At 68.4% G+C, this 57,476-nt stretch carries 50 protein-coding genes (1 of these 50 running past the window's edge); 22 read left to right on the forward strand and 28 right to left on the reverse strand.

The window, feature by feature from the left end; genetic code table 11:
• The 9 genes from VN461_09560 to VN461_09600 form a co-directional block, all read right to left on the reverse strand.
• Nucleotides 1-1,267 (reverse strand): ABC transporter permease subunit (locus VN461_09560; protein ID HXB55016.1); only part of this gene is annotated, 1,267 nt, incomplete at its 3' end.
• A 10-nt stretch (nt 1,268-1,277) separates the two neighbouring features.
• Nucleotides 1,278-2,576 (reverse strand): nitrate/sulfonate/bicarbonate ABC transporter ATP-binding protein, encoded by a 1,299-nt coding sequence (locus VN461_09565; GenBank protein HXB55017.1) that lies wholly within the window; start codon nt 2,574-2,576, stop codon nt 1,278-1,280.
• A gap of 12 nt (nt 2,577-2,588) precedes the next feature.
• Complete coding sequence (locus VN461_09570) at nt 2,589-3,014, reverse strand: thioesterase family protein (protein HXB55018.1); 426 nt, start codon at nt 3,012-3,014, stop codon at nt 2,589-2,591.
• Nucleotides 3,015-3,023: 9 nt separating this feature from the next.
• Nucleotides 3,024-3,776 (reverse strand): creatininase family protein, encoded by a 753-nt coding sequence (locus VN461_09575; protein ID HXB55019.1) that lies wholly within the window; start codon nt 3,774-3,776, stop codon nt 3,024-3,026.
• A 119-nt stretch (nt 3,777-3,895) separates the two neighbouring features.
• Complete coding sequence (locus tag VN461_09580; protein HXB55020.1) at nt 3,896-4,378, reverse strand: flavin reductase family protein; 483 nt, start codon at nt 4,376-4,378, stop codon at nt 3,896-3,898.
• 65 nt (nt 4,379-4,443) lie between these two features.
• Nucleotides 4,444-5,448, reverse strand: a complete 1,005-nt coding sequence (locus tag VN461_09585) for a hypothetical protein (protein HXB55021.1) — start codon at nt 5,446-5,448, stop codon at nt 4,444-4,446.
• Between the two features lie 5 nt (nt 5,449-5,453).
• Nucleotides 5,454-7,547, reverse strand: a complete 2,094-nt coding sequence (locus VN461_09590) for a M1 family metallopeptidase (GenBank protein ID HXB55022.1) — start codon at nt 7,545-7,547, stop codon at nt 5,454-5,456.
• A 125-nt stretch (nt 7,548-7,672) separates the two neighbouring features.
• The gene (locus VN461_09595) at nt 7,673-8,278 is read right to left on the reverse strand and encodes a demethoxyubiquinone hydroxylase family protein (protein ID HXB55023.1); all 606 of its coding nucleotides are present in this window, start codon (nt 8,276-8,278) and stop codon (nt 7,673-7,675) included.
• A complete protein-coding gene (locus VN461_09600) occupies nt 8,278-9,105 on the reverse strand; it encodes an outer membrane beta-barrel protein (protein ID HXB55024.1) in 828 nt (275 codons plus the stop codon). The genes VN461_09595 and VN461_09600 overlap by 1 nt, the downstream gene beginning before the upstream one ends.
• Nucleotides 9,106-9,307: 202 nt before the next feature.
• Between VN461_09600 and VN461_09605 the strand changes: the two genes are divergently transcribed.
• Complete coding sequence (locus VN461_09605; GenBank protein HXB55025.1) at nt 9,308-9,715, forward strand: sigma factor-like helix-turn-helix DNA-binding protein; 408 nt, start codon at nt 9,308-9,310, stop codon at nt 9,713-9,715.
• A gap of 43 nt (nt 9,716-9,758) precedes the next feature.
• Here the strand turns inward: VN461_09605 and VN461_09610 are convergent, their stop codons facing one another.
• The 7 genes from VN461_09610 to fabG all read right to left on the reverse strand — a co-directional run bounded on the left by VN461_09610 (nt 9,759) and on the right by fabG (nt 15,262).
• Nucleotides 9,759-11,282, reverse strand: a complete 1,524-nt coding sequence (locus VN461_09610; protein ID HXB55026.1) for an NADH:flavin oxidoreductase — start codon at nt 11,280-11,282, stop codon at nt 9,759-9,761.
• Complete coding sequence (locus VN461_09615; GenBank protein HXB55027.1) at nt 11,176-11,628, reverse strand: hypothetical protein; 453 nt, start codon at nt 11,626-11,628, stop codon at nt 11,176-11,178. The genes VN461_09610 and VN461_09615 overlap by 107 nt, the downstream gene beginning before the upstream one ends.
• Nucleotides 11,629-11,649: 21 nt before the next feature.
• Nucleotides 11,650-12,777 carry an acyl-CoA dehydrogenase family protein gene (locus VN461_09620; protein HXB55028.1) on the reverse strand — a complete coding sequence of 376 codons (1,128 nt, stop codon included), beginning with the start codon at nt 12,775-12,777 and terminating at the stop codon, nt 11,650-11,652.
• A gap of 76 nt (nt 12,778-12,853) precedes the next feature.
• Entirely contained in the window at nt 12,854-13,654 is an 801-nt protein-coding gene (locus VN461_09625; GenBank protein ID HXB55029.1) for an enoyl-CoA hydratase family protein, read from the reverse strand.
• Nucleotides 13,651-14,097, reverse strand: a complete 447-nt coding sequence (locus tag VN461_09630; protein ID HXB55030.1) for a MarR family transcriptional regulator — start codon at nt 14,095-14,097, stop codon at nt 13,651-13,653. The genes VN461_09625 and VN461_09630 overlap by 4 nt, the downstream gene beginning before the upstream one ends.
• On the reverse strand, nt 14,094-14,489 hold the full coding sequence (locus VN461_09635; protein ID HXB55031.1) for a RidA family protein: 396 nt from the start codon (nt 14,487-14,489) through the stop codon (nt 14,094-14,096). Before VN461_09635 ends, VN461_09630 begins: the two co-directional genes overlap by 4 nt.
• Complete coding sequence (gene fabG, locus VN461_09640; GenBank protein HXB55032.1) at nt 14,489-15,262, reverse strand: 3-oxoacyl-ACP reductase FabG; 774 nt, start codon at nt 15,260-15,262, stop codon at nt 14,489-14,491. The genes VN461_09635 and fabG overlap by 1 nt, the downstream gene beginning before the upstream one ends.
• Before the next feature lie 74 nt (nt 15,263-15,336).
• Here fabG and VN461_09645 point away from each other — a divergent pair, with 74 nt between their 5' ends.
• The 5 genes from VN461_09645 (at nt 15,337) to VN461_09665 (ending at nt 21,774) form a co-directional block, all read left to right on the forward strand.
• Nucleotides 15,337-15,774 (forward strand): peroxiredoxin, encoded by a 438-nt coding sequence (locus VN461_09645; protein HXB55033.1) that lies wholly within the window; start codon nt 15,337-15,339, stop codon nt 15,772-15,774.
• Between the two features lie 182 nt (nt 15,775-15,956).
• Nucleotides 15,957-16,754, forward strand: coding sequence for a BON domain-containing protein (locus VN461_09650; GenBank protein HXB55034.1), 798 nt, complete (start codon nt 15,957-15,959; stop codon nt 16,752-16,754).
• A 318-nt stretch (nt 16,755-17,072) separates the two neighbouring features.
• Nucleotides 17,073-18,557 (forward strand): amino acid permease, encoded by a 1,485-nt coding sequence (locus tag VN461_09655; GenBank protein HXB55035.1) that lies wholly within the window; start codon nt 17,073-17,075, stop codon nt 18,555-18,557.
• A gap of 113 nt (nt 18,558-18,670) precedes the next feature.
• Nucleotides 18,671-20,836, forward strand: coding sequence for a sodium-translocating pyrophosphatase (locus VN461_09660; GenBank protein HXB55036.1), 2,166 nt, complete (start codon nt 18,671-18,673; stop codon nt 20,834-20,836).
• A 137-nt stretch (nt 20,837-20,973) separates the two neighbouring features.
• Nucleotides 20,974-21,774, forward strand: coding sequence for a YdcF family protein (locus VN461_09665; protein HXB55037.1), 801 nt, complete (start codon nt 20,974-20,976; stop codon nt 21,772-21,774).
• Nucleotides 21,775-21,872: 98 nt separating this feature from the next.
• Here VN461_09665 and VN461_09670 read toward each other — a convergent pair whose 3' ends face one another.
• The 5 genes from VN461_09670 to VN461_09690 all read right to left on the reverse strand — a co-directional run bounded on the left by VN461_09670 (nt 21,873) and on the right by VN461_09690 (nt 26,413).
• Nucleotides 21,873-22,364, reverse strand: a complete 492-nt coding sequence (locus tag VN461_09670) for a DUF2911 domain-containing protein (protein HXB55038.1) — start codon at nt 22,362-22,364, stop codon at nt 21,873-21,875.
• A 133-nt stretch (nt 22,365-22,497) separates the two neighbouring features.
• Nucleotides 22,498-23,082, reverse strand: a complete 585-nt coding sequence (locus VN461_09675; GenBank protein ID HXB55039.1) for an arsinothricin resistance N-acetyltransferase ArsN1 family B — start codon at nt 23,080-23,082, stop codon at nt 22,498-22,500.
• Nucleotides 23,079-23,585, reverse strand: coding sequence for a hypothetical protein (locus tag VN461_09680; GenBank protein ID HXB55040.1), 507 nt, complete (start codon nt 23,583-23,585; stop codon nt 23,079-23,081). The genes VN461_09675 and VN461_09680 overlap by 4 nt, the downstream gene beginning before the upstream one ends.
• The gene (locus VN461_09685) at nt 23,582-23,872 is read right to left on the reverse strand and encodes a hypothetical protein (protein ID HXB55041.1); all 291 of its coding nucleotides are present in this window, start codon (nt 23,870-23,872) and stop codon (nt 23,582-23,584) included. Before VN461_09685 ends, VN461_09680 begins: the two co-directional genes overlap by 4 nt.
• Nucleotides 23,873-23,977: 105 nt before the next feature.
• Entirely contained in the window at nt 23,978-26,413 is a 2,436-nt protein-coding gene (locus VN461_09690; protein ID HXB55042.1) for a sulfatase, read from the reverse strand.
• A 245-nt stretch (nt 26,414-26,658) separates the two neighbouring features.
• Between VN461_09690 and VN461_09695 the strand changes: the two genes are divergently transcribed.
• The 7 genes from VN461_09695 (at nt 26,659) to VN461_09725 (ending at nt 36,568) form a co-directional block, all read left to right on the forward strand.
• Complete coding sequence (locus VN461_09695) at nt 26,659-27,294, forward strand: TetR/AcrR family transcriptional regulator (protein ID HXB55043.1); 636 nt, start codon at nt 26,659-26,661, stop codon at nt 27,292-27,294.
• Nucleotides 27,291-29,471 (forward strand): HEAT repeat domain-containing protein, encoded by a 2,181-nt coding sequence (locus tag VN461_09700; GenBank protein ID HXB55044.1) that lies wholly within the window; start codon nt 27,291-27,293, stop codon nt 29,469-29,471. Before VN461_09695 ends, VN461_09700 begins: the two co-directional genes overlap by 4 nt.
• Before the next feature lie 85 nt (nt 29,472-29,556).
• Entirely contained in the window at nt 29,557-30,054 is a 498-nt protein-coding gene (locus VN461_09705; protein HXB55045.1) for a (2Fe-2S)-binding protein, read from the forward strand.
• Nucleotides 30,047-32,437 carry a molybdopterin cofactor-binding domain-containing protein gene (locus VN461_09710; GenBank protein ID HXB55046.1) on the forward strand — a complete coding sequence of 797 codons (2,391 nt, stop codon included), beginning with the start codon at nt 30,047-30,049 and terminating at the stop codon, nt 32,435-32,437. Before VN461_09705 ends, VN461_09710 begins: the two co-directional genes overlap by 8 nt.
• On the forward strand, nt 32,434-33,441 hold the full coding sequence (locus VN461_09715; GenBank protein ID HXB55047.1) for an FAD binding domain-containing protein: 1,008 nt from the start codon (nt 32,434-32,436) through the stop codon (nt 33,439-33,441). Before VN461_09710 ends, VN461_09715 begins: the two co-directional genes overlap by 4 nt.
• Before the next feature lie 96 nt (nt 33,442-33,537).
• On the forward strand, nt 33,538-35,241 hold the full coding sequence (locus VN461_09720) for a hypothetical protein (protein ID HXB55048.1): 1,704 nt from the start codon (nt 33,538-33,540) through the stop codon (nt 35,239-35,241).
• A 34-nt stretch (nt 35,242-35,275) separates the two neighbouring features.
• Nucleotides 35,276-36,568 carry a citrate synthase gene (locus VN461_09725; protein HXB55049.1) on the forward strand — a complete coding sequence of 431 codons (1,293 nt, stop codon included), beginning with the start codon at nt 35,276-35,278 and terminating at the stop codon, nt 36,566-36,568.
• Here VN461_09725 and VN461_09730 read toward each other — a convergent pair.
• The 3 genes from VN461_09730 to VN461_09740 form a co-directional block, all read right to left on the reverse strand.
• On the reverse strand, nt 36,565-37,632 hold the full coding sequence (locus VN461_09730; GenBank protein ID HXB55050.1) for a fatty acid desaturase: 1,068 nt from the start codon (nt 37,630-37,632) through the stop codon (nt 36,565-36,567). The genes VN461_09725 and VN461_09730 overlap by 4 nt on opposite strands.
• 84 nt (nt 37,633-37,716) lie before the next feature.
• Nucleotides 37,717-38,193 carry a hypothetical protein gene (locus tag VN461_09735; protein ID HXB55051.1) on the reverse strand — a complete coding sequence of 159 codons (477 nt, stop codon included), beginning with the start codon at nt 38,191-38,193 and terminating at the stop codon, nt 37,717-37,719.
• Between the two features lie 174 nt (nt 38,194-38,367).
• Nucleotides 38,368-38,625 carry a hypothetical protein gene (locus VN461_09740; protein ID HXB55052.1) on the reverse strand — a complete coding sequence of 86 codons (258 nt, stop codon included), beginning with the start codon at nt 38,623-38,625 and terminating at the stop codon, nt 38,368-38,370.
• 66 nt (nt 38,626-38,691) lie between these two features.
• Here VN461_09740 and VN461_09745 point away from each other — a divergent pair, with 66 nt between their 5' ends.
• The 5 genes from VN461_09745 to VN461_09765 all read left to right on the forward strand — a co-directional run bounded on the left by VN461_09745 (nt 38,692) and on the right by VN461_09765 (nt 48,206).
• Nucleotides 38,692-39,951 carry a GYF domain-containing protein gene (locus VN461_09745; protein HXB55053.1) on the forward strand — a complete coding sequence of 420 codons (1,260 nt, stop codon included), beginning with the start codon at nt 38,692-38,694 and terminating at the stop codon, nt 39,949-39,951.
• Nucleotides 39,948-41,150, forward strand: coding sequence for a PP2C family protein-serine/threonine phosphatase (locus VN461_09750; protein ID HXB55054.1), 1,203 nt, complete (start codon nt 39,948-39,950; stop codon nt 41,148-41,150). Before VN461_09745 ends, VN461_09750 begins: the two co-directional genes overlap by 4 nt.
• Before the next feature lie 249 nt (nt 41,151-41,399).
• Nucleotides 41,400-44,417 (forward strand): DUF2339 domain-containing protein, encoded by a 3,018-nt coding sequence (locus VN461_09755; GenBank protein ID HXB55055.1) that lies wholly within the window; start codon nt 41,400-41,402, stop codon nt 44,415-44,417.
• A complete protein-coding gene (locus VN461_09760; GenBank protein ID HXB55056.1) occupies nt 44,417-46,528 on the forward strand; it encodes a DUF3999 family protein in 2,112 nt (703 codons plus the stop codon). The genes VN461_09755 and VN461_09760 overlap by 1 nt, the downstream gene beginning before the upstream one ends.
• Nucleotides 46,529-46,793: 265 nt before the next feature.
• On the forward strand, nt 46,794-48,206 hold the full coding sequence (locus VN461_09765) for a M20/M25/M40 family metallo-hydrolase (protein HXB55057.1): 1,413 nt from the start codon (nt 46,794-46,796) through the stop codon (nt 48,204-48,206).
• Here the strand turns inward: VN461_09765 and VN461_09770 are convergent.
• From VN461_09770 to VN461_09780, 3 genes are read right to left on the reverse strand one after another with little or no spacing between them, the layout of a single operon-like run.
• Nucleotides 48,170-49,543 carry a heterodisulfide reductase-related iron-sulfur binding cluster gene (locus VN461_09770; GenBank protein ID HXB55058.1) on the reverse strand — a complete coding sequence of 458 codons (1,374 nt, stop codon included), beginning with the start codon at nt 49,541-49,543 and terminating at the stop codon, nt 48,170-48,172. The two genes, VN461_09765 and VN461_09770, sit on opposite strands and share 37 nt — an antisense overlap.
• Nucleotides 49,543-50,823, reverse strand: coding sequence for an FAD-binding oxidoreductase (locus tag VN461_09775; GenBank protein HXB55059.1), 1,281 nt, complete (start codon nt 50,821-50,823; stop codon nt 49,543-49,545). The genes VN461_09770 and VN461_09775 overlap by 1 nt, the downstream gene beginning before the upstream one ends.
• On the reverse strand, nt 50,804-52,252 hold the full coding sequence (locus VN461_09780; GenBank protein HXB55060.1) for an FAD-linked oxidase C-terminal domain-containing protein: 1,449 nt from the start codon (nt 52,250-52,252) through the stop codon (nt 50,804-50,806). Before VN461_09780 ends, VN461_09775 begins: the two co-directional genes overlap by 20 nt.
• Before the next feature lie 125 nt (nt 52,253-52,377).
• Here VN461_09780 and VN461_09785 point away from each other — a divergent pair, with 125 nt between their 5' ends.
• The 3 genes from VN461_09785 to VN461_09795 are packed head-to-tail and all read left to right on the forward strand — an operon-like array spanning nt 52,378 to nt 55,071.
• Nucleotides 52,378-53,124, forward strand: coding sequence for a (Fe-S)-binding protein (locus VN461_09785; protein HXB55061.1), 747 nt, complete (start codon nt 52,378-52,380; stop codon nt 53,122-53,124).
• A gap of 2 nt (nt 53,125-53,126) precedes the next feature.
• The gene (locus tag VN461_09790; GenBank protein HXB55062.1) at nt 53,127-54,494 is read left to right on the forward strand and encodes a lactate utilization protein B; all 1,368 of its coding nucleotides are present in this window, start codon (nt 53,127-53,129) and stop codon (nt 54,492-54,494) included.
• A complete protein-coding gene (locus tag VN461_09795; GenBank protein HXB55063.1) occupies nt 54,481-55,071 on the forward strand; it encodes an LUD domain-containing protein in 591 nt (196 codons plus the stop codon). The genes VN461_09790 and VN461_09795 overlap by 14 nt, the downstream gene beginning before the upstream one ends.
• A gap of 13 nt (nt 55,072-55,084) precedes the next feature.
• Here the strand turns inward: VN461_09795 and VN461_09800 are convergent, their stop codons facing one another.
• Nucleotides 55,085-56,884, reverse strand: a complete 1,800-nt coding sequence (locus VN461_09800) for a lactate permease LctP family transporter (GenBank protein ID HXB55064.1) — start codon at nt 56,882-56,884, stop codon at nt 55,085-55,087.
• 272 nt (nt 56,885-57,156) lie between these two features.
• Here VN461_09800 and VN461_09805 point away from each other — a divergent pair, with 272 nt between their 5' ends.
• On the forward strand, nt 57,157-57,476 hold the 5' portion of the coding sequence (locus VN461_09805; protein HXB55065.1) for a hypothetical protein. 91 nt of this gene lie beyond the right edge of the window; the window shows 320 of its 411 coding nt (coding positions 1-320); the start codon lies at nt 57,157-57,159; its stop codon lies off the right edge, out of view.

Genomic DNA, 57,476 nt, shown 5'->3' on the forward strand with positions numbered 1-57,476 from the left:
TCGGAAAAAGCGCGGTGGCGGGGATGGATGCCGCCACTTGGGCTAGGGGTTGGGCAAGCCGGGCGAGGCGGGGGGAGAGGCCGATGCGCACGCCCACGGGGACGGTCCAGGCCAGGCCCAGCACGAGCGCGATCAGAACCCTCACGAAGGTCGCCCCCGTGCCGGCCGCGATCTCCAGCAGGTCGGCGCGGGACAACTGGGCCAAGAGGAGGACGGCCCGGAATATGGCGTAGGCGACCAGGGCCAGGAACACGGCCCCCACGACCCGGTTGAGGACGCGGCGTCCCCGCGGTTGGATGGGGACGGAGGCGGGAAGGACGGTGGATGCGGGGAGCCAGGCGAGCAGGCGGGCGTCTATGGGGCCCGTGACCCGCCGCTTGAACCAGGCCACCGCGGAGGAGCGGCGCAGAAGCTCCAGGACCGGCGCATGGGGCTGGGTCACGGCCTGAACCTGCTCGATCTTGAAACGGTCGGCCCAGGTGATGAGGGGGCGCCAGATCAAGAGGTCTAGGAGGACGATGACGGCGACGAGCACGAGAAGGCCCCACAGGATGTGGCGCATGTCCCCGGCGCTGGCCGCGGTCTGCAGGTACGAGCCCAGGCCGGGCAACCGGAAGTCGCGGCTGCCCAGGACAAACATCTCGCAAGCCATCAGGAAGAACCAGCCTCCGGCCACGGACATCATCGAGTTCCAGACAAGGCCGATGGCGGCGTGGGGGAGCACCAGCCGGCTGAACCGCTGCCAGCGTCCGAAGTGGCAGACGTAGGCTGCCTCCTCCAGGTCCCGGGGGATGGACTTGACGGAGGAATAGAACCCGAAGGCGAGGTTCCAGACCTGGCCCGTGAAGATGAGCACGATGGAGCCGAGCTCCACCCCGATCTCCCGGTGCGGGAAGAGCGCGACCATCGCCAGGACCACCCCGGGTAGGAAGCTCAGCACCGGGATGGACTGCAGCACGTCGAGGGCCGGGATCATGAACCGCTCGAGGCGGGGTCGGGTGGCGGCCAAGTAGCCGTAGACGAGGGCGAAGCCCAGGCTCAGCACATAGGCGAGGGCCATTCGCAGGAGGGAATAGCCGGCGTAGAGGGGGAGCCTCCGGGGGTCAAGGGAGATCTCGGGCCCGGGCACAAAGGGGGCGAGCCAGCGCTGGGCGAGGGCGATGACTCCGTAGAAAAGAGCGAGGCCGCAGGCAAAGACCAGGGGGTCGGCGAACCAAGCCCGCGAATCCGCCGGTCCGCGGGTCCCCCAGGGGATTAGGCGACGCACCGGCCCCTGCTCAAGCCTCGGTCAGAAAAAGCCGTCCCCGGTCCGCGTCGTAGTCCAGGAACCCGGCGTAGCGGCCCCAGTGGATGGCGGTGTCGAGCTGGCGCCGGGCCTCCTCCTCCGAGAAGTGCTCATCGAGGAGGTCGTGGAAGAACTCCTCGGGGAGAGTGCGGTCCGCCTTGGCCCGGAGCGCGCGATCGATCTGCCGCAGCAGGGGGACGCGCTGGAGAGCGGCCTCCCGGAACAGGGCCTTTCGGGTGTCCTTCTCCGCCTCCGCAAAAGCCCGTCCCTCGGGGGTGATCTCGACGTCGCCCTCGCTCACCCGCACGAAGCCGAGCAGGGCCGCCGCATCCAGGATGGGCAGGAGGTCGTCTGCCTCCATCACCAGGTCTTCGGCAATGCGGTAGACGTCGTCCCGCCCGCCGCGGTCGGAGAGGATCTCGAGCAGTCCCGAGACCCCGCCCGGCCGAGCGTGGGGGATCATCGGGTAGCGCTCGCGGGCGGGGCCGGCGGCGGGAGTGGGTTGCGCGCGGACCGTCTCCGGTTGGGTCAGGATCCGATAGGTATGGTCCACGAGCTCCAGGAACCGAGGGGCCTTGCGGTCACGGGGCCGGGGTAGGTCCACCACGATGCTAGCCCGGATGCGCCCGGGGTTGCTTCCGAAGAGGACCACCCTATCCGCGAGCAGCACCGTCTCCTCGATGTTGTGGGTCACCATGAAAATGGCACGGGTGGGGATCTTCTTGTCGAGCCAGAGATCCATCAGCTCGTCGCGCAGGGTCTCCGCGGTCAGCACGTCGAGGTTGGAAAAGGGCTCGTCCATGAAGAGCACCTCGGGCTGCACGACCAGGGCCCGCGCAAAACCAACCCGCTGCTTCATGCCTCCCGACAGTTCCTTCGGGTAGGCGCCCTCGAAACCGTCCAGCCCGACCGTGTTCAGGATGCGCAGGGCGCGCTTGTGCCTCTCGATTGGGCGCAGGCCGAGGGCCATCAGCGGCGCCTCCACGTTCTCGATCACGGTCAACCAGGGGAAGAGCGCGAAGCTTTGGAAGACCACGGCCACGTTGGGAACTTGGGTGCGCAGGGCGGCGCCGTGCCAGAGGACCTCGCCCGCGGAGGGAGCGGCGAGGCCGGCCAGGATGCGCAAGAGCGTGGACTTGCCGGAGCCGGAGGGCCCGAGGACGGCCACGATCTTGTCCGCCTCCACCGCGAGGTCGGTGGGCGCGATGACCTGGATGCGGTGCCCGTCGGGGCCGGCGAAGAACTTCTCGACCGCGCGAGCCTCGATAATGGGTCCGTTCGGAGCCTGCATGGGATGGCGCTCTCAGGAGGCGGGCTGGGCGGCCGGAGCTTCCATGGCCGCCTGGAGGCGCTCGCGCAGCCAGGCTGGGATGGCCGTCGGCTTGAAGGTCTTCATGTCCACGATCACGGCGGTGTTGCGGGCGCGGAAGACCGGCTTCCCCTGAACCGAGCCTTCATACCGGATCTGCACGGAAGAGGTCCCCACTCGCTCCACCACCACGCCCACGTCCACGCGGTCTCCGTAGTGGACGGGGGCGAAGAACTCCATCTCCACCTTGACCGTGGGCAGGCCCAGGCCCCCTTTGAAGACCTCGGGATAGGGGCGGCCCACGTGGCCGGTGAAGAAGTCCTCGAAGGATTCATGGAGAAAGTTCACGAGGTTGGGGTAGTAGGCGATCCCCGCGCCATCAAGGTCTCCGAAACGGACGAGGATCGAGGTTGTGAACAAGGTCAGGCGCTAGGCCTTGCTTCCCAGGTGCTCCATTACGGAGAGGGCGAGGATCTCCGAGAGGGCCTCGAATAGGTTCTCCCCTTCCTCCGCCGAGGCCGCGGTGGGGTCGCCGAAGTACGCATCCTCGCCCCCCGCCTCCGCGAAGGTCTTGGCGCCTTTCTTGAGCGCGGGCATGAGCCCGTCCATAGGCGGAAGGCTGATGCGGGTCTTCTCCCGGACCATGTCGGGGGCAGCCGCCATCATGAGCGAGGTCTCAAAGGCCCCCGCGTGGTCCCCGGCCAGGAAGGCTTCGCCTAGCTGCTCCGCCCAGCGCTTCTTGGTGAGGTCCGTGAAGCAGACACTGGCTCCCACCTTCCGCGCCTCCTCTACACCTTTCCTGACGGACTCCAGGTGCCCCGGCTCAAGGTGGATGTTGCAGAGAGCGACCGCTCGGAATCGCTTGGCCGTGCCCACGCAGAGGTCCCTCAGCAGGGCCGCCGCGGTGTCTGGAGACACGGTGATGGTCCCAGGGAATTCGGCCCCGTAGTCGGCTACCGTAAAAGCGACCGGGGGCAGGATGAGGGAGGGGATGCCGCGCTCCTTCAGCTTGGCTGCCCCCCGGCGTGCCATCTCGGTGGCGATCACGGTGTCGGTGGAGACGGGGAGGTGGGGGCCATGGGCCTCGGTGGCGCCCACGGGTAGGAGGGCGACCGGGCGGTCCTTCATCGCCTGCTCCACCTCGGTCCAGGTCATCTCGGAGATCACGATGTTCTCAGGCATGGTCCTCGAAGGATGGGTCTTCCTTCGCTCCTTTCCAGGCTTTTCAGGGGTTCTAAGGCGGTGATTCCAATTAGCGCCCCTTTATACTCGATCGCAGCGGCCTCCGCCAGCCGCCGCCCTCAACGTTCCGGGTCCAGGCGGCGGTATGAACTGCCATGGTAGAGCAGGGGACGGCCGGGCGACACTGCCAGCCGGAGGACCTCCCCCAAGTAGATGGTGTGATCGCCGCCCACATGGGCCGAGGCCACGCGGCACTCGATGTGGACGAGGGCGCCCGGGAGGAGGGGCACGCCGCTCTCTCCCGCGAGCAGGGAGAGCCCGCTGAATTTCTCGTCCCCGCCCCCCGCGAAGCGGCGCGACATCGGCTCCTGGTCCTCGGCCAGAACGCTGACCCCGAACAGGCCGGAGGTGAGCAGTCCCGGGTTCACCTCGGAGCGCCGGTCCACGCATACGAGGACGAGCGGGGGCTCGAGGCTCACCGAACAGAAGGCGCTCACCGTGAGCCCCTGGGGCCGGCCGGCGGCGTCGCGGGTGGTCACCACCGTGACGCCGCTCGCGAACTGGCCGAGGGCCCTTCGGAACGACTGGGAGTCGAGAGGCATGGGGCAGTCTGGGGTCGAACCACGACCTTGTGGATTTTAGACCAGTTCGATCGGGAGGATCCCCGTCAAGAGCCGCTCGAGAAGCGGCGATAGAGCGCCACCTGGGAGGCCAGGAGGGAGAGGCGGAGGCCAATCCGGAACAGCACGAAGACCTGGCCCAGGGCCAAGGTGACGAGCTGTGTCCGGTAGCCCACCGTCTCCCACCGGCTGTCCACCGCATTCCAAACCAAGATCAGAAGCCCGCCCAGGACGCCCACCGTCACGTACTGGCCGGCCGCGCGCCCCAAGTTGCGCAGGCAAAAGGAGATGGAGGACAGGAAGGCCAGAAGGGCGCTCGAACGCTCCTCCACCACCATCGCCACCTTCGCGTACGAGGAGACCATATGCACGAAGAGCAGGGCCAGCAGCAGCAAACCGTACCGTCCCAGCGACCAGGCGAGGGCGGCCCGTTCCGACACCGTCTCCCGCGCTTGACCGTCGACCCAGCGTGCGAGGGGCCCGTTCAGGCCGAAGACGAGGCCGGCAGCAAGGAGGGCGAGAAGAGCAAGCCGGAGGAAGCGGCCAAAATAGAAACCGGAGCCGTGAAGAAGGCCGCGGATCGTCCAGCCTCCTTGGGGAGCGCGGAAAACGCCGAGCAGACCGCCCGTCAGGAAGGTTTGAAGGAGGAGGTAGACGACGCCCAAGCCGAGGATGACGGGATCGACGGCGCGGGGGTTGGCCGGGTCCGGCTCATCGCCGTTCTCCTCCCGTCGGGCCGAGAAGAGGCGGGCGGGCAGGTCTCCCTGGAGAAGAAGCTCCAGGTTCCGAAAAGCGAACCCCGCTCCAAAAATCTCGGGCCCGAAGCTCCCCGTCCAGCCCTTCTGCTCGTCCCACCAGTGGCTCCACCAGGCGTAGTCGAATCCGTACATCATGTTCGCGCCGGCGTCGGTTTGGTGGAGATCCCGCTCCAAGACCCCGGCCAAGGGGACGGCCAGCACAGCCGCGAGGCCGAGGTTGATGACGAGGAGCAAGACGGCGAGGCCACTGTTCCGCCGCACGGCCCGGAAACCCTCCCGCAGGGCGTCGATCATGGCGCTCACCCGAGGATGGAGTGCAGCTCCAGCAGGTTCTGGAGCCAGAACATCCAGCGTGCCGACCACTTGAGGGCCGCGCGGCGGGCGGTGCCCTCCTCCTCCACCCACGTGTTATTGGCGGGGTTAACGTCGATGACGAGCTTGCCCTGGGGATCGACGACCGCCCGCACCACCTTGGCCGGCCCGTGGTAGGAGAAGCGCTTCCATCGATATTGGCCGTCCCAGGTCTCGTTCACCCTCCGCCCGTCCGCGAACTCCACGAGCACCTCCACCGGCAGCTTGACCCCGCCCAGGCGACGGACCGTGACCTCGGAGTCGTAGGGGCCCTGGCCCTTCTTCTTCCCGCCCCCGGGGACGAGGACGGGAACACCCTCCGGACCATCCTTGAATCCCTCGAGGACTCGCTGCGGCTTGTTCTCCACGGAAATGGCGTAGTCGCAAAGGTCACTCGAGAACCAGGTTTGGTCGAAGAACCAGCGGTAGTCCTGGCCGGTGACTTCGTTGACGGTGGATATGAAGTCCTCGGTCGTGGGGTGCCCGAAAGTGAATCTCCGGGCGTACGTGCGAAGGACGCGGGTCATGGTCTCGTCGCCGAGGAGGGCCTCCAGGGTCTGCAGGGTGAGCGCAGGCTTGCCGTAGGAGTTGACGCGGTAGGAGTCCGCGCTTCGGTACTCCCAAGCCCGCCGGACCATCAGGTCGCTCCGCCCCGTCCGACGCAGGCCGGAGAGATCCTCCTGCCCCCGCCCGATCCAAACCCCCGGGGCCACCACCGGCCAGCCGCTGCGGGCGCCGCGTCCGGCCTGGGGACCGAAGTAGCGATGCCCCCACCCCCGAGGGCCGAGGGCGAAGAACGCGCCCTCGGTGGTGTGATATGTGTTGAAGCCCTCGTCGAGCCAGGCCTCTTCGAATTCGTTGTTGCCCACCAGGGCGTACCAGAACTGGTGACCTGCCTCGTGGATCGTCACCCCCTCCGGGCTCTGGAGGGCGGGGGGGGCCCAGACGTAAGCGCCCCCCGTGAAGAGGGTGGGGTACTCCATTCCCCCCGAGGCGGATCCCCAGGCCGGGTCCACCACCGTGAGCTGCGGGTAAGGGTAGGGGACGGACCAGGCCCCGTGGCTGCGCAAGGCGATCTTCGTGGCCTCGAGGTAGCGCTCGGCCAGGTGGGCGTGCTCGGGCTGGACGAGAAGCCGGATGTCCACCGGGGGGTAACCGGGGTCCGCGAACCGGCTCGTGCGCTCCAGAAAACGCTGGCTGGCGGTCCACGCGAAGTCGTGCACGTCCTCCTGCACGTAGCGCAGGGTCTCGGTCCCATCCGGGTTCTCCGTGCGGTCCTTACGCAGGCCGGTGGCGCCGACCACGTAGCCCCGGGGCAAGGTCAAACGGACGTCGTAGACACCGTAGTCGGCGAAGAACTCGGTGGTGGCGTGAAACTGGTGACAGTTCCAGCCTCCTTTCCAGTAGACGCCGATCTTGGGAAACCACTGGACGATGAAGTGATAGTCGTGGACCCAGCCCGCGCGGCCCACGTTGCCGTAGGGGATACGCGCTGTCCACTCGACCTCGAAGCGGGCGGTGGCCCCGGGCGCGAGGGGGGTCTTCGCGGAGACCTCCATCACCGTCCGGTCCTCGGGGTTCCCGTCGTCGGGCTGGATGTAGTGGAGACTCGCTGTGAGGTCCTCGGCGTGCTCGCCAAGGAGGCGGATGGAGCGGACCTGGATGTAGCCGAAGCGGCGGTCGCCCTCCGATTCCGGACCCGGGCGGGCCGCCCGGCGTCCTTGGCCGCGGGCGGAGGTGGAGAGGTTGTTGCGGAAGGCGTTCCAGTAGAGGTGGAACGGGAAGGTGGCGAGAGTGGAGTCGCTGGTGTTCCGCCACTCGAGCACCAGATGACCCTCGATCGTGTGCGCCCTAGGCAGGAGGCGGGCCTCGATCGTGTAGTTGGCATTCCGTGCGGAGTGCACGGGCAGGGGCGGCAGGGGATACGACGCCTCCAGCGGAGGCAGCTTGAATAAGGGGCCTTGGTCACCCCGGGTGGGCTCCCAAGAGAATGGCAGAAGGCTCAGGCCGCCAAGGGTCAGGACGATGGCTCGAAGCCGCATCAGATCCCCTCCGCGTGGGGTCGGGACCGCGTGGAAACGACAGGTTCCGGATTCTACATCGGGCGGGGGGGGCGTCTACCGCTGCCCGATCCGTGGCCCCCGCCAGGAGGGGTCGTCGGGCTCGGCTAGCTCGGGGTGGCCGTCCTGGTTTCATCCCCGGCGGGGGGTGCGGGAGGCGCAGGGACCGGCTGATCCCCCGGCCGGAAGCCGGGGAAGGGGCCGCGGATGCTTTCCTTGGGACCGGGAATCCGCCAGCGGGGCAAGTACTTACTCCAGGGATGCCCGACCGTTTTCTCCCGGAAATACCGTTCGTGTTCCCATTCCACTTCGGCCATGGTCAGCAGGCAGTCGATGAGTTCGGGATGACCGCAGTCGCGAGCGTAGAGGGCGGCGTCTTCGTACTCCTTTACGTTGCTGCTCTCCAGCCGCCCGGCTCCGTACATGGGCAGGAGCCAGCCCACGAGGTGACACGCGGTGCCCAGGGTCCGCCCGATGATGAAAAAGACCAGCTCGCGGACCGCGCGCGGGCCTGCCTCGAGACCACGGAGCATGTCCCCTACCAGCTGCCGGTGGTGCCACTCTTCCTCCTCGATCTCCCGGATGCGCGTCCGCTCCGCGACGTCCCGGAGCGAATGCCAGTGCCCACGGTAGGCGTATCCGGCGGCCAGCTCGCCGGAGTAGGCGAGCTGGAGCTGGGCGACCAGGCGCTCTCGGGCCGTCCCCGCCGCCATCAAAAACCCACGGCTATGCCCGCCGTGACCTGGAAGAACTTGGGAGCAAAGACCACCGGGGGCAGGCGGCGCTCAACTTCGTGCAGCAGAGCCTCCTCGAACCCAGAGAGGGGGCGCGGGTCGGCCCGGCCCCAGTTGAGGCGTTCCTCGCCGAATTGGAAATAGCGGCCCTCCGCAAGGAGGGCGACGTGGGGCGCCAGCTTGACTTGCCCGCCCCCTCCCACATTCCAGCCCCAGTGACCCTCGTCCACATTCTGGGCCCGAAAAGCGAGGGTCGCGACGTCGATTTGAAAACTCCGGCCCAGGCCGGTGACACCCAGCCCCACGGTCTGCGTGACCCCGAAGCCGAAGGCCGGGAGGTAGCTGGCTCCCCCGGACAGGGTGAGTCGAACCGAGCCGGGCGTCCGGATCTTCACGTTCAGCGAGAGGGGGCGGAGCCGGTCCAAGTTCACGGTCCCTGTGCCCAGGTCCAGATCGCTGGAAAGAGGGGGGAGGGGGGCGGGAAGGGCCACGCTCACCTGGTAACGCGCGCCCGTCGTGCGCACGTCCGCGCCCGCGGTGTCGATTCGAGCTTCCAACCCTACCGGGCCTAGGAAGTACCAGGCGAGTCCGCCGCCGAAAGCGAGCCCGCCTTTGGCCTCGAGCGAGAAGACGCCCTGCTGCTGAATGGTGACGCCACGAAAGGGAGGGACCAGAGTGCCCGGGTCATAGCGGAAGGTCTGATCGTAGAAGGGCACGGCCGGCCCGACATAACCGGCGAGTTCGATGTCCCCGGCGAAGGCCGCAACGGGCAACAGACAGGCCACCAGGCTCAGGCCGAGTCTCATGCCCCCCCAAGTCTACACGGAGGCGGAGCAGGCGTGCACGGGAGGGCGGTCGGCCCCCTCCCTTTGGTGCCTCGTCAGTCGATGGTTCGGAGTCGGCCTCTTCGACGCGCCGTTCACGCTTCCCGCGGCGTCCGCCAAACGTCGGCGGGGGTCTCGACCTTCACGTGCTTTATTTTCGGCCCTCCTGGCCGTAGCGCCCGTCATGTGGGCGAGTCAGGATGTCACGGTACCACGAACCGACGCCGAGTCCGGTCCAATAGGTCATGGGCAGCCTCTGCTCGGGTCGCAACCGGCTGCCGGGCGTCGCTTTCAGTCAAGCGCTCCGATCAACTCCAGCGCCATCTCGGCAGGCCCTGACCGGCGAGTTGCGGAGGCTCTCGGAGGTCGCGATCGACCCCTTCCCGGAAGATACCGCTCCCTCTTCGTGTTCCGCGAGGTGGAGGGCCTGAGCATGGCCGAGACCGCGGACTGCTTAAAGGTCAGCCCGGAAACCGTGAAGACGCGGCTTCTTCGGGCCCGCGGACTCCTCCGAGAAGAGCTCCTCGCGCGCGCGGGATCGTTACCGCGGATGCCTGCTCCTTCCACCTCTCGCGCTGCGACCGAGTGGTGACGGGGGGATTCGCCCGCCTGCGGCGGCCCGCCATTCACCGACGTCAGGCAGGAGAGCGGCTCCGGAAGGTTCCCCTCGGGTCGAAGGCCCGGTCCGGCTGCCAGACGGCGGGGGTCAGTCGCTTCCGGTGGTCGTCTTCGGGCTTCGGCCAAAGCGTGCAGGTCACCACCCGGTGGTGCTGATCCTCTTGCTCGCAGAACGGGCAGAACACGCACGCCCGCGAGTTGAGGTCGGCGCCGGCCAGCCACTTCCGAGGCAAGTCGGGGTCGGCTAGCAGGGCCCGCGCCATGCCCACGATGTCCGCCTTTTCTTCGCGCAGGATGGACTCCGCCTGCTCGAAGGTGTGGATCTTGCCGGCGGTGACTACGGGGATCGAAAAGCCCGCCCCCCGCAGTGCCCCCCGGATTCCCGCGGCCAGGTAGGCGTTGACTCCGACCGGGTCCTTCTTGTCCCGGGGGATGCACTTGTGCCCGCTGTGGCCGGTGTAGGGGTAGACGGCCTCCCCGATCGGGGGCTGCCGGGCGTCGTCGAACTTCCCGCCCCGGGAGATGGAGAGGAAATCGAGGCCGGCCCGGGCCAGCTCGACCCCAATCCGCTCTGCCTCCTCGAGGTCGTTGCCCGCAATCTTGCCGTCATCGCCCAGGATGTCCTCGGAGCCGAGGTACCGGCAGCCCAGGAGGAAGTCCTCGCCCACCGCCCCCCTCACCTCCTCGATCACCTCGCGGGCCAGCCGCATCCGGTTCTCGAAGCTGCCCCCATAGCGGTCGGTGCGGGGGTTGGTCACGGACAGGAAGGAGGCGATGGTATAGGCGTGCGCGAAATGGAGCTCTACGCCGTCGAAGCCGCAGGCCCGGGCGCGCCGGGCCGCCGCCGCGAACCATCCCGGGATCCGCTGAATCTCCGCGAGGTCAAGGTCCGCCACCGTCTGCCGGTAGCCAAAGAGGAAGTCACGGCGCTGACGCGGGTGGGGCAGATAGGTCTCGAGGTTGGCCTCGAACTCCTGGTCGCTTACATCCAGTACCGACGGGAGGAGCCGCCCCCGCGTCACCATGCCTTCCATGAAGACGCGGGTGGTCTTGCGGGCGGCGACCTTCAGGAAGTCGATGATCTGGGGAATGATCAAGGAGCGGCAGGCCAAGCGCATCTCCGCGACCAGGGCCTTGAGCCCGGGTACGAAGCGGTCGTGGCTGAGGCGGAGGAGGGGACCGCTGGCCACGTCCCGGATGCCAATGGCCTCGAGCACGATCATGCCCGGGGCCCCAAGGGCATAGCGAAGATAAATCTCGCGCACCGCGTCCGTCACCACCCCATCCTCGGTGGCCCGCCAGGTGACCATGGCGGGAAGCCAGATCCGGTTGGGCAGGACCCGGCCCCCTTTTCCGATGGGCAGAGGCCTGAAGAGGCGGGCGCGGGCGCGCTCGGGGTCGACCGCGTTCAGCGGGAGATCGGGCGTGAGCGCGTCAGTCTGCGTCCTCGTCGTCCTCCTCCTCTCCCATCTCGCTCTCGAGGCCGCTGTCCATGAGGCGACGCCGAAGGGCGTCGAAGCCGCGGCGGTCGGGAGGAGCACCCTCCCGGTAGGACTCCAGGAGTTCCTCCAGACGGGACACCCGGCGCGTGAGCTGCCCGATGGTGTCGAGATCGATGCGGGCCTCTCCGGCCTGGGCCCGCTTGAAGGCCCCGGCATCCCCGAATGCCCCCAGGAGCTCGAGCAGGCGGGTGCTCAGGCTGTCCGCGGCCTCGGCCAGCTCGCCTTGGAGGAGGGAGTCCTGGACGAGGCCGAGGGCATCCTCGATGTCCTCGTCCCGCCAGTCCACTCTCAAGCCTGCCCAGGTCTCCGGGGAGAGGACTAGGCCCTCGGGGCCCTCGTCCGCCGCTGCCGCCACCTCCCCGCACAAGTCAACGATTCGTCCCATGGTCGGCCCCCTGCCGCCGCGCTAGCGGCTCTCCTTCAGGATGGATTCCGCGATCACGAGCTTCTGGATCTCGCTCGTCCCCTCATAGATCCGCAGGGAGCGCACCTCACGGTAGAGGCGCTCCACCGTGGACCCCCGCAGCACGCCCTGGCCGCCGTGGATCTGAACCGCACGGTCCACCACCCGCTGGGCCATCTCCGTGGCCGCCAGCTTGGCTACGGCTCCCTCGCGCACGATCCGTTCCGCCCCCCGGTCCTTGGTCCAGGCCGCGTGCCGCACGAGCAGCCGGGCCGCGGTGAGTTCCACGTGCATATCGGCGAGGGCCATCTGCGTCGCCTGGAAGTAGGACAGGGGGTGCCCGAACTGGCGCCGCCCGAGCGCCCACCGCACCGCTTCATCCAAGGCGCGTGCGGCTAAACCGCAGGCGGCCGCCCCTACGGTGGGCCGAAGGGTGTCGAGGGTGGCCAGGGCCAGGGTGTAGCCCTTGCCCTCGGTGCCCAGGAGCACGGCGGGGGTGGCGTCGAAGCGGACCTCGCCGAGGGGATGGGAGGCCATGGTCTCGAGGGGTTTCACGGTCAGGCGGGGGGCCTCCGCGTCGACCAGAAACATGGAGAGACCGCGGTAGCCAGGGGACTCCGAACTGCGGGCGAGCACCGTGTAGAGGCCCGCGATCCCGGCGTTTGAGATGAGGGTCTTGATCCCGCTCAATCGCCAGAGCGCACCATCGCGCTCCGCCCGTGTCCGAACGGCGGCCAAATCGGAGCCAGCCTCCGGCTCGCTGACCGCGAACGCACAGAGGACCTCTCCTGCGGAGACGGCGGGGAGCCAGCGGTTTTTCTGAACATCCGTGCCGGCAAGGCTCAGGGGGTGGGAGCCGAGTCCTTGCATGGCGAAGGCGGTGTCGGCCAGGGAGGAGAAATAGGCGAGGCCCTCGCGCACCGTTACCAGCGAGCGCAGGTCCATGGTCCCGAACGGCGCGGGCACCGCTGCTTCCAGGATCTTCGCGCGGGCAAGCGCAGCCACGATTTCCCGCGTGCGACCAGCGGGATCAGACTCATCGGCGGCTCCCCCCCGCAGGCGCTTGTCCCCGAAGGTGCGGACCTTGTCCGCCAGCTGCCGGTGGCGGTCGTCCAGGAAGGGCTCCTCCATCGTCAGCGGGCCTCCCCCCGCCCCCGTGCCCGGCCCGTTTTCCCCCCGCTCCCAGCGGGGAACATTTCGGGATGGATCATTCCGGGGCGCCCTCGAACCGCGGCTTGCGCTTCTCCATGAAAGCAGCGAAGCCCTCGTGGAAGTCGGGGGCCCGCATGAGCTCGGCCTGGACGCGGGCCTCTCGGTCCAACGCGGACTCCAGGTCCAAGTGCAGCTCCTCGTTTAGGGACTGCTTGGTGGCGGCGAGACCGGCGGCGGGGCCCCGGCGGAGGCGGTCCACGAGAGCGGAGGTCTCCCCGGCCAGGTGTTCCGGCGCGACCACCCGGTTGTAGAGGCCGATGCGCAGGGCCTCGGAGGCGTCGATGAAGTCTCCCGTCATCAACAGCTCGGTGGCCCGACCCAGGCCCACCACCCGAGGGAGCAGGTGAGCGGCCCCCATGTCCGCTCCCGCGAGGCCAACCCGCACGAACAGAAAGGCGATGCGGGCGGTGTCGGCGGCCACGCGCAGGTCCGCGGCCAGGGCAATGGCCGCGCCGGCCCCGGCCACCGTTCCGTTCAGGGAGGCCACGATGGGCCGGGGGAGGGCGCGCATGGCCCGGATCAGGTCGCAGGTGAGTTGGGTGAACTCCAGCAGGCCCTTGGCGTCCCGGTGCAGGAGGTCGCCGATGATCTCCTTGACATCCCCGCCCGTGCAAAAGGCCCGCCCGGTCCCGGTCAGGACCACGACCCGAACGTCCTTGCGGTCGGCCAAGGCGCGAAAGGTGTCGGTCAGCTCCCGGTAGACTTGAAAGGTGAGCGAGTTCAAGGTCTCGGGTCGGTTGAGGGTGAGCGTGGCCACTCCGCCCGACTCCCCGTAAAGGAAGCTCCGGGTCTTCATGCCTGACCGTCCAGGGCGTGGATCAGGCAGCGAAGGGCTTCGCGCAGACGGGTAAGGTCGGGGGCGGAGACGGGGGCGAGGACGAGCTCCAGATCCCGTCGGTGACGAGGGATGGCCTGCTCCATCACTCGGTGTCCGCGGGAGGTGAGGCGGACCCGGACCGCCCGCCGGTCCTCGGGTACGGGCCGTCGCTCCACCAGCCGTCGGCGGGCCAGGCGGTCCACGATGCCGGTGACGTTCCCCGCCGTGACCAGGAGTTCGCGGGTGAGCTCACCGGGGGTCATGCCCGGAGGCCGGCGGTAGAGCTGGGCCAGCACGTCGAACTGGGGCAGGGTCAGATGCTGGGGGATGGTCCGCCGGACGCGCGGCAGCATCAGACCGTGGGCTTTGAGCAAGCGCAGCCAGACGGAGACGGCCAGGCCCGGGCCGGGGGTCGTCTTCATATGAGGGCCACCGCCTCGATCTCCACCCGGGCGTCGTCCTCCAAAAGCGACTTCACCTCCACCAGCGTCATGGCCGGGAAGTGCTTGCCCATCCGATGTCGGTAGGCCTCGCCGATCGCCTTTGCACGGTCCCGGTACTCCTGCTTGTTCGTAACGTAGAGGACGAGCCGGGCCACCGACTCCGGCCGTCCCCCCGCGGCCCAGACCACGTCCAGTACGTTGTCGAGGGCCTGCGCGAACTGGGCGACGAGGTCGTCGGAGACCAGGTGTCCTCCGCGGTTCCAGCCGATCTGCCCGGCCACGAACAATAGTTCGCCCGTGCCTTTCATCCCGTTGCTATAGCCGCGGGGCGGGGCCAGGGACTCGGGATTGATGGGGGAGAGAAGGGGCATCAGACCACCGTGCCGCCATCCACGTTGAGGCCCTGGCCGGTAATGCCCCGCGCCTCCTCCCCGCACAGGAAGAGGGCGAGGGCGGCCACCTCTTCCGCGCTCACCATCCGCTTCTGGGGGCTCATCTCCTCTAGCTTCTTCCGCACCTCGCCATTGGACAGGCCCGTCTTCCCCGCGATGCGCGTTATCCCCTGCTCGGTCATGGAGGTGTCCACATAGCCGGGGCAAATGGCATTGACCGTCACCCCGCTTAGCGCCATCTCCAGGGCCGCCACCTTAGTGAGCCCGAGCAGACCGTGCTTGCTGGCGGTATAGGCGGCGATGTAGGGCATGGCCGACTTGCCGGCGATGGAGGCAATGTTGATGACGCGACCCCAGCCCCTGCGTGCCATCTCGGGCAGGGCCTCGCGCAGGCAGAAGAAGGGGCCGCTCAGGTTGACGGCCAGGACCGCGCCCCAGGTCTCGTCGGAGGTCTTGACCAGGGGCGCGGAGGGCGCGATGCCCGCGCCATTGACCAGGATGTCGAGGGGGCCCAGAGCCTGACGCGCGCTCTTGAACATCGCGCGCACGTCCTCCGCTTGGCCCACGTCGGCCGCGATGGCGTGCGCTCGTGCCCCGAGGCGGAGGGCCTCCTCCGCCACCGCTTCGACCTCCGCCCGCGTGCGGGCCGCCACCGCCACCTCTACCCCCGCGCGGGCCAGAGCCAGGGCGGTGGCCCGGCCGATACCCCGCCCCCCGCCCGTCACCAGCGCCCGCCTGCCGACCAAGCCCATGATGCTTGAAATGTAAAGTAAAGTTGGGGCCCAAGTCAAGGCGCGGGCGTATAATGCCCGCGGGAGGACTGGCCATGCTGGAGATAGGGGCGGTGGCCCCGGACTTCGAGGTGGAGGATCACACGGGGAAGAGGGTTCGCCTCTCCCAGTATCGGGGGCGCCCGGTCGTGCTCTGGTTCTACCCCAAGGCCGACACCCCCGGTTGAACCGCCGAGGGTTGCGGGTTCCGCGACCGAATCAAGCAGTACGAGGAGCGCGGCGTCCAGATTCTGGGCATCAGCTTTGACACCGTTCCCGACAACGCCGCCTTCGCCAAGAAGTTCGAGTTCAACTTCCCCCTTCTCTGCGACACCACCCGCTCGGTGGGCCTCGCCTATGGGGCCTGCGACGACGCGACCGCCCCCACCGCCCGCCGGATCAGCTACCTGATCGGGCCGGATGGCCGGGTGAAGAAGGCTTACCCGAAGGTGAACGCCGCTGCCCATCCCGAGGAGATCCTGAAGGATCTCTGAGGGGCGTCCTCCGGGAGGGACGGTGGCGTCGCGCGCTGTCCAACGATAGGAACGGCCGCCGCCCTTCCGCTGCCCGCAAGCCCAACCCTAGCGCGAGTTCGTCGTTCGTGCTCCCTGGCAGGAAGCTTGCTTTACCCTGGATGCGGGCCTGCCGGGGGCGGGGCACGTTAGGAGACCTGAGCGTGACATTTTTTTGCAGTTCCGCGGTCATGAGGCGGGGGGGACTCGTGGCGCTGGCCCTGATCGCCTCCGTGCTGCGCACGACTCCCGCCTTCTCCGAAGAGGAGGCCCTGCGGAGGCGCGTGGAAGCCCGACTCGCCAAAGCCGGACTCGAAACAAACGCCGACATACAGGTGGAAGTGAAGGACGGCTCCGTCATCTTGACGGGCGCCGCCCCCACTGTCGATGCCTTGCGAGCCGCGGAGAGAGCGGCCCGCAAGGAGGCCAGGGTAGTGGACAACCGGCTCGCGGTCATGCCCGCCGAGCCCCGCTCCGACAGCGAGATCCACAAGGCGGTGAGGGACGCGATCCTCCTTTATCCGAACCTTACGGTTTTCGACAGCGTGGAACTGGGCGTGGAGAAAGGCGTCGTGGTGTTGCAGGGCTCCGTGAGGGAGCCCTACCGCGGAAGCGACATAGAGAACCGAGTGGCAAAGGTTCCCGGCGTGCGCGAGATCAAGAACGAAATCGCCGTCCAACCGGTGTCGTTCTTTGACGCAAGGCTGCGGGCCGGCCTCTTCCGTTCCATCTATGGGGACGAGATGTTCCTCCGCTACGCCCAACAGGCCAATCCCCCGATCCACATCATCGTGGACCGGGGCCATGTCACGTTGACCGGCTACGTGGGCAGCGCGGTCGAGCAGGCGGTGCTGGGATCGATCGCTCGCCAGAGCTTGGCCTTCAGCGTCGACAATCAAGTCAAGATCGACGGCGAAGCGGCCGGGGAAGCCAGCGGCAGGACCGCCCCCAGCGGGAGCTGAGTCCCTCTCTCGCTCCTGACCCGGCTAGGGTCCCGGGACCTCGGCCCCGGGGGCCGGGTCCTTTGTCTTTTGACCCCGGATCCCCTATCCTTGGCCAGCCTTTCCTGACCGGCGATCCAATCGGAAGCGCATCCTCGCGGGGGGGCCGTCGCGGGTTGACGGACGCCAGCGGGCGGGCTTAGGCTCTAGCCTCTTGTCGGCCGCGCTGGTCACCGAGCCCTGGGACTCAGCGTCGGGTCGTTTGCGGGAACTACGGAGGCTTGACTCGTGGCCAACCAGCTGTTCGCGCGAAAACCCCTGGCCCTGCTCCTCGAGGAGATGAAGGGGGAGAACCGGCTGCGCCGGGTCCTGGGGCCCGTCCAGCTCTCCGCCCTCGGCATCGGCGCCGTGATTGGCACCGGCATCTTCGTGCTCACCGGCCAAGCCGCCCACGACCGCACCGGCCCCGCGCTCATGCTGTCGTTCGTGGCTTCGGGCACGGCCTGCATCTTCGCTGCCCTCTGCTACGCCGAGTTCGCGTCGATGGTGCCGGTGGCGGGTTCCGCCTACACCTACGCCTACGCCACCATGGGCGAGCTGTTCGCCTGGATCATCGGGTGGGATCTGATCTTGGAGTACGCCGTGGCTTCGATGACAGTGGCCCACGGGTGGTCGAAGAACTTTCAGGACATCCTTGCCGTCTTCGGGGTGCATCTGCCCAAGGCCCTCTCCAGCTCGCCCTTCGACTATGATCCCTCGCTCGGCCATTTCGTGGGCACGGGCAGCGTGCTCGATCTGCCCGGGATCTGTATCGCGGCCCTGGTCACCTGGGTTCTCGTGATCGGAATCAAGGAGAGCGCGGCCTTCAATACCACCATGGTGGCCATCAAAGTGGTCATCGTTCTCTTCGTGATCGGGGTGGGTTCCTTCTACGTCAACCCCGCGAATTGGCACCCCTTCGCCCCCTACGGCTTGACCGGGGTGGGTTTCTTCGGCCACACCCTTTTCGGGCAGACGGGAAAGGGGGGCGAGCCCCTGGGGATGCTGGCCGGGGCGGCGGTGATCTTTTTCGCCTACATTGGCTTCGATTCGGTCTCCACCCACGCGGAGGAAGCCCGAAACCCACGCAAGGATGTCCCCGTCGGCATCATCGCCTCCCTGGTGATCTGCACCGTCCTTTACATCGCGGTGGCCGCGATCCTGACCGGGATGGTGCCCTACGACAAGATCAACATCGAGACACCGGTGTCGGATGCCTTCCGGCAGGTCGGTCTCCCCTGGGCTCGCTTTCTGGTGAGCGTGGGGGCCATGACGGGAATCACCTCCGTCCTGCTCGTCATGATGCTGAGCCAGCCGCGCGTCTGGCTGGCCATGGCCAGGGACGGCCTCTTCCCGGAGTCGTTCTTCGGCGCCGTGCACGAGAAGTACCGGACACCCTGGAAGGCCACCATCCTCACGGGCGTGGCCGTGGCCCTGGGGGCGGCCTTCCTACCCCTACGGGCCCTGGCCGATCTCACCAACATCGGGACGCTGTTCGCCTTCGTGGTCGTGTGCATTGCGGTCTTGATCATGAGAGTCATAAATCCGGAGGCGGAGCGTCCCTTCCGGGCCCCTCTCTATCCCCTGGTGCCCATCCTCGGCATCTTGACCTGCCTCATCCTGATGTTCTCCCTGGCCAAGGAGAACTGGTACCGACTCTTCGCCTGGCTCGCGATCGGCTTCGTCATCTACTTCGGCTACGGCAAGAAGCACAGTGTGATGGCGCGGCTGCGGGCGGAGGAAGCGGCGGCGTCCGGGCCGCGGGCGGTGGCCGGCAAGAACTGAGGCCCGAGCGCTCGCGCCGGGGTTGACGGGCGCGGGCTTGGGGGCTTAATCTCCCGCGTCTTTCCATTGGGCATCCGCCCGGAGCCCCGCACAAGCTTGGAAACGGAGGCGTCATGCAGGTCGAATCGGTACTGCCGCTCGTCCTGGGAATCAGCCTTCTCTCCCTGGGGGTGGCGGTTTTCCTGGCCCGGCAAGTCCTGGCCGCGGACACGGGCAAGCCGGAGATGCGGGCGATATCGGACGCCATCCGGGAGGGAGCAGAGGCCTTCCTCTCCCGGCAATACCGAACGATAGCCCTCCTTTCCCTGGTGGCCGCCGCCGCCATCTTCGGCTTCTACTACAGTGACCGAGACGTGAAAAACATCGCGGAGATGGGCGAAGGAACGTTCTGGAAGGTGACCCTCTCGTTCCTCATCGGTGCTCTCTGCTCGGCTATCGCTGGTTACGTCGGGATGTTCGTCTCTATCCGCGCCAACATCCGCACCGCCGCCGCGGCCATGACCAGCCTCAACCAAGCCCTGCGGATCGCGCTGCGGGGAGGGGCGGTCAGCGGCCTCACGGTGGTGGCTACGAGCCTCCTGGGGGTGGGCGGCCTCTTCTACCTCTTCGGGGGGATGCACGATTACCGGCACGTTCCCCTCCAAATCGTGGGCTTCGGCTTCGGGGCCAGCTTTGTGGCTCTCTTCGCCCAGCTTGGGGGCGGGATCTACACCAAGGCCGCGGATGTGGGGGCCGACCTCGTGGGCAAAGTCGAAGCCGGGATCCCGGAGGACGACCCGCGCAACCCCGCCGTGGTGGCTGATCTGGTGGGTGACAACGTGGGGGATTGCGCGGGCCGCGGGGCCGACCTCTTCGAGTCCACCGCCGCGGAGAACGTGGGGGCCATGATCCTGGGGATCGCGCTCTTCCCGGTCTTCGGGCTGGGGGGGATCCTCTTCCCCCTCTTGGCGCGCGCCTTTGGGCTCATCGCCACCATCGTGGGGGTCTTCACCGTCAGCTGTCGCGAGGACGAAGATCCCATGAACGCCCTGAACCGCGGCTACTTGGTCACGACCGTGCTGGCCATGGTCGGTTTCGGCGTGTCTGTCTTCACCCTCTTGCGGCCCGCCCCCGGCTCGGGCGCCATCGTCCATCGCCCCTACCTGCTCTTGGCGGGCATCGTCGGGATCCTGGCTGCTTACGCCTTCGTCTGGATCACGCAGTACTACACGGAGTACAAGTACCGGCCGGTGCGCTCCATTGCCGAGGCCAGCCGGACCGGAGCCGCCACCAACATCATCACCGGCCTCGCCGTGGGCTTCGAGTGCACGGGCCTGCCCGTAATCGTGATCTCCGCCGCCCTCATGGCTGCATACTGGTGCGGCAAGATGGGTCTGGGAGAGGTGCCGGGAGCGGGTCTCTACGGAACCGCCATCGCCACGATGGGCATGCTCGCTCCTTGTGCTTACATCCTGGCCATGGACACCTTCGGGCCCATCACCGACAACGCGGGCGGGATCATCGAGATGTCCAAGCAGCCGGAAGAGATCCGGCGGAAGACCGACCGTCTGGACGCCGTGGGCAACACCACCAAAGCCCTCACCAAGGGCTACGCCATCGGCTCCGCCGCTCTCGCCGCTTTCCTGCTCTTCCGGGCCTATCTAGACGAGGTCGAGAAGATCACCGGGAGCACGATCCGTGTAGACCTCACCCGGGTCCCCGTATTCGTGGGAGGTTTGCTGGGGGCGACCTTGGTCTTTGTCTTCAGCGCTCTGGCCATTCGGGCGGTGGGGAAGGCGGCCCAAGTGGTGATCTCCGAGGTGCGCCGCCAATTCAAGGCCGACCCAGGGATCATGGCCGGGACCTCCAAGCCCGACTACGCACGCTGCGTCGACATCGTCACCGCGGGGGCGCTGCGGGAGATGGTGGCTCCCGGGCTCCTTGCCGTCCTCACCCCGGTGGCGGTTGGCTTTTCCTTCCGCTACTTGTCCCCCTACGGCCAGACCGGCGCGGAGTCGGTGGCGGCGCTGCTCATGGTGGGGACGATCAGCGGCATCCTCTTGGCCACGGTCATGAACAACGGCGGGGGAGCCTGGGACAACGCGAAGAAGTACATAGAGTCGGGGCTCTTCACCGTGGACGGCCAGGTCGTCGGGAAGAAGTCCGAAGCCCACAAGGCGGCGGTGGTGGGCGATACGGTCGGCGATCCCTTCAAGGATACTGCTGGCCCCTCGCTGCATGTGCTCATCAAGCTGCTCTCGACCATCACTCTCGTGCTCGCGCCCCTGTTCATCGTTTGAACGCGGACGGAGGATGGTGACGTCCGTTCTTCGCGCGCATCGCGGCTTGGGCATCGCTCGCGGGGGAGTTCCGGATCCCGGGGGCAGGGCTCGGCGGGAGCACCCGCCCCTGCTGCTCGCGATGCCACGCCCTCCTCATGGCCAATCGCGCCCCTGACTCATTTTGGCCCCGGGCCGCCACCGGCCTGGCCCTGGGCGCTCTCACCGGGCTCGTGGCCCACGAACTGGAGCTCCTCTCCGTGCTCTCGATCTGGGGCGATCGCGCGCTCATCGTGGTCGGGGGGGGGATCCTGGGGGCCGTCATCGGGTGCACGCGGTGGCGGGGGTTGATCGGGGCGGCCGCCGGGGGTGCGGTCGGCTTGTGGCTACTGGTGGCGTTCACCCCCCTCTGCGCCCTCTTGGCCCAGGGCCTCCCTCGGCGTGATCCGGTGGGGCGGGCGGATGCGATCTTCGTCCTCGCCTCCCGTCTCCAGGCCGACGGCGAGCCTACCCCGGACGCCCTGAGCCGCCTCCTCCATGCCCTGGAGCTCCTGGGTCAGAGCTTGGCCCCCCGCCTGATCCTCTCCGAGCAGCGGCCGCCGGCGCGGTCCTACGCGGAGGCGGCCCGGCCCATCCTCGATCATCTGGGCCTGCGGACCGAGCTTCTGACCGTGGGCCCCGTTCGCAACACCCACGATGAAGCGGAGGCGGTGGGTGCTCTCTTCCGCATGCGGGGCTGGAAGCGGCTGCTGGTCGTCACCTCGCCCACCCATTCCCGCCGGGCTTGCGCGGCCCTCGAGCACGAGGGAATCGTGGTGCTGTCCTCACCGTCGATGGAGACTCGCTTCGACCTCGAGACCTTGGACCGGGCCGACGACCGGTTGGTCGCCTTCGGCAGCCTCATCCACGAGCGGGTCGGCTTTTGGGTCTACCGCCGCCGGGGCTGGATCCTTCACTGAGGGAGGGGGTGCGGTGTCGCACCCCCTCTACCCGCCCCCCGGGCCATCGCCCGGGAGCGCAGCCCGCTGCCGGGGGGCGGGGCGCACGTGCGGGGGGGCTACTTGGCCGAGAAGTCGGTCTTGAGGGCGGTGGTTCCCCAGGACAGGCTGAACTCGCCCTTGTTCTTGTCGCCCTTGACCTCGATGGTCAGGGCCTCGACGCTCGCCGGCAGCTTCGACGGGGTGAGCGGGACTTCCGCCACCTTGGTTTTCTCCTTGTCCGCCTTGGTGACGTTGAGCTGCCACTTGTCCTCCCCCAGCTTGGTGGCGGTGAGAACGTACTCACCCTTGGGTACGGCCGTGCTCCCGAAGCTGAGGTCGGCCTCGGTCTTGAGGGTGGTGGGAGCGTCGGCCCCCATGCGCCAGGGCTTGCCGACCTCGGCCTGGGCCAGCATGTCCCGTCCCTTAAGGTTGGGTCGGCCGTAGTCGATCGAGACGACCTTACCCGCGACCGTGGCCTTGGCCTCGCCGCGATCCGCGCCGTGGGCTTGGGCGGAGATGGCAAGGGCCAGGACACCGGAGAACAAACCAAAGCGCTTCATCATCATCATCAGTGACCTCCCGTGGACCCCAGAGACCTCGATCTTAGGACGCGATCGCCGGCGGGAGCAACCGGAAGGGTCCCGGAAAGGCCACTCCCGCGCCACACGCTCGGGCCACGGCCCCTGGGGGGCGGCCTCCCGGTCAGCGGAGGCCTGCCTCGGCGGCCCGCAAGCTTCCCTGCCATTCCGTTGTTTTTTCCACTTCCGGGAGCGGCCGGGGTTGGGCGGGGTCGGCGGTCGCTCCCTGGAGGGCGAGCTGCCAGAAACCCACGTCGTGCCAGTGGCCGAGTTTGAAGCCGGCCTCCTTGAAGACGCCGACCGGCTCGAAGCCCAGGCGCTCGTGGGTGGCGACGCTGGCCGGGTTGGGGAGGGTGATCCCGGCATAGGCGCGGTAGTAGCCGGCGAGGCGCAGTCCGGTCAGAAGTGCGGTGTAGAGCGCCCGGGCCACGCCCTTACCCCGATGGGGCGCCGCCACGTAGACCGTGGTCTCGACCGCCCACTGGTAGGCGGGGCGCGCGCGGAAGGGGCCCGCATAGGCATAGCCCTGGATCTCACCATCCGCCTCGCAAACAAGCCAGGGGGTCCGCGCCGTGATCTTTCGGACGCGCTCTCGGAACTCCTCGACCGAAGGCGGCGCCAGTTCGAACGAGATGGGCGTCTCGCGCACGAGGGGGGCGTAGATCTCAAGCATGGGCCCGGCGTCCGTGTCCCGGGCCAGACGGATCACGGCCGGCGTAGGAGGAGGAACCCCGTCGCCACCAGGGCGCTGGCCTTGAGGACGTCGGCTCCCAGGAAAGCGGCGTGCAGAAGGCCGAACGGGCGGGCGTCCTCCGGGCGTAGGGGACGCGGGGCGAAGTCCAGGGCGCGGCCCCGCTCGGCCAGGGGGCCGAGGGCGGCGGCTTGCGCAAGGACGAGCACCAGGGCCAGACCCGAGAGTAGCCTTGAGAGGCCGCCCCCCGGCCAGAGCAGAGCCAAAAGGGCTGCCCCGAGCCCCAGCTGCACCACGGCCCAGGACCGGAACATCCAGCGGTTGAGCTCGGCCCCGAGGTGGCGCAGGGCGGCCCGGCGATCCGGTGGTGCGACCCCAGCCAGCTTTTCCGAGAGCTCGGGCCGCCCGCCGGGGCCGAGCACCCGGTCGACGGCGCGGAGGTTAATGGTGGCCATGACCCACGAACCAGCCAGGACTCCCACCCAGGCGCCGAGGAGCAGGAGCGCCAGCTTCCACCTCATTCGTTGTCGAAAGGATTCGGGGGTCGGCCCGTGGGGTCGGCGGCCGCACGCTTCTTGGCCTCCTCAAACTTCTTGTCCAGGATCTCTCGTGCGTGCTTCGTCTGCTGGACGGAGCGCGCGAATTTCTCGTCGAGAAGGCTCTTCTGGGACTGGACGCGGTTCACGAGGTCGTCGAAGTCCCGCATGGGCTCCTTCTTCTTGTCCACCCAGACCACGGACTGCGTCTCGGGATCGACCTTCAGCTGGGCCTCGCAGCAGGGGCAAGTGATGTCGAGGGCTTCAGGCATGATCGGATTGTAACCCCAAGCTGGCTTTGCTTTCCTGCCCGCTGCCCCGCGGCGCGCGGCAAGAACCCTAGCGCCGGCTCCCTCGAGCTTGGCCCCCAAGCGTGACTACTGGATGTAGCCCAGGGCACGGAGGCGTTCCAGCTCTTCCTTCCCCAGCCCCTCCCGTGTTTTCGAGTCGGGCGGAAGGCGGGCCGCTTCCGCCATCCGCCGCCACGCTTCGAGCTCGCTGGCCAGGCGCTTGACGATCTCAGGCTCTTCGGCAGCAAGGTCCGACTTGTCGAGCGAGTCCTTCCCGTGATTGTAGAGCTCGTACTCGGGGCGTCCGGCCAGGCCGTTCGTGTTGTGAACCAGCTTCCAGCCGTCGCGGATGATGGCGAAGGACTCCGCATCCCTCGGCGGTGGCCCCCCGCCCTCTCGCGTCGCTTCCTTCTCGATCACCGCCGGCCACGCTTTAGGCGCCGTCGCCGGGTTGGCGGTCCCCGACGACGTTGTCGACAGGAGGGGGAGGAGGCTGTGGCCCTGGACGCCCTTGGGCACGGGCAGCCGGCTCATCTCGAGCAGGGTGGGCATCACGTCGATGGCCTGGACGGTCTGCTCGACTACCGCGCCCGCCACGACCGTGCCCGGACGCCACAGGATAAGGGGAACATTCGAGAGCTCGCCGTAGGTGCTTTGGCCGTGGAACATCCGTCCATGCTCCAGGAATTCCTCCCCGTGGTCCGCGGTGTAGACAACTAGCGTCCGGCGGTCCAGCCCCAGATTCCGCAAACCCTCGAGCAGCCGGGCGATCTCCGGGTCCATCCCTCGGATCGCCCCGTCGTACCAGCCGAGCTCGTAGTCTACGTAGGCCTCGGGGTTCAACCCCGCCCGCCGCAAGTCGTCCCGGCTCGGCATTTGGAACGCCCTCATGGTGGGGTCGGCGATGAACTTGTGAACCTCCTTCGCCTGCCGCTCGTGCTCGGCCTCGCCCGCGCGGTCCGCCCACAGCCCGTCGTAGGGGGGGTACGGCCGGTAGGGGTCGTGCGGATCTTGGACGTGGAGGAAGACAAAGAAGGGCACGTCACGGTGGGTCTCGAGCCAGGGTAGGAGGCGATCCACGTAGACGCGGGCGGTCTTGCTCGTCCTCGCCTCTCCCTTGATGGAGCCGTTCTCCTGGACCTCCTCGAACCCCTTGTGTAGGTTCGTGAAGCGGCCGGTGAAGAGACCCGACGACATGGAGAGGGTCGCGTAACCCGCCTCTCGATAGATCTCAGCTAACGTGACCGCGGAATTGGGAAGGCGATCACTGAAGTCGTGGACGCCATGGGTCGCGGGGTACAGCGAGGTGAGGAGAGAGGGCGTCGAGACTTTTGTCCACGTCGCCTGCACCACGGCGTCGCGGAAGAGAGTCCCCTCCGAGGCCAGGCGGCGGATCGTGGGCCCGGTCGGCCGGCCGTAGCCATAGATGTCGAGATGGTCGCGCCGGAGGGTGTCCACCCAAATCAGGACGACGCCCTGCGGCGGATCGCCGGGGGCCTTGGCGGGCGCGGCCGGCCGCGGCCTCCCGCCCCGGCTGCGGACGACGGGTGCGCCCCAGAGACCCAGGACGCCGGGTTTGCCCCCCGCGAGGGAGAGGGTGAGGGAGACCCTACGGTTCGCGTATTCGTGCAAGTCCACGGGGGCGGCGTCCCAGCGGTGGGGCGTCGTGACCGTCCGCTCCAGGAGCACGGCGTCTCTGCTCCCATCGTCCACCGCGACCCGAAAGGCCACCGGTTCCTCATCGAGCGTGCCCACCGCGAGATCGAGCCATGGTCTCTCCGGGAGATCTAGCGTGAAGCGTACCGTCTCCGGCGTTCGCGCCACGATCGTCTCGCGATAGAACTCCGAAAGCCCCTGCCACGCGATCCCGGACGGGACTGAGGCCAGGTGCTCCCTTCGGGAGACAATGCGGAACGCCTCGATCTCGAATTGGGCCCCCGCCACGTTGGTGGGACGGACAAAGACGTGAAGGGTTCGCGACAGCGGGATCCCGCGGGCAGTGTGAATCACGTAGCTCCGAACATCGTCGCCCGCGATGATGGGTGTGGCCAGCGTCCAGAAGTTATTGTTGGGCTGCTGGGCAACCTCGGCTAGATCGACGTGCTCCTGGCCCGAGAAAGCGATGTACAGGTTCGTCCCCGCGGAGGCCCGGAGACGGATCTCGACGGCTTCCAGCACGTCGCTGCCTCCCAGACCCGGCTTCCCCAGGAAGTGGACCACGGGGCCGGGGGATGTGGTGTGTCCTTGCAGCCGGCCGTTACGGAGGGCGAGCCCCGCCACGCCGGGGCCGGCCTCCCAGCCCCCCGGGCCTCGCGCTCCGGCGGCGGGCGCATCGAACCGCCATTCGTTCGGGGGCGCGGCCGAGGGTGACGCGGGGGAGTGGCCGAGGACCAGTTCCGGCCGGAACAAATCGACGAGACGGATCGTGATCGGTGCAGGCTTGCGGCTGCATCCCACCGTGGCCGCCGCGGCGCACAGGATCAGCAACGGGGCCCCACCAGGGGAGCGGCGAATGCGGGACATGCCTTTCCTTGAAGGAAGAATGAATTGCCTGCAGAGACTACGGCCGGGGGTGGACAGAATCAAGTGGCGTCGGCGGGACGACCCGAGGCCTCTCTGCGCCGCGGCGGCCCTCCCCCGGGGCCCCGAGAACGAGCCGGGTAGCCAGTAACCTGTGCGGCTTCAAACATCGCGGGGCCGGTACCAGGAGAGCGTCAGCCCCTTCAACCCTGACTATGGGACCGCTCAACCGGTAATATGGGAGCGGGATGCGGAGGGGCAGTGGTCAGCCGGGACGCAGCCGGCAACGCCGAGTCGAAATCCTGAGAAGCGCGGCCGCCGCTTTCCGTCGGCGCGGCTACCACGGGGCCAGCGTGGGGGAGATCGCCCGCGACCTCCGCATGACCAAGGGGAGCCTCTATTACTACTTCAAGAACAAGGAGGAGATCCTCTACTTTTGCCATGACTACTCGCTCGACATCCTCCTCGACCTCCTGGCCCGGGTGGAGAGGGAGACGCGCTCCCCGGACGAGCGCCTGCGTCAGCTCATCGTGTCCTTCGTGCACATGATCATCGACGAGCTGCAGGGAACCGCCCTCACCATGGACCTGCAAGCCCTCTCTCCGCGGCTGCTACGGAAGGTGATCGCCAAGCGCGACCTGTTTGACCGCGGCGTCCGGCGCGTCTTGAAGGAAGGGATGGACCGCGGACTCTTCGTTTCCGGCGACCCGAAGCTATTGACCTTTGCCATTCTGGGGGCGGTGAACTGGATCACGCGCTGGTTCGATCCCCGGGGCCCCGCCCGCTCGGAGGAGATCGCTCAGGCTTTCGCCGACTACTTGCTGGCCGGCTTGCTCCGGCCCGCCGCCGCGCGCGGACGCTCCCCCCGGCGCGCCCTCGCGTGAGGGTCAAAGAGGCCTTCGCGAACCTGCTCCTGAGCGCGCTCACCGTCCTCCTGTTCGTGGGGGGGGCCGAAGGAGTCTGCCGCCTCCTCGAGAGGGGGCGGCCGGCGGCCCCGCGGGCGGCCGCTTACATCACGGACTGGAACTGGGAGGGGGACTTCTATACGGTCAAGTCCACCGCCGCGGGCTGGCCTCCTTGGGAAGACTACAACAGCGACGGGCTGCGGGACCGGGAACGGGCGGTGGAGAAGCCGACGGGAGTGCGGCGGCTGATCTGCCTCGGGGACAGCACCACCCTCGGTTGGGGGATCCGTCCGCAGGAGGCCTACCCCCAGGTGCTCCAGGACCTGCTCGAGTCGAAGGGGGAGCGGACCGAGGTCTTCAACCTGGCCCTGGGTGGCTGGTCCACCCGCCAAGAGCTGATCGCTTACCGCCGCATCGCGCGCAAGTACCGGCCGGACGAGGTTCTGATCGGGGTATGCCTGAACGACGTTCCCGAAATGCAGAACAACCTGAGCCGCCCCCCCGCTTGGCTGGCCGCGATTCACGAGCGCTCCGCCCTCGTGCGGCGCCTCGTTCGAGCCCAGGACCGAGAGATCGCGGATGTGGAGGAGCTCTTCACGCATAAGGACTCACCCAAGGTACGCGAGGCTTTCGGGCGCATGTTCGCCGACATGCGCATCCTGCGCGATGAGGTGCGGGCGGACGGGGCCACTTTCGCGGTCCTCATCTTCCCTTTTCGCCTCCAAGTCCTTCCCGGTGCGCCACCCCCTACCGCCCAACGGACGATCGTGGACTTCTGCCGCACGGAGGGAATTCCCGTGCTCGATCTCCTGCCCGCGCTTCGCCCCGCGGGGGAGTCCGCCTTCATCGACTACGACCACTTCAGTCCCGCCGGGGCCCGCCTCGTGGCCGAGCAGATCCTGGCCTCTGGCCTCTTGGCGGAGTCGGGCTCGTTGCCCCCCCGTGACACCCCCGCCTCTCTGCCTCCGAACCCCAGCCAGGCCCTTCCCGCTCTCCTCGTCGACCTTCGCAGCGGGAACGAAAGGAGTCGGCTCGAAGCCGCCCGGGCTCTGGGCCAGATGGGGGCGCAGGCCAAGGCCGCCGAATCCTCGCTGATTGGTCTCCTCGACGACCCGAGCCCGCGCGTGCGCGTGGCTGCGACATGGGCGGTGGCCCGGCTCCGGCCGCTCCCCGCGGCCGCCCTCGCCGGCCTCCTCCGTCGGCTCCAGGATCCCGCGCCGGGCGTGCGCGCCGGCGCGGCCCGGGCCCTCGGGGAGATGGGCGATGCGGGCAAGCCCGCGTTGCTGCCCCTCGTGGAGCGGCTGCGCGACGAGGACGAGACGGTCCGCGCACGGGCGGGGGAGAGCCTGTCCGAGATCGGGCCCGACACCGAGGGCTGCCGGCGAGCGCTCGTCAGCCTCCTCGCTGATAGCACTGCTCCCGGGCGCGCGGAGGCGGCGGGGGCGCTGGGCCGGCTGGGGCCGGGGGCCCTGGACGCCGTGCCTGTCCTCAGTTCTGCCCTCGAAGACACGCGCGAGGCGGTGCGTGGGCGCGCGGCCTGGGCCCTGGGTGAGATCGGCCCCGGAGCGTGGAGGGCGGTGCCCGCCCTCCTGGCCGCGTTCCGGGATCCGGGCATCCGCTGGCGGGTGGCCGACGCCTTTGGCGGCATCGGCCCCGGGGCGGCGGCGGCGGTGCCCGACCTTATGGCCGCCACGAAGGACGAGAGCAGCAACGTGCGTTGGCGCTCGATCCAGGCCCTGGGCCGGATCGGTGCCCCGGCCGAACGGGCTACGCCCACCCTCGTGGAAGCTCTCGGCGATCCTGGCCCCAACGTCCGTCTGGGCGCACTGACCGCCCTGGCCCAAATCGGCGCCGACCCCGCCGTGCTCCTTTCCGCCCACGAGCGTGTGCTCGCCGACCCCGACACCCGTGTGCGCAGCGAGGCGGTGAACGGTCTGGGGCGGATGGGTCCCCGCGGCCGACCGGCGGCGGGCGCCCTCGCGCAGCGCCTGCGGGATGAGGATCCTGGCGTGCGCGCCCGGGCCGCCCGGGCGCTGGGCCGCCTGGGCAAGCTTCCTCCCGCGGTGGTCGCGGCGCTCGCCGCCGCGCGGAGCGACCCCGACGGGGCGGTTCGCGACGAGGCGGAAAAGGCGCTCCGCAAGGCGGGGGTAGGGTGAGGCTCCCCGGGGGCGGCCTTGACCACCCCCGGCCGCGATCTATAATGGAGTTTGAACGAGCGTTCAAATTCAGCGGGGCGTGCGCATGGAGAAGATTCGGGTCCGTCTCAAGGTGAACGGGGAGGACCGGGAGGTCCTGGCCGTTGTCCACCACACCCTTCTGGAAGTGCTCCGGGAAGAGATGGGCCTCGCCGGTACCAAGCATGGCTGTGAACTGGGGGAGTGTGGCACCTGCACCGTCCTCCTGGACGGAAGGCCCGTCCTCTCTTGCCTCACCCTGCCCGTGGAGTGTGCGGGGCGGCAGGTCACGACGGTAGAGGGCTTGGCCGAGCGAGGCGTGCTCCACCCGCTGCAGCAGGCCTTCATCGAGCTCGGTGCCGCGCAGTGTGGGTACTGCACGCCCGGGTTCCTGCTCGTGGCCGAGAGGCTGCTCCGAGAGAACCCTCATCCCTCCCGGCCCGAGATCGCAGAGGCCCTCGCCGGCAACCTCTGTCGGTGCACGGGGTACTTGAAGATATTTGAAGCGGTCGAGCTCGCGGCGGCGCGGATGCGTGACCAGGCGGGGGAGGCGGTTCGTGCCTGAGGAGACACGCCGCGATCTCCGGGTGGTCGGCCAACCGCTGCCCAAGGTGGACGCCGCGGCCAAGGTCACCGGCCAGACGCTCTTCGCGGATGACGTCGAGCTACCCCGCATGGCCTACGCCAAGCTCTTGCGCTCGCCGCATCCCCACGCGCGCATACGCAAGCTCGACGCGTCCAAAGCGGCCGCGCTCCCCGGCGTCCTCGCCACCCTGGTGGGGACCGAACTACCCATTCCATTCGGCATCTTGCCCGTCAGTCAAGACGAGCACGCCCTAGCCATAGATAAGGTCCGTTTCGTGGGCGATCCGGTGGCGGCGGTGGCCGCCGTCGACGAGGAGACGGCGGAGGCGGCCTGTCGGCTGGTGGAGGTGGACTACGAGGTCCTGCCCGACCTCATGTCCATGGAGGAAGCCCTGGCCCGACCCGAGGCCCGCATCCACGAGTACGGGCCGCGGGGCAACGTCCACAAGGAGGTCTCCTTCGATTTCGGCGACGTCGAGGAAGGCTTTCGCGAGGCCGAATACGTCCGCGAGGATACGTTCTACTTCGAGGGAAACACCCACCTGCCGATGGAGCAGCACGCGGCCGTCGGCTCGTTCGGGCCCGACGGCAAGCTCACGCTCTGGTCCTCCACCCAGACCCCGCATTATGTCCACCGCGCGGTGGCCCGGGTGTTAGGGATGTCGCCCGCGCACGTGAGGGTCATTGCCTGTCCGAACGGGGGCGGCTTCGGGGGCAAGAGTGACCCCTTCGGCCACGAGATCGTAGTGGGCAAGCTCTCCATGAAGACGGGCCGGCCCGTCAAGATCACCCTCACCCGAGAGGAGGTCTTCTACTGCCACCGCGGCCGGCACCCCGTGTCGATGTGGATGAAGACCGGGCTCAAGAGAGACGGCACCATCACCGCCATGCACTTCCGCTCCGCCCTCGACGGGGGAGGCTACGGCAGCTACGGTGTGGCCAGCCTCTACTACACGGGAGCCCTGCAGACCGTGACCTACCGTATCCCCCGCTACAAGTTTGAAGGAGTGCGCGTCTTCACCAACAAGCCCCCCTGCGGTCCCAAGCGGGGCCACGGCACGCCCCAGCCACGCTACGCCCTGGAGTGCCACATCGACAAGTTCTGCCACGACCTGGGCCTCGACCCCGCGGAGTGGCGGCTGCGCCACACTCTCGCCCCCGGCACCATTACCGCGAACCAGATGCAGGTGAAGACCATCGGCCTCCGGGAGTGCCTGGAGCGGGTGATCACGCGAAGCGGCTACCGTGAGAAACGGGGCAAACTCGGACCCGGTCGGGGCATTGCCCTCGCGGGCTCGGCCTACATCAGCGGCGCGGGTCTTCCCATCTATTGGAACGCGATGCCCCACTCGGGCGTTCAGATCAAGGTGGACCGCGGCGGGGGGGTGGCCGTCTTTTGCGGCTCCACCGATATCGGGCAGGGCTCCGACTCGGTGCTCGCTTACATCGTGGCCGAGGAACTCGGCATCGAGCCCGCGGATGTCCGGGTCGTCACCGCCGATACCGACCTCACGCCGGTAGACCTCGGCTCCTACTCTTCCCGGGTCACCCTCATGACCGGCAACGCCACCCTCGAAGCCGTGCGCAAGGTGCGCAAGTTGATCCTCGAGGCCGCCGCCCGCAAGCTGGAGGTGCCGGTCGAGCGCTTGCTCTGCGCCGCCCGCCGGATATGGGATGCTCAAGAACCCGCCCGGGGGCTGCCCTTCGCGGAGGCCGTGGTCTTGGCGGAGGGCGAGCACGGCACCCTGGGGGCGGTCGGCTCCTATAAGCCACCCCGAAGCGTGGCCCGCTGGAAAGGGGCGGGGGTCGGCCCTACGCCGACCTACTCGTATTCCGCAGCCGCGGTCGAGCTCTCAGCCGACCGCGAGACGGGACTCATCCGCGTGGACAAGGTCTGGATCGCGCACGACGTGGGGAAGTCGATCAACCCCCTGCTCGTCATCGGCCAGGTCGAAGGCTCGGTCTACATGGGCCTGGGTGAGGTTCTGATGGAGGAGCAGGTCTTCCGGAAGGGCCGCCACAAGATCCCTTCCATGCTCGAGTACAAGAGCCCGACCACCCTGGAGATGCCGCCCGTGGAGTCGATTCTGATCGAGACCCTTGACCCCGAGGGCCCCTACGGGGCCAAGGAATGTGGCCAGGGGCCGCTGCTGCCCGTGATCCCCGCCGTGGCCAACGCTCTCTTCGAGGCTCTGGGGGTGCGGGTAGACGAGGTCCCGATCACTCCGGAGAAGGTGCTGGCCGCCCTCGAAGGTCGCTACCGACCTCCCCGCATGCCGGCGTTCCGGTACCCGGAGACGGTGGTGGTTCCACCCCTGGAGCCCGCGACGCCCGCCGCCGTTCCCGAAGGGGTGCGCACATGATGAGACTCCCGCCCTTCCGGTACATCGTCGCCCGCACCGCCCGCGAAGCGGCGACGATCCTGGCTGACCACGGCCCGGAGGCGATGGCCGTGGCCGGCGGCACCGATCTTCTGCCCAATATGAAGCGGCGGCAGTTCGAGCCGAAGATCCTGGTGGGCTTGCGTGGGATCGCGGAAGCGGAGGGTATCTCCCCGAACGGGGGTCTGCGGCTCGGGGCCCTGGCCACCCTCACCGAGGTTGCGGAGCATCGCGTGGTCGGAACGCGCTGGCCGAGCCTCGCCCGCTCCGCGGGCCTCGTGTCCTCGCCCCCCCTCCGTAACGCCGGCACCATCGGCGGTAACCTCTGCGTGGACACCCGCTGCAACTACTACAACCAGTCGGAGTTCTGGCGGGCCTCCGTCGGCTACTGCATGAAGAAAGACGGTGACATTTGCCTCGTGGCCCCCGGCTCCAAGGTGTGCTGGGCGCTGTCATCCTCCGACACAGCCCCCGTCATGATCTCGCTCGAGGCCGAGGTCACCCTCGTGGGCCCGCAGGGGGCCCGACGCGTCCCGGCTCGCTCCCTTTATGGCCCGGACGGCATCCACTACCTCGCCAAGAGCCCGGAGGAGATCCTGACCCAGATCCACGTCCCCGCGCGCGAAGGCTGGCTCATGACTTATCGCAAGCTGCGGCGCCGCGGCTCCATCGATTTCCCGATCCTGGGCGTGGCCGCGGCCGTGCGCCTCGTGAAGGGGCGGGTGGAGGAGGCGCGGATCGTTCTGGGGGCGGTGCACGTGGCCCCGGTGGAGGCGAAGGACGCCCAGGAGTTCTTGCGTGGCAAGAGGCTCGACATCGAGACCATTGAGATGGCGTCCGGCATCGCCTACAAGCCGGCCAAGCCCCTGGACAACGCGGACCTCGTTTACTCATGGCGCAAACGGATGGCTCGCATCGAGGTGGCGCGGGCGTTGCGCGAGCTGGCAGGGCTGCCCACAGGAGACCTGCCTCCGATCCGGGCGTGAGCCCTCGCCCGCCCTCGTGCCCGCTTCAGCTGCCGCCTTGGAGCCCCCGAGGGTGAAGCTCCCGAGCCGCGCCCGCCCGCTCGTGCGGAGGGCGCTATGACTTGGCTGCGGGCCCTCGGTCTCTACACGCTCCTGACCGTGCTCCTGACCTGGCCCCTGGCCTCCCAACTCCACATCATCGACCCCGGGGACTCGGCCTTCTTCGCCTGGGTCATGGGATGGGAGGTCCATGCTTTGAGGACCGATCCCGCCCGGCTTCCTCACGCCAATATCTTCCACCCCCTCCGCTACACGCTGGGCATGGACGAGCCGGTGCTAGGGACCACCCTCCTGGCCCTACCCCTCCTGCCCTTCACGGACGACGCGGTCTTCCTGTTCAACCTGGTGCGGCTCCTCACCTTCATCTGCTCCGGCCTCACTACCTACTGGCTGGCTCGCGAACTGGGCTGCGGGGAAGGGGCGGCACTCTTCGCGGGAGCAGCCTTCGCCTTCTCCCCCATCCGGACCGATCAGATCGCCCACCTCTCCACCCTGGGCACCCAGTGGCTGCCGCTCCTCCTCCTCTTCATCGTCCGCTTCGCGCGCAGCGGACGAGCGCGCCACGCCTTTCTGGCGGCCCTCTTCTTCGTTCTTGCCTTTCTGGCCTGCGGCTACCATGGTTTGATCGGCCTCGCCGTCCTGCCCCCCGCCGTTATCGTGCTGCTGTGGGGGCGGCCGCGCCAGCTGCCGGCCGCGGTCCTGGCCGCCGCCGCCGCGGGCCTCGCCCTCCTCCCCCTCTACGCCCTGCACCGAGCCGCCCTGGAGCCGCAAGGGTACGCGCGGGGAGCGGAGGAGACGGTTTTCTTCTCCGCCTCCCTCGAATCGTTCCTCTCGACCGGACCCTGGAACCGGGTGTACGGCGATCTAACGGATCCCTTCCGCACCATCGGACCCAACAACCTCTTTCCCGGTCTGGTCGTGCCCGGCCTGGTGATGCTAGGCGGCCTCGGTCTCTGGAGGCGGCGCGCGCTCCCCGGTCGGGAATCGCTGGCCCTCCTCGTGCTCGCCCTGGCGGCGGCGGCGTTGGCCCTGGGGCCGGAGGTGCGCTGGATGGGGCATCGCCTCTTCACGGGGCCCTTCGCCTTGGCCCGCGAGCTCTTCCCCGTGTTCCGGATGATCCGTGTCTCGAGCCGGGCCGGCGTCTACGTCGCCCTGCCCCTCGTCCTGCTGGCCGCCCGTGTCCTGCAGGCCTGGCGCCCGCCCCCCCTCGCGTTCGCGGGCGTGGCCCTTCTCGCCCTTGGCGAGACCCTGATCGCTCCCATCCCGACCCCGGCCTGGGCCCAGGTCGTGGACACACGCCGGGAGCCGCCCCCCGTCTACCGCTGGCTGGCCGATCAGCCCGGTGAGCCTCCGGTAGTGCACCTCCCCATGCTCGGGATCGATGGGACATTCAAGCGGCCCGCCTACCACGAGAGTATCTACATGGTGCGCTCCACGAGGGACTGGAAGCCACTCGTGAACGGCTACGCGGGGATCGAGCCGGCCCTCTATCAGCGGTTGCGCTCCCTGGCGCGCACCTTCCCTTCGGAGGAATTCCTGGAGGCACTCCGACAGATCGGCACCCGCTACGTGATCCTGCACCGGGGCGGCTACGGCCCGAACCAATGGGCGCGCATCGAAGCCGGACTGCCGCAATTCCGTTCCTCGCTGAGGGAAGTCGCCCGCTTCGCGGGGGACTCCGTTTTCGAGTTGGAAGCGCCGCCGAGCGCGAGCGCGCTCGATACATTGAAATGGGGGCAGGGGGGTGTTAGCCTCCGGTGACAATTGGTCCTTGAGCCGCGCGGAGGGCGCCCCCATGAGCAAGGACTCCCTGACCATCACCGACAACCGAACCGGCAAGAGCTACGAGATCCCGATCCAGGAGGGAACCGTCAAGGCTATCGACCTGCGCCAAATCAAGGTCTCCGCCGAGGACTTCGGGCTCATGACCTACGATCCGGCCTTCACCAACACCGCGTCCTGCAAGAGCCGTATCACCTTCATCGACGGGGACCGCGGGGTCCTGAACTACCGGGGCTATCCCATCGGGCAGCTTGCCGAGCGAAGCACCTACCTGGAGACGGCCTACTTGATCCTGCACGGGGAACTGCCCACGAAGTCGGAGTATGAGGCCTGGCTCTACAACATCACCCATCACACTATGGTCCACGAGAACATCAAGGAGCTGATGGGCGGGTTCCGCTACGATGCCCACCCTATGGGCATGCTGATCTCGACGGTGGCCGCGCTCTCGACTTTCTACCCCGAGGCCAAGCACATTCGCGACCGTCAAAACCGACAAGCCCAGATCTTCCGGCTCATCGCCAAGATGCCCACCCTGGCCGCATTCGCCTACCGACACTCGGTGGGGCTGCCCTACGCCTCCCCGGACAACGACCTAAGCTACTGCGCCAACTTCCTGCAGATGATGTTCAAGGTAGGGGGTCACTACCCGGTGAACCCCGTGCTAGAACGGGCCTTGGAAGTGCTCTTCATCCTGCACGCCGACCACGAGCAAAACTGCTCCACTTCGGCCATGCGGGGCGTGGGCTCCTCGGAGGTGGACCCGTACTCCTCCACCGCCGGCGCTATCGCCGCTCTTTATGGCCCCCTTCACGGAGGGGCCAACGAGCAGGTCCTGCGCATGCTGCACGAGATTGGCTCCAAGGACCGAGTGCCGCAGTTCATCAAGGAAGTGAAAGCCAGCGGGGGAGAGGTGCGCCTCATGGGCTTCGGACACCGGGTCTACAAGAACTACGATCCGCGGGCCAAGATCATCAAGATCATGGCGGACCAGGTGTTCCAGGTCACCGGCCGTAACCCACTCTTGGACATCGCCTTGGAGCTGGAGCGGATCGCGCTCGAGGACGAGTACTTCGTGAAGAGGAAGCTCTATCCGAACGTCGACTTCTACTCGGGCCTCATCTACCAGGCCATGGGCTTTCCGGTGGACATGTTCCCCGTTCTCTTCGCCATTCCTCGCACCTCGGGCTGGCTGGCCCAGTGGGACGAGATGCTCGAGGACAAGGATCAGAAGATCGCACGCCCGCGCCAAGTCTACCTGGGCGCCGGCCGGCGCGACTACCTGACGCTCGAGAAGCGCACCTAGGGGGTGGCGATTCGGGCCGCCACCCGACCCGCGGTTCGCGCCGCGGGGGGGGCGAGTGCCTCCTCGCTGGGGCCGGCGGGACTCCGGGGCCCGGGGGGAATGCCCAACCCGTGGTCCCAGTCCGTATGGGGGGCGCGGTTCAGGACGAACCACTGCCAGACGATCTCGCGGTAGGTGTGCTGCGTGACCCCCAACTCCTGGTAGAGAGGCCGGAGCTTGAGGTGCAGCCGCCGAAGGTTGTAGAAAGGAACGCTCGGGAAGTAGTGGTGCTCGGCGTGGTAGTTCGAGTAGACAAAGAGGAAGTCCCAGATGCGGCTGGGCTTCATCACCGTGGACCACTTCAGGGGATGGGCAGGATCGATGTTGTAGTGCTGGCCCAGACGGTTCAGGGTGAAGGCAATCGGGAAGACCAGGAAATAGGGGACGACCTGGACGCGCAGCATGGGGCCCAGGCCGCCGAGCCTGAGAAGCGTGATCATGACGGAGAACTGCACGACCAAGGTCGCCAGGCGCTCGCGCTTTATCGTTTGCCGCAGCGCTTCGGGATAGGATTTGGCCTCCCGGGCCGCGGCCCGGAAGTAGAGGGGCATGAGAACGGGTGTGCAGTAGAGCAGCTTGAACCAGCGGGCGTTCCGCTTGGGTGAAAGCCAGTGACGCTTGGGATCGTCCTCGCCGGAACCCAGGTTGTCGTGATGGTCAAGGTGCCAGCGCGTGAACTGGCTGGCCGAGATCCCGCTCGTGATGGCGTATACGAGCCCGAGAGCGCGGTTCCAGCCCTCGCGCCGGGACTGGAAGACGGAATGGTGGACCACCTCGTGAAGCAGGGTGGTCATGTTGAAGAAGGTGAAGCCCTGGAGTATCGCAACCGGAATCCAGTAGAGGGGGTCGGTCAGTTGCCAGAGGGCAATGCCGCACACGGCCACGATCCCGAACTGCCGGGCCGCGTAGAGCAGGTGGCGGGGTGCGCCGCGCCGGTGCAGCGCCTTCAGCTCCTCGTGGGGAATCGCCCCTCGGAGCCGATCCTTGAAGGCCTCCACCTGCTTCCAATAGTAGTGCGACTTCACGCCTTCGATTCTAACAGGGGCAGGGTCCCGAGCGGAAACGCGGCCGGCCACGGTCGCGCGAGCCGCGGCCGGCCGAGGCGGGGACTAGCGCGGATCGCGGTAGCGCGGCGCCTCCTCGTAGATCACCCGGTCGTCGCCGTCGTGACCGTACTTCCTGTTCTCGTACCGCTCCCGATCGCCATAGCGGTCGTCCCGGTCGCGGTAGGCCGGGCCCGCGGCCGCATAAGAGCGTCGATAGCTGGCGTCGTAACCCCGGCGGTAGCCGGCCCGATAGTCCCACCGGGGACCCATCCAGCCGTGATAGCCATGGTCCCCGTCGCGGTACTCGCCGTGCTGCCAGAAACTGAACCTCTTGCCCCGACGCCCGTCCTTGAGGCCGTGCTCGGCGCCGTCCTGCGCGCCGCGGTCATAGCCGTAGCGATAGGAGTCGTGACCGTCGTACCCGTGGTCAGAGCCCACCTCAATCCCGATCCCGAAGCGGCTATCGGCCTTGGCCTGGGCAGGGACCGCCGCCACTCCCGCCGCCGTCAGCCCTATCGCCGCCCAGAATGCCGTTCTCATGGTTGTCCTCCTAGGCCCCTCTCAGGGGGACTCGGAGGGGAGTGTTGCAACAGACATGCCGTCGGCCCTAGCGGACTAAGTTCCCGGAGATACACGGCTTTCGGCCAAGCGGGGCACGGACCGGACTGTCCCCGCGAGGCGACGCGGACGTGTCCGCAGATCTCCCATCCCGCCTTACGGGCGGATATACTCCCGAAACACGTTCTTGCTGCGGAGACGATGAACCCCCCCGGCCTTTATCGCGATGATCAGGTCGAGCGTGGCCGAGCCGCCCAGCCGGCGCGGCTCGAGCTCAACCCCAGGGGCATGCTCGCTCGCCGTCACGTCGGGGAACGGCCGCGCTCGGGCCAAACCAAGCTCGGGCAGATCACGGATGTTAAGCCTCCCATGGCCCGCCCCGCCCCGCCCCTCCCACCCGCGCCCCTTCCCCATCCCCTCTCATTAGAGAAGTACGGGGGCGAACGGATCGCTCCCGAACCAGTTTGGGTCCCCTGAGCCATGGCCAACTACACGGTCCGCGTGCCCAACGGGAAGGAATATGGCCCTGTGGACCTGGCCATGGTCAAGAAGTGGCACGCGGAGGGGCGCATCGGCAAGGACGCGCTGGTCTGGGAGGAGGGTGCCCCGGAGTGGGTGCCCCTGCCCCGCATACTCGAACCGGACAGCGTCACCCGGCCCGTGCGCCGCCCCTCGCCCGCGGCCGAGCCCCGCTCGGCCGTCAGTCCGCGGTCCCGGACGACCGCCTCCCCGACCAGTGGCGCGATCCTGCTCGTCGGTTCTCTGATCGTGGTGGCGGCGGGGGTGGCGGTGTTGCTTGCCTACGGACTGCCGATCCTGCAAAGGCGGCGTGCACTCGCCGAGATCCAACAGCACACGTCCCCGGAGCGACGGTTCGTGGACAACGACCTCGGCCTCGCCGTCGAGCTCCCGGAGGGCTGGTGGATGCTCCTCCCCGAGAGCTCCCTGGTGGTGGCGCCTGAGGCCCGGCTCAAGCTCGCGGAGCCCGCGCTCGGCGCCTTCGCGGTCCTGATCGTGGAGCCGCTCCCCCGCGGGATGGGGGGCTCCCTCGACAAGTTCGTGGATCACCTTCGCGAGGCTCGGCGTCCGCGCTATCCCGACGAGAAGGAGCTGGGCCGGTCCGATATCACCGTCGGTAAACATCCCGCCCGCCTGGTTCAAACCACATGGGCCGCCGACGGTCAAGAGGCGCGGGGCTCCACCGCGGTCTGGCGCGACGGCTGGAACTACTTCGCCCTGCGGTCTTGGTGCCCGAGCCGGGAAGCTTCGCGGATGGCCCCCGAGCTCGAGGCCCTCCTCCGGGGGGTGTTGATCAAGGGCGTGCTCTCGGCGCGCGTCCGCCAGGTGGTGGACCAGCTCGTGCTCGAGGCGCCGGAGCTGTCGCGGCCCGCGGCCGAGGCCCTGGTCCAGGATCGCTTGAGCAGCGGTCAGAAGGCGGACGACCTTGCCCAGACCCATGTGCAAACGGTGAGCCGGGGCTTGCATGCCCTGAGTACCGAGGAGACGCGTGCTCTGTCTGAGATTTACGCCCAGGTGTACGCCCCCATCCCCGAGGCGGAGCGGGTTCGCTTGGCCCGCTACATCGAGCGGGTGAAGGAGGGTGAGTTTGTGCGCCCCGAGGAGGGGCAGGCTATGCGCCAGCTCCTGCGCGACGGGGTCATGGGGCTTCCCGGGGACGTCCGCGTCCGGCTGCAGGCCTTGAACGAGAAAGCCATCGCGGCCGGCCTCTCCGGGTCGTGACCAACCAGCGCGATCGCTTTGAGGACTTCGCCCAGCGCTTTGCGGAGCGTGTCCGAGGCGTCACCCCCGGTCTCGGGGAAGGCTACGGGCAGGCCATCCGTGACCTCTTCACCCGCGGGGTGACGGGGAAGGGCCTGCGGGAGCTGCTAGAGCAGGAGACCAGCGATACCTACCGTTTCTTCACCCGCGAGATCGACTTCTCGGATGTGACTGTCCAGGCCTGGTACAAGCAGCCGCCCCTGGCCCTCTGGCGCATCTTCCTGGCCATGGCCTACCGCTTGAGCCCCTGGCGGCGGATCCTCTTTGCGATCGCGGCCCCCGTGCTGCTTCTGGCCTGGGTGAGGTTCTTCTTCTCCTTGGCCGCGGAAGGCCCCTGGTCCCTCCATTTCTTCTTCGGCTGGGAGAACTGGATGCTCTATGCCTCCACCATCCTCTTCTTCCTGCTCGTCCTGGAACTGCGGGACAAGTTAGGCCTCAAGGGGGACCTGGAGGTGGCGCGCCAGATTCAGTTCGGCCTCCTCCCCTTCGAGCCCTTCGCGCGGGACGGAACGAGCATAGTGACGTCCATGCGTCCGGCCAACACCGTGGGCGGCGACTACTTCGACATCATCGAGCTGGGCGACGGTCAAGTCTCGGTGGTGGTGGGGGACGTGGCCGGGAAGGGCATGCCCGCGGCCCTCCTCATGGCCCTCCTCCAGGGCAGCCTGCGCACGCTCATCACGGCCGGACTGCGCGGCCCCGAGCTGCTGAGCAAGCTCAACGCCCACCTCTGCGCCAACATCCCGTCCAACCGTCTCATCACCTTCTTTTACGGGGAACTAGACACGGCTCGCGGCGGCCTGCGCTACATCAACGCCGGTCACAACCCGCCTGTCTTGATCCGGGCTGCGGGGGAGCTCGAGCACTTGGCGGCCACGGGTCTGGCCCTCGGGGTTATGCCGGGCACCATATTCGAGGCCATGCGGACGGAGATCGAGCCGGGGGACCGCCTCTTCCTCTATACGGACGGCGCGACCGAGGCTTTCAACGCCCGCGACGAAGAGTACGGTGAGGAGCGGCTCCAGGCTTACCTCCTGGCCCACCGCGGCATGTCCCACCGGGACCTGATCGATGGCCTCACCGCCGACGTCCTCCAGTTCTGCGGCCCCGTACGGCTGAAGGACGACATGACCTTCCTGTCCCTGAGCCGTGAGGGTTGACCACCCCGATCGTGCCCATAGCCGTGCTCGATGACCCGGCGTTTCGACCAGAGAGAGACCCGCGGCCCCGCCCGTCTACTCTGAGCGCCCATGGGTAAACGCAAGCCCAGCCCGCCACGTCAGCCACTCCCCATGAAGAAGGGCGGGGATTGGAGAAAGCCCGCGAAGCCCGGGCGGGGCCGCCGATGCTAGGATACGCCGCATAAGCCAGAAGTCGGGCACGGCGGTGCGACCCCGCCGGGAGGCAACGTGGAGGGCGCTCTCGTCCTGGTCGGGTTGATGATCCTGGCCCTGGCCGTGGTCGGGCCTCTCCTGGCCGTGGTGGCCTTGGTCCGCACACGACGGTTCCAGAGCCGCATCGAGAAACTGCAGGCCGATCAGGGCGCGCTGGAGACACGTTTCGCGGCCTTTCTCAAGATAAACATGGCGGAGCGGGCGCGTCCCGCCGAAGGTCCCGGGGCCGCGCCGACACCCTCTCCTCTGGTTCAGAGTCCCCCCCCCACGCCTCCGGCTCCCGCTGCCCCTCCCCGCCCGGCGACCCCCGTCGTCGCTCCCCCGGTGGCGGCCCCCCCCGCGCCCTCACCGGAACGGCCGGCGCCGCCCGCAACGCCCCCCCCGCGGCCTCCGCGCCCGGCGCCGCCGCCTCCCTCCACGCCGGTCTTCGACTGGGAGAGCCTGCTCGGCCTCAAAGGCGCCGCTTGGCTCGGGGGCATCGCTCTCGTCGTCGCCGCCATCTTCCTCGCAAAGATGGCTTACGACCGCGGCTACTTCACGCCCGAACTGAGGATGGTCTCGATGCTGGGGGCCGGCATCGGCGGTCTGGTGTGGGCGGAGCTGAGCCTTCGCAAGGGGTACGCGACGACCGCCAACGCCGTCTCGGGGGCGGCCATCGCGATTCTCTACATCGCCCTCTACGCGGGCCACGCCCTGTGGCACCTGCTCGCGACCGCACCCACTTTTGGCATGATGATCCTGGTCACGATCGTGGCGGGCTTGGTCGCCATCCGGTACGACGCCGTCTTCACGGCGGTCCTGGGACTGGTTGGCGGCTTCGCGACCCCCATCTCGCTGTCGACTGGCGAGGACCGTCCGGTCAGCCTCTTCTCCTACATCCTGCTCCTGAACCTCGGTCTCCTGGCTGTGGCCGTGAAGAGGGGCTGGCACAGCCTCGTGCTTCTGGGGCTCCTGGGGACCTTCGCGCTCGAGGTCGGATGGTTCGGGAAGTTCATGTCTCCCGAGAAGATGATCGTGGGCCTCCTGGCCTTCTTACTCTTTGGCCTGCTTTACCTCTTTCTGCCCACCCTCGCCGGCGAGGAGGAGCAGCCGACGTTGCGGCTGGTGGGGGGCCTTGGGGTTGCGGTGTCGTTCTTGTTTGGAGTCTTGATAGCGGGCAACGGCGCCTACATCCGCGAATGGGAGCTGCTCTTCGGCTACCTCGCCCTCCTCGACGCGGCCCTCATCGCGGTGGCCCTCTTCCGCCGCCGGACCGTACTGCTCCTGAGCGGTGCCGTGGCCACCGGCGCCACCCTCTTCGTCTGGGCGGTGCAGGGTATCCCCGCGGCCGGCGTCTGGGGCCCGACGCTCGCGGCCATCGCTCTCGCCACCCTCTTGAACGCCCCCGTTCGATTGGGTCGCCTCCTCGCGCCCGAGCGCGTTGAGGAAGACCGATCGACCTTCGAAGGGGCGGGCATCGCGGCTGGTGCGGGCTTGGGGCTCTTCGCCCTCGCGTTCGTGATGCGCACCCCCGGGGACCCGCTCTGGCCCTTTGTCGCCCTCCTCGGCGCCCTGATCGCCCTGTTCGTTGAGCGGAGCGGCGAGCGGCGACTCGCCGGGGTTGCGCTCCTGGGGCCACTCGCTCTGGCTCTCCTCATCCAGGTCTGGTTGCACCACCGATCGGGGGGGGAAACACTGCTGCGGAACTTGAGCGTACCCCTGCTGCTCGCGATCACGGTGTCCCTGGTGGCGGCCCGGCGGGCGGAGGCGCCGGTGAACGCCAACGAGGACGAAGCGGGAGTGGTCGGCGCGACGCTCATCGCCGTCGCCGGCCTCTTCGCTTGTCTCGTCTCCCCGGAGCTGGGCCGCGATCCGGGGCCGCTTTTTGTAGCCCTGGCAATCACGCTCGTCCTGCTCGTCGCCTCTGCCCTACGCCGCGACTGGACGTGGCTCCTGCCTGGGGGCCTGCTTCTGGCTGCGTTGTTCGCGACCGCTTGGCAATTCGCCTTCTTTCATCCTCCCCAGGATCTGGTTGTCGTCTTACCGGGCGACACCGCCTTTTACCTCGCCTTCCTGGGCCTTCCCTTTGTGATGCCGGCGCGGATCGTGAACCTGTGGAAGATGCGCCCCGCACCCTGGCTCGCGTCTGCCCTCGCGGGGCCCGCTTTCTTCCTCCCCCTCCACGACTCGCTCGTACGAAGCTGGGGTAAAGGGATGATCGGCCTCCTGCCCCTCGCCATGGCCGCGCTGACCGTGCCGGCGCTGGCCGGGATTTCGCGGCGCTTCGTGGCCCGCGCGGGGGATCGGGAGGGGGAGGGGCACCGCCTGCGCTACATGGCGCTCTTCGCGGCCGTTGCCTTGGGTCTCGTTGCCGTAGCCATCCCCTTGCAGCTCGACCGGCAGTGGATCACCGTGGGCTGGGCCCTGGAGGCCGCCGCCGTCTTCTGGCTTTTCGGCCGGCTGCCCCATCCCGGGCTGAAGACGTTCGGCGCCCTGCTTTACGGCCTCGTAGGCGTGCGGCTCCTGCTGAATTGGGATAACGTCCTGCGCTATGAGGCCCGTGGGGGGCCGATCTTCAACTGGCTCCTCTACACGTACGGTGTCCCCGCGCTTTGTTGCCTCCTCGGCGCCGCTGCCCTCGCGCGGGCGGAAACGACGCCGGGCAGCCGGCGCTACCTCGCGCCAGCGGTGTCGCTCCTCGGCCTCGTTCTGATCTTCGTCCTCATCAACCTGGAGGTCGTGGACTTCTACTCCGCCCAGCGCTACCTCGAGTTCACGACGGAGCGGGCGCTGGCCCGGGACCTCACGATGTCGGTGGCCTGGGCGCTCTATGCCACGATCCTGCTCGTGATCGGGTTCTGGCGCGAGCGGCAAGCGCTGCGCTTCCTTTCTCTGGGATTCCTCGGTCTGACCGTGGCCAAGGTGTTCCTCTACGACCTCTCCACCCTGGCCGGCATCTACCGCGTCCTCGCGCTGCTCGCCTTGGGTGTTGTCTCCATCGTGGTCTCGCTGCTCTACGGGCGAGCGTTGCGGCAAAAGGAGCGTCCCACGTGATGCGTCCCCGGCTGGGCTGGGTGATGAGCGCGGGCTGGGGAGCGGCCTTGGCGCTGGCCCCCCTCCCCGCACCCGGACAAACGCCGGATCCCGACGGGGAGCGCTCTGCCTGGCACTTCAGGCGCGGCGTGAGCCTGACCTCGGCGGGGTCGGGGCCGACCCCCTCCTTCGCCGCGCTGCCCTTGCCCCCCGAGGTGGGAGCGCGTTGCCAGCCCCAGCTCGAGGACGTGCGCCTTCTGGCCGCGGACGGTCATGAAGTCGCCTATGTCGTGGATCGCGTCGTCGAACGAGAGATGCAGACCGCGGTGCACGGTCGCCTGGTGGACACGCGGACGGAGAGGAAAGAGCGCACGGTGTGGGTGGTCGACCTTGGGGAGCCGCGCGACTTTGATGACATCACCCTCGAGATCCACGAGCAGGACTTCGTGAAGCGGCTTCTCGTCGAGGCTTCGGAGGGGGCGCAGTCCTGGCGTACGCTGCGCACGGATGCCGGCGTCTTCGACCGGCCCTGGAACGTCCGCGTCCACCACACGTCGATCGATTTCCCGGAGCCGATCCGGGCCCGTTACCTGCGCCTGTCCGCCGACGATCGGCGCTCGAAGCCGATCGTGCTGACCGGGGTGACCGTCTTGAGCCGCCGGCGGCTGCCCGCCGAGGCTTGGGAGCGGCCGGTGGAGCTCAGGCCCGCCGGTTCCGGGGGGGGCGTCAGCCGATACCTTCTGGAACTACCGCCCTCGTTCCCCCTGGAACGGCTTGAAATCGCCTCCGACGATCCGGCCTTCTCGCGGCGGGTGGTGCTGTACGACGTCCCCCGCCCGGAGGGGCAGGGGGTGAGGACAATCTTGGGGGAGGCGCTCCTCTACCGGCTGCAGATCGAGGACGAAGCCCTTTCCGGCGAGTCGCGGGTGCTGCCGGTGCGCCGCGGCCATTCGGGGGAGCTCGTCCTCGAAATTCACGACGGGGACAGCCCTCCCCTGCACAACCTGCGCGTGTTGGCGTCGGCTCCCGCCACGCGGCTACTCTTCCCGGCTCTTTCTGGGCCCCTGACCCTCTACTACGCGAACGAAGCCACCCGCGCCCCCGCTTACGACCTGGAGACGCTTAAGGGGAGGATCGGCCTAGCTCCCCTCTACGCTTTGGCGGCGCTGGGACCGGAGGTGGAGAACCCTCGCTACCAAAAGCCGCCCCCCCTCCCCTTCACCGCCCCCCGCGGCGCTCTCTTGGATGTCGCCCGCTGGAGAGCGACCCGCCCCTTCACCGTCTCCGATCACGAGGACCTCTACACCCTGACCCTGGCGGGGGAGGACCTGGGCCTCCTGCGCGATGACCTGGGGGACCTCCGTATCGTTGACGAGGAGGGGCGGCAGGTCCCTTACGTCCTCGAGCCGGTGGCCTCGGAGGCTCGCGTGACCCTCGCTTTTGCGAAAGAACCGGGGGCCACCTCCGAGCGTCGGGCCGTCACGCGCTGGCGGCTCGCCGTCACCCCGACCTCCGGGGTCACTCTGCCGCTTCCGTTCGCGGTGCTACAGCTCGGGTTTCGCGACACCTTCTTCGCTCGGCCCGCCCGCTTGTTGACGCCGGCCGCTTCGGGCGGGGGCGGCGCTGAGAGGGTCGTCTTCAACGGCACCCTGGCCGCCCCCGCCAGCCGGCCGCGCGCGCCCGGGGGGATTCGTCTCGGGGTCGGCGGCGCCACCGAAGCGCCGATTGTGCTCGCCCTGGACGGTCTCCGTCAGGGAGAGTTCTTCCTCGAGATCAACGAAGGGGACAATGTCCCCTTGACCCTCGCGGAGTGTCGGGGCGTTGTGCGCGTGCCACGTCTCGCCTTCAAGGCCTCGCCCGGCGCCTATCGGGTCTTGCTCGGCAACGGCGCGGCCGGGGCGCCGCGCTACGACATCGCAACCCTGCGCCAGGAAATCCTGGCCTACTCGGCGCTGCCCCTCGAGGCGGCCGGGACCTTGCCCAACCCGGCCTTCCGCCGGCGGGCCCGTGATTACTTGCAGGATGCGCCGCCCACCCTCCTCCTTTGGGGCACGCTGCTCGCGGCGGTGGTTGCCCTCCTGTTCCTGACCGCTCGCATTCTCCGCCAACCCCCGGATCCCTCGGCTCCTTGAGACCGTTTCCGCGCGCCACGGGTATCCTCCGGCAACACTCCGCTGCCCCCGGTAGCCTCGGAGGCTGGCGGCCGGGCGCAATCCGGCCAAGCGCCGCAGGCATGCCGTCGATGACGGTCACCACAATATTCAATCGGTGAGTGCTCGGGCGCTCGCTCCTTCCCATCCGGGGCCGGCCCTGAGCCCGGCTGCGCGGTGCGGTTCCCGTTCCCGGTGATCTGCACTAGACTGCTACCGCGTCTTCTCGACCCTCGCAGGAGGACTCATGACTTCGTCGAACACCAGCGTCACGTCCGCGCTTACCTATCTCGAGCAACACACGCCCGAGTTCCTAAAGACCCTGGTGACCATGTCCCGGATTCCCAGCGTCTCCGCCACCGGTTATCCCGCCGCGGAAGTGCGGCGGTCCGCGGTGGCCGTGGCCGACGCCCTGCGCGCGGCCTCGGTGGAGCACGTGCAGATCCTCGAGATCCCGGGCGTGCATCCCTATGTCTACGGGGACTGGCTCCACAAGCCCGGCGCCCCCACCATTCTTCTCTACGGACACCACGACGTACAGCCCGAGGGCCGCCCGGAGAAGTGGATCTCGCCCCCTTTCGAGCCCACGGAGCGGAACGGGCGGCTGTACGGCCGGGGCACCTGCGACGACAAGGCGGGGGTCATGGCCCATGTGGCGGCAGTGGCCTCGTACCTGCGGTCCGCGGGCTCCGTTCCCTGCAACGTCAAGTTCATCATCGAAGGGGAGGAGGAGATCGGCTCCGAGAACCTGGGGAAGTTCCTCGAAAAGTACAAGGGCATGATGGCGGCCGACTTCATCGTCCTCTCCGACACCGCCAACTTCGATACCGGCGTCCCGGCCTTGACCTACCAGCTCCGCGGCATCTGCCAAGTGGACGTGGAGGTCACGTCTCTGGGACAGCCGCGCCACAGCGGGATGTGGGGGGGGCCGGTGCCCGACCCGGTGCAGGTCCTCTGCCGGCTCATCGCCGATCTTCAGGGGAAGAACGGGGAGCTGAACGTGCCCGGGCTGTACCGGAAGGTCGCCCGGCCCAGCGCGAAGCAGCTCGCCCGCCTGCGCAGGCTCCCCTTCAACCAAGCGAAGTTCAAGCGCGAGGCGGGCATGATGCCGGGGATGACGCTGGCGGGTGAGAAGGGCTACTCCGTCTATGAGAAGCTCTGGACCCGCCCTTCGCTGACCGTCATCGCCATGGAGTCCCACGCCATACAGGGCTCCTCGAACCAGATCGTCGACTCGGCCCGCGCCCGTCTCTCGTTGCGGACCGTCCCCAAGATGGACTCCCGGGAGGCAGGTCGGCTGCTGGTCCGGAAGCTGACCGCCCGGCCCCCCTACGGGGCCAAGGTCACGGCCACCGTCACCGGGGGCACGCCCTGGTGGACCACCGACCCCGAAGGCCCGGCCTTCGAGGCGGCCCGGCGCGCGTTAAAGGCCGGCTTCGGCAAGGAGACGGCCATGATCGGGGCCGGCGGCTCCATCGGCTTCGTGGGGCCCTTCGCCACCCTCCTTCGGGGCGCGCCCTGCCTTCTCATGGGCGTGGAGGATCCCGCCTGCAATGCCCACTCCGAAAACGAGAGCCTGCATCTCGGGGACTGGGTGAAGTGCATGAAGGCGGCCATCCACCTCTACGACGAGCTGTCCCGCGTCCCCCCTCGGAGCTGACGGGGAAGCTCGTTTCGGAGGGAGGCCGCGACGAGCTCGATGGAGTGGACCGTGGGGAGGGGGTGTCCAGCGCGTGCCAGCCCGCTCCGGAGCTGCAACAGGCAGCCGGGGTTCCCGGTGGCCACTACCGTTGCTCCGGCCTTGATCACGTTCTGCGCCTTGCGATCGCCGAGCTGGCGGGCGGCCTCCGGCTCCACCAGGTTGTAGATCCCCGCCGACCCGCAGCAGATGGCGTCCTCTCCCACCTCCACCACCTCGAGGCCGGGGATGCCGGCCAAAAGCTGCCGCGGTTGTGCGCGGACCCCCTGGGCGTGCTGCAGATGGCAGGAGTCATGGTAGGCGACGCGCAGGGGGAGGGGGTGACGCCGAGCCTGGGGCGTGAGCTCGCAAAGCAGTTCCGAGACGTCCTTGCACTTTGCGGAAAACGTCCGCGCCCTCTCCGCGAACTCCGGGTCGTCGCGGAGCAGCCAGCCGTACTCCTTCATGGTGGAGCCGCAGCCCGCGGCGTTGATGACCACGGTATCGACCCCTTCCTTCTCGAAGGCCTCGATCGTGCGCCGCGCCAAGGCCAGCGCGGCCTCCTCCTGTCCCGCGTGCACCAGGAGCGCGCCGCAGCAGGGGGGGGAGGAGGGAGCGATCACCTCGCAGCCCTCCGCGGCCAGCACCCGGGCGGTGGCGGTGTTTACGTCCGCAAAGAAGATTCGCTGCACGCATCCCCGCAGCAGACCGACCCGTCGCCGGGGTGGGCCCTCCGCGGGTGTCCGCTGCGCTAGCCCCGCTCCCAGCTCGGCCAACGAGAGGGGGGGCAGCAGCGCCTCCATGGCGCGGAGACGCGCGGGCAGAAGGTCGAGGAGACCGGAGCGCCGCAAGAGCCAGCACAGGCCGGATGCCTGGTAGAGCCAGAGGGGTACCGCCAACGCCCGCAGTCGAGCCGGATGGGTGAAAACCGCGAAGAGCATCCGGCGGAAGAGCCGGTCCGACCATGCCCGCGGGTGGTTCTTCTCGATCTGCGCGCGCGTGGCCTCGATCAGCTTGCCGTATTGCACCCCCGAGGGGCAGGCGGTCAGGCAGGCCATGCAGCCTAGGCAAAGGTCGATGTGGCGAACGAAGGTCTCCGTCATTCCGGTCTGGCCTTCCAGCCCCATCTTCATCAAATAGATGCGGCCTCGGGGCGAGTCCATCTCTTGGCCCCAGAGGGCGTAGGTCGGGCAGGTGGGGAGGCAGAAGCCGCAATGCACGCAGTCCTCGATGAGGTCGAGGGAGGGAGGGTGGTGGTGGTCGAAGATGCCGGTCGGGGAACCGGGCTCCGGACTGGGAGCCGCCGGAGGGGGGGCCATCAGATCCCTCCCACGAAGCGCCCCGGGTTCAGCAAGGCGGCGGGGTCGAACTGCTCTTTGACGCGATGCATGAGGGGAAGGGCATCGCCCGGCGCACCCCAGGCCTCCGCGCCCGCCCTGGCTTCGGGGGGACAGTGCAACACGGCGAGCGATCCCTCCTCGGCCTCGACCCCCTGGCGGAGGGCGCGCAGGACGTCCAGGAGCGCCGCCGTCGAACCCTCCAGCCGAAGCCAGGCCAGACCGCCGGCTTGGGCGACCATCCGCCAGGAGAGGCCCCCCCGCTCCGCTTCCCGCCCCACGCGCTCGCAGAGCATCCCGAGCCGCGTGGGCACCACGGCCAACCGGCAGACCACGGCTGGCTCCGCTCCCGCCCAGAGCGCCTCCCGCGCCTCCCAGACCTCCGCGGGAGCCTCTGCCGGCTTGGTGGCCACCAGCCCCTGAAGCTCCTCCACCCGCGCCTCCAGAGCCGCCTCTTCCCCTTCGAAGCGGATGTCGACGCCGAGCGATCCCCCTTCTTGGGCCCGGATCTGAAGCCCGGTCGGAACCAGCGTCGAGTCCAACACCGCCAGGATCACCTGGCTCACGGCCTCGGCCGTAGGCAGGACGAAGCTCAGGTTGCGGACCCGGCGGGGGAGGGGATACAGCCGGAAGGTCGCCTCCGTGATCACGGCCAGGGTCCCCAGGGAGCCCGCCATGAGCTTGGGCAGATCGTAGCCGGCGACGTTCTTCACCACTCTGCCCCCACTCCGGGCCAGAGTTCCGTCCGCCAAAGCCACCGTGATCCCCACCACCAGGTCCCGCATGGCCCCGAAGCGCACGCGCAGGGCGCCGCTGTCGTTGGTGGCCAGGACGCCGCCGATGGTGGCTCGGTCCGGCCAGAGGGGATCCAGGGACAGCCTCTGGCCATGCGCGGCCAAGCTTCGTTGGAAGCCGGCCACCGTGCAGCCCGCCTCGACCGTGGCCGTCATGTCCGCCCAGGGGTGGTCCACGACACCCTCGAGGCGGCGGGTGGAAAGGATGGCGTCGAGTCCGCGGGGAGGATTGCCCCACTCCATCTTCGTGCCCCCCCCGCGGGGGGCCAGGCGCAGGCCCAGCTCCTGAGCGTGGCGGAGCACGGCCGCCAGCTCGGCGGCAGTGCCGGGCTCGATCACGGCCCGGGGGAGCACGCCCGCCACCGCATCCGCGGGGGTGGCCGGCCGTAGGTGGGCCGCCCCCACCACCTCACCGAGGCGGGCCCAGCCCCCTTCCCGGATCCCGGGCTCAGAAGAGCTGGGCGACACCGGCGACCTCCAGAGGGTGCGGCTGGTAGGGCCCTCGCCTCTCGCCACAGAGCCGGGGACGGGGGAACACCTTCTCGGGATTGGAGAGTCGCTCGGGGTCGAAGGCGCAACGGACGAGCTGCATGGTCTCCAGGTCCGGCTCCGCGAACATCACGGACATGAACGCCTTCTTTTCCTCGCCCACGCCGTGCTCCCCCGTGATGGAGCCTCCGGCCTGCACGCAAAGCTTGAGAATATCGGAGGCCAACTCCTCCGCGAGGTGCTCTTGTCCGGGCACTCGGCGGTCGTAGAGTACCAGGGGGTGCAGGTTGCCGTCCCCCGCGTGGAACACGTTGGCCACGCGCAGGCCGACGGCGGCCGACCGTCGCTCGATCTCGCGGAGGATGCGGGAGAGGCTCGTGCGCGGGATGACGCCGTCCTGGACGATGTAGTTGGGGGAGATGCGGCCCATGGCCGCGAAGGCGGCCCGGCGACCCTTCCAGACCAGGGCCCGCTCCGCCTCGGACTGCGCCCGCCGGATCTCCCAGGCTCCGCAGGAGGTACAGAGGCCCTCCACTCGCTCCATGAGCAGCTGTACCTCGCCGCGGGGACCGTCCAACTCGACCAGGAGAAGTCCTTGGCAGCGGGGGTAGCCGGCGTGGACCGCCGCCTCCGCCGCCTCCAGGGCCAGCGCGTCCATCATCTCGATCGCGGCGGGAAGGATGCCGGCGGCGATGATCTCGCTGACCGCCGTCCCCGCCTCGTCCGTAGAGTTGAAGGCGGCGAGGAGGGTCTGGACGCTCTGGGGCCGTTTCAGTATTCGCAGCGTGATCTTGGTCGCGATGCCCAGGGTGCCCTCGGAGCCGACGAACACGCCGCACAGGTCGTACCCTGGCCGGTCCAAGCTCTTGCCGCCGAGATGGACGAGCGACCCATCCGGAAGCACGATCTCCAGCCCCAGCACATGGGTGGTGGTGAACCCGTACTTGAGGCAGTGCGCTCCCCCCGAGTTCTCGGCCACGTTCCCCCCCACCGTGCACACCGACTGCGACGAGGGGTCGGGGGCGTAGAAGTACCCGTGGGGCGAGACCGCCTGTGTGACATGCGCGTTGATCACGCCGGGCTCGACCACCACCCGCGCGTTGGGTATGTCCACTTCGAGAATGTGGTTGAGACGGGCTAGGCTGATGACGATCCCGTCCGCCACCGGGAGGGCCCCTCCGCTCAGCCCCGTGCCCGCTCCCCGGGCCACGAAGGGGATACGCTCCCGGTGGCAGACGCGGAGGACGCCTTGAACTTGCTCCGTGGAGGAGGGGAGGAGCACTGCCCCCGGCACCACCCGAAAGTTGGTGAGGCCGTCGCACTCGTAGGTACGGAGCTCTTCGGGTCGCGTGATGAGGCCCCCGTCGCCGACGATCGACCGGAACGCGTCGACGGCGCGAGGGTCCATGGGCCTCCCTCTTTTATGCCCTTCCCCCACCCCGGTCAAGCCGTTCGCCGGGGCCAGGCTCGCCACGGCCGGGGTTGACCCGGCCCGGGCGCCTCGGTATCGTTCGCAAGATTCCCGGAGAACGCATGCCGACGGTCGGTCTCTTCATCCCCTGCTACGTCGAGCAGTTCTACCCGCAGGTGGGGGTGGCAACGCTGGAAGTGCTCGCGCGGCAAGGTGTCCGCGCGGAGTACCCCGAGGACCAGACCTGCTGCGGCCAGCCCATGGCCAATTCGGGCTGCGCCTCCGATGCCCGGCCGATGGCGGAGCACTTCCTCCGGCTGTTCCGTGGCTACGACTACGTGGTCGCGCCCTCGGGGAGCTGCGTCTCCATGATCCGCCATCACTACGATCAATTCCTGGGAGGCCAGCCGGGGTTCGAGCACCTCCAACGGTCGACCTACGAGCTGTGCGAGCTTCTCACCGATGTGCTGGGGGTTGGCGGCCTGAAGGGACGCTTCCCTCACAGGGTGGGGCTGCACCAGAGCTGCCATGGTCTGCGAGAGCTGCGGCTGGGAAGCGGCAGCGAGCGCCGCGTGCCCCCCTTTGACAAAGTGCGCTCGCTCCTGGGGGGCCTGGAAGGCATCCGGCTCGTGGATCTGGCCCGGCCCGACGAATGCTGCGGGTTCGGGGGGACGTTTGCGGTCAGCGAGGAGGCCGTGTCGTGCATGATGGGCCGCGACCGCCTGGCCGACCATGAGCGCGCGGGGGCCGAGATCGTCACCGCGACCGACATGTCGTGCCTCATGCACCTCGATGGCCTCATCCGCCGGGAGAAGCGGCCGCTCCGCGTCATGCACGTGGCTGAGGTCCTGGCCCAGAGCGGATCGTAGCCGTGGGCCATCCGGACGCAGCCGCCCGCTTCGTGGCCGACGACGCCAAGGCTCACTGGCACGACCAAGCCGTCTGGTGGATTCGCCAAAAGCGTGACCAGGCGGCGTCGGTAGTGCCCGACTGGGAGGCGCTGCGCGAGGCGGCGGCGGCGATCAAAGCCCACACCCTGTCGCGGCTTGCCCCTTACCTCGAGGAGTTCGAAGCCGAGGCGGTGGCCCTCGGCAGCAAGGTGCACTGGGCCCGGGACGCCGTCGAGCACAACGCCATCGTCCACGGAATCCTGGCCGAGCGCCGGATCACCCGCCTGGTCAAGTCCAAGTCGATGCTCACCGAGGAGTGCCACCTGAACCCCTACCTCGAGGCCCGGGGGATTGAGGTTGTGGACACCGACCTCGGGGAGCGCATCGTGCAGCTGGCCCGGGAGCCCCCGAGCCACATTGTGATGCCGGCCATCCACAAGAAGAAGGAAGAGATCGGGGAGCTCTTTCACCAGCACCTCCACACGGAGCGGGGGGCGTCCGACCCCAAGTACCTGACGGAAGCGGCGCGCCAGCACCTCCGCCATAAGTTCCTGGAGGCGGAGGCCGGCCTCTCCGGAGTCAACTTCGCCGTCGCGGAGACGGGCGCTATCGTGGTCTGCACCAACGAGGGCAACGCCGACATGGGCACCTCTCTCCCGCCCGTGCACATCGCCTGCATGGGGGTCGAGAAGCTGGTGCCCCGTCAGCGGGACCTGGGTGTCTTTCTGCGGCTGCTGGCCCGCTCCGCTACCGGCCAGCCCCTCACCGCCTACACCACCCATTTCCACGGGCCCCGCCGGGGCGGCGAGCTGCACATCGTCATCGTGGACAACGGCCGTTCCGCGATCCTGGGCGATCCCCTCTTCCGCCGCTCCCTCTCCTGCATCCGCTGTGGCGCCTGCATGAACACCTGCCCTGTATACCGCCGCAGCGGGGGCTACAGCTACGGCTACACCGTGCCCGGCCCCATCGGATCGATCCTGGCCCCCATGCGCGACCCCGCCCGTTTCGCCAGCCTCCCCTTCGCCTCCAGCCTGTGCGGATCGTGCAGCGACGTCTGCCCGGTGCGGATCGACCTGCACCACGAGCTGCTCTCCCTCCGCCAAGAGATTGCCCGCCGCCGACTCCTCCCCTGGACCAAGCGGCTGGGCATGAAGGTCGCAGCCCGGATACTGGCCGAGCCATCCCTCTACCGGCTCTCCGGTTTCCTGGCCCGGCGGGTCCTTCCCGCCCTCCCGCGGGCTCTCGTCTACGCGAGCTGGAACATTTGGGGCCGGCAGCGGGAGCTCCCGCCCCTGCCCCGGGAAAGCTTCCGCACTCTCTACCGGAGGCGCCGTGGACAGTCGTGACGCGATCCTGGCCGCGCTCCGGCGCAACGCCCCCGCCCCCGTCGAACTACCCGACCTGTCGGGGCTCGGGGCCAAGCCCGCGGACCCGGTCCGGCAGTTTGAGGAATCGCTGGCCGGCGTCGGAGGGGCCTGCCTGCGGGTTCCGGACCTCGCCGCCGCGGACGCTGCCCTGCGCGAGATTCCCTTCTACGCGGCCGCGCGCAAGGTGGTCTCGCTCGTTCCCGGGTTGGGACGGGCGGACCTCGACCTAGGGTCCATGCCCGACCCCCATGCCCTCCAGGACGTGGACGTGGCGGTCCTGCCCGGTGAGTTCGCGGTGGCCGAGAACGGGGCGGTCTGGCTCGAGGGTCGACGCCTTCACCACCGCGCCCTCTTCGTCATTACCGACCACCTCGTGTTGGTGGTGGGCGTGCGCGAGATCGTGGCCGACATGCACGAAGCCTACGCGCGGCTGGAGGGGCGGGAGCGCGCTTATGGCCTCTTCATCTCCGGCCCCTCCAAGACCGCCGACATCGAGCAGGCGCTCGTCATCGGCGCGCAGGGCGCGCGCAGCTGCACCGTCTTCCTGGTGGGCTGACCCCCGAAGCCCCTCACTTACCGGGCGCCATGGGAATGGCGCCCGTGAAGACGTAGGCCTGCAGCAAGGCGATCAGTCCAATCACCGCCGCTCCCGCGACCGAATGCCACCACACCGTCCGGAATATCGGCCCCAGCGCGTGGGCTCGCTCGTGGGGATCGTCGTAGCAGGCGGCGCAAGCCACCATGATGGACTGGGCATCGATCATCTTGCCCATGACGCCCCCCGTGGAGTTGGTGGCCACGATCAGAACCTCGTTCAGGTGCAGTTGCTGGGCGGTGATCCGCTGGAGGCTACCGAACAGCGCGTTGGAGGCGGTGTCGGAGCCGGTGAGGAAGACGCCCAGCCAACCCAGGTAGGCGGCGAAGAAGGGGTACATCACTCCCGCGCCCGTGAAGGCAAGGCCGAGGACCGCGTCCGTGCCGGAGTAGCGCGTGAGGAACCCGAGGCCCAACACCTGGCCGATGACCAGGACCGGGACCTTCATCCGACGGGCGGTCCGGGTAACGGTCTCCTTCCATTGGGCGGCGCTCAGCCTGAGGGCGAGGCCGGACAGGAGCGCGGCCACGAACACGCCCGTGCCCGCCGCGGACAGCCAGTTGATGGAGAAGCGTGCCGCCTCGGGCTTGGCGGTGGCGGCGACCACCGGCGGCATGCGCTGCACCAGGTTGTGCAACCACGGCATGTCCCAAACGGGCAGGGAGAGGGTGCCCGCAAACGGGGAGCCCAGGAGGGTGGTCTTGAAGGTGACGCCGGAAAAGAGGTTGTTGAGGTAGGCCTTCCAGGCCGGCATGCCCCAGATGGCACAGCACCCGATGAGGATCGCCCAGGGGAGCCAAGCGTAGGCCGTCTCCCCCGCGGTGTAGCGATACTTCGGGGAAGCATCTCCGCCCCCCGCCGCCGACACGGTCTGCGCCGCCTCCCGCTCCGACTTCAGGAGGAACCGGCTCTTGGGGTGCCAGACGAAGCGCAGGAAGAGGGCCGTGCAGACGACGGAGAAGACGCCGGAGACGACGTCCGTCATGAGGTGGGTCTCGGGCCTCCCGGAGGAGATGTACTGCATGAGAGCGAAGGATGCGCCCGAGCAGAGCGCTCCCGGCCACACCTCGAGCGCCTCTCCCCAGGTTCCCCCCTCCATCTTCACAAAAGTGGCCACGAGCCAGAAGGGGACCAGGATGGACACCCAGGGAAGCTGGTGGCCAGCCATGGTGGAGAGCGTGAGCTGATCGAGACCGCTGACCGCGGCCAAGGTCACGATGGGCGTGCCGATGGCCCCCCAGGCCACGGGGGCGGTGTTGGCGAGGAGGTTGAGCACGGCCGACTGGAAGGGCTTGAACCCGAGGCCCACCATCACGGCCCCCGCGATGGCCACTGGGGTCCCGAAGCCCGACGTGCCCTCGATGATGGCGCCGAAGGAGAAGGCGATGAGAAGGACCTGGAGGCGCCGGTCGAACGAGATGTGAGTGATCGACTCCTTCACGATCTCGAACTTACCGGTAATGACGGTCATGGTGTAGAGGAACATGGCGGCCAGGACTATCCAGATGATTCCCAGGAAGCCCGAGAGCGTACCCAGGGCAAAGGCGGAGAAGGCGGAGGCCAGCGGCATCCCAAAGGCCACGCAGGAGACGAGGAAGGCGGCGAGCACTCCAAAGAATGCCGCCTGGGGAGCGGCGATGCCGAGATGCCTCACCCCACCCTTGTCACGATGCGGATGCAGGGCGATGAAGTACAGCAGAACCACGATCGGAATCGCAGCCACGATGGTGGAGAGGAGGACGCTTCCCGTTGGGTTGTAGTTCTGGTGATACATAGGGCCTCAATTTGGTTTCAGGATCTCGGGGGGTTGCGTGATCAGGGTCCGTAACGGGGACGAGGGAGGGGCGCACGCGATCAGGCTGTGGTTGCGGAGGCCTGACCCGAGTGTCGGACCTGCACCCGATGAGGAGCGTGCCCACACCAGGGATCAGCCTCCGGGGAAATGGCCCAGGAAAATTCGGCGGATGATAGGCCCAGCCTGTGAAGGATGTCAACTCCGGGCTCCCGGGGGTAGTGGGTCTGTTTGAAGGGCCTTAATGCCCGGCGATGGAAGCGGGCGTCTCGGATCACGTCTGGACGCTGGCCGAAATCCGTGGCCTTGTTGGGCTAGGGCCTGTCGAACGCCAGTGTTCTGCTATCCTGTCCTGCATGTCTCGCCCGATGCTTGGAGTGATCTGCGGCCTCGTCTACGGGGCGCTCTCTGCTGCTTCCATGATTCCGCTCAGTTTCCCTGACAAGCGGGCTGCGTTGTTGGGTGCGTTTATCAATCGCTTCTCCATTGGATGCGTAATCGGCGCGATCGCCCTGCCGTGGCCGGGATGGCTGAGCGGTTTGGTTGTCGGGGTATTGCTCAGTCTAGCAGACGC

The organism is Vicinamibacteria bacterium, from assembly GCA_035570235.1.
GTDB lineage: Bacteria > Acidobacteriota > Vicinamibacteria > Fen-336 > Fen-336 > DATMML01.

Excerpts from the sequence above, each read along its gene's own strand:
- VN461_09765 (HXB55057.1), top strand. The coding sequence starts at position 46,794 with ATGACTTCGTCGAACACCAGCGTCACGTCCGCGCTTACCTATCTCGAG.
- VN461_09565 (HXB55017.1), bottom strand. The coding sequence starts at position 2,576 with ATGCAGGCTCCGAACGGACCCATTATCGAGGCTCGCGCGGTCGAGAAG.
- VN461_09680 (HXB55040.1), bottom strand. The coding sequence starts at position 23,585 with ATGAGGTGGAAGCTGGCGCTCCTGCTCCTCGGCGCCTGGGTGGGAGTC.
- VN461_09665 (HXB55037.1), top strand. The coding sequence starts at position 20,974 with ATGGCCAATCGCGCCCCTGACTCATTTTGGCCCCGGGCCGCCACCGGC.
- VN461_09800 (HXB55064.1), bottom strand. The coding sequence starts at position 56,884 with ATGTATCACCAGAACTACAACCCAACGGGAAGCGTCCTCCTCTCCACC.
- fabG (HXB55032.1), bottom strand. The coding sequence starts at position 15,262 with ATGGGCTTGGTCGGCAGGCGGGCGCTGGTGACGGGCGGGGGGCGGGGT.
- VN461_09760 (HXB55056.1), top strand. The coding sequence starts at position 44,417 with ATGCGTCCCCGGCTGGGCTGGGTGATGAGCGCGGGCTGGGGAGCGGCC.
- VN461_09605 (HXB55025.1), top strand. The coding sequence starts at position 9,308 with ATGTGGGCGAGTCAGGATGTCACGGTACCACGAACCGACGCCGAGTCC.
- VN461_09575 (HXB55019.1), bottom strand. The coding sequence starts at position 3,776 with ATGCCTGAGAACATCGTGATCTCCGAGATGACCTGGACCGAGGTGGAG.
- VN461_09635 (HXB55031.1), bottom strand. The coding sequence starts at position 14,489 with ATGCCCCTTCTCTCCCCCATCAATCCCGAGTCCCTGGCCCCGCCCCGC.
- VN461_09690 (HXB55042.1), bottom strand. The coding sequence starts at position 26,413 with ATGTCCCGCATTCGCCGCTCCCCTGGTGGGGCCCCGTTGCTGATCCTG.
- VN461_09705 (HXB55045.1), top strand. The coding sequence starts at position 29,557 with ATGGAGAAGATTCGGGTCCGTCTCAAGGTGAACGGGGAGGACCGGGAG.
- VN461_09780 (HXB55060.1), bottom strand. The coding sequence starts at position 52,252 with ATGGACCCTCGCGCCGTCGACGCGTTCCGGTCGATCGTCGGCGACGGG.
- VN461_09655 (HXB55035.1), top strand. The coding sequence starts at position 17,073 with ATGAAGGGGGAGAACCGGCTGCGCCGGGTCCTGGGGCCCGTCCAGCTC.
- VN461_09720 (HXB55048.1), top strand. The coding sequence starts at position 33,538 with ATGACTTGGCTGCGGGCCCTCGGTCTCTACACGCTCCTGACCGTGCTC.
- VN461_09625 (HXB55029.1), bottom strand. The coding sequence starts at position 13,654 with ATGAAGACCCGGAGCTTCCTTTACGGGGAGTCGGGCGGAGTGGCCACG.
- VN461_09745 (HXB55053.1), top strand. The coding sequence starts at position 38,692 with ATGGCCAACTACACGGTCCGCGTGCCCAACGGGAAGGAATATGGCCCT.
- VN461_09715 (HXB55047.1), top strand. The coding sequence starts at position 32,434 with ATGATGAGACTCCCGCCCTTCCGGTACATCGTCGCCCGCACCGCCCGC.
- VN461_09595 (HXB55023.1), bottom strand. The coding sequence starts at position 8,278 with ATGGCGGCGGGGACGGCCCGAGAGCGCCTGGTCGCCCAGCTCCAGCTC.
- VN461_09735 (HXB55051.1), bottom strand. The coding sequence starts at position 38,193 with ATGAGAACGGCATTCTGGGCGGCGATAGGGCTGACGGCGGCGGGAGTG.
- VN461_09620 (HXB55028.1), bottom strand. The coding sequence starts at position 12,777 with ATGGAGGAGCCCTTCCTGGACGACCGCCACCGGCAGCTGGCGGACAAG.
- VN461_09670 (HXB55038.1), bottom strand. The coding sequence starts at position 22,364 with ATGATGATGATGAAGCGCTTTGGTTTGTTCTCCGGTGTCCTGGCCCTT.
- VN461_09770 (HXB55058.1), bottom strand. The coding sequence starts at position 49,543 with ATGGCCCCCCCTCCGGCGGCTCCCAGTCCGGAGCCCGGTTCCCCGACC.
- VN461_09695 (HXB55043.1), top strand. The coding sequence starts at position 26,659 with ATGCGGAGGGGCAGTGGTCAGCCGGGACGCAGCCGGCAACGCCGAGTC.
- VN461_09660 (HXB55036.1), top strand. The coding sequence starts at position 18,671 with ATGCAGGTCGAATCGGTACTGCCGCTCGTCCTGGGAATCAGCCTTCTC.
- VN461_09630 (HXB55030.1), bottom strand. The coding sequence starts at position 14,097 with ATGAAGACGACCCCCGGCCCGGGCCTGGCCGTCTCCGTCTGGCTGCGC.
- VN461_09585 (HXB55021.1), bottom strand. The coding sequence starts at position 5,448 with ATGATCGACGCCCTGCGGGAGGGTTTCCGGGCCGTGCGGCGGAACAGT.
- VN461_09725 (HXB55049.1), top strand. The coding sequence starts at position 35,276 with ATGAGCAAGGACTCCCTGACCATCACCGACAACCGAACCGGCAAGAGC.
- VN461_09740 (HXB55052.1), bottom strand. The coding sequence starts at position 38,625 with ATGGGGAAGGGGCGCGGGTGGGAGGGGCGGGGCGGGGCGGGCCATGGG.
- VN461_09600 (HXB55024.1), bottom strand. The coding sequence starts at position 9,105 with ATGAGACTCGGCCTGAGCCTGGTGGCCTGTCTGTTGCCCGTTGCGGCC.
- VN461_09580 (HXB55020.1), bottom strand. The coding sequence starts at position 4,378 with ATGCCTCTCGACTCCCAGTCGTTCCGAAGGGCCCTCGGCCAGTTCGCG.
- VN461_09785 (HXB55061.1), top strand. The coding sequence starts at position 52,378 with ATGCCGACGGTCGGTCTCTTCATCCCCTGCTACGTCGAGCAGTTCTAC.
- VN461_09685 (HXB55041.1), bottom strand. The coding sequence starts at position 23,872 with ATGCCTGAAGCCCTCGACATCACTTGCCCCTGCTGCGAGGCCCAGCTG.
- VN461_09590 (HXB55022.1), bottom strand. The coding sequence starts at position 7,547 with ATGCGGCTTCGAGCCATCGTCCTGACCCTTGGCGGCCTGAGCCTTCTG.
- VN461_09615 (HXB55027.1), bottom strand. The coding sequence starts at position 11,628 with ATGGGACGAATCGTTGACTTGTGCGGGGAGGTGGCGGCAGCGGCGGAC.